Here is a 45621-nt window from a genome sequence, read left to right on the forward strand (position 1 = left end):
CCTTCCCCGCGCAATGGTTTTAAGGCTTATACGTGATCTCCCCGGGGAGCGGCCTTTCTTGCCCCCGTTGTCGGCGTAATTGCTTCCGCCAACGTAGCGCCAGGGTCGCGGCGCCAGGACCACACGACTTCGCCGTCCGCCGCCGACGTTTCGCCTGGTGCACAAGTCACCTGACGCCAGCCGCGGCCCATCGCAACCCGCACCACGCTTCGTGACGATCGCGAAACGTCCCTCACGGTGGCACGGGCTGGACGGGAAACTAATTCCGATTTACACAATTGTCAAGCGTCATTTCCGAAAATCATTCGTGGCCGCGACGCTTCGGAAAAAGCGGAGCAGGATCAGAGATTTGACTGCCTCTCAATTGCCGGCCTGCAACGACATGCGGATGTCGGTGCTGGCGAACGTGCCGCGATCCAGCGTGATGACGGCGAGATCGACGACGTTCAGCGATTTCGGCCGCTCGTAGACGTACTTGATGTGCCAGGCCGAGCTGAAGTCGGGCGTGACGATGAAGTCGCGCGATTGCAGCGCCCGCGTCAGCACCTTGACGGCGTCGCGGTTGGTCAGCGGCGAGAGCAGAAGGGCGTCGATCAGCGCGGCCAGCGTCGTGCCGTTCGTCAGCATGGCGCGCGCGGTGTCGTCGCCATGGACATGCCTCAAGGCGCGGACGATCGCCGCGACGGTGTGCGGGTCGCGCATGGGTGGCCTCGACCGATCGGCAACAAGCCGAACGTCCCGTCCGGCGCTTCAGCCGTTTGCGGGATATACAAAACCTGTCGGGCGATTGCGTCGGAGCTGCGGCAGCGGCGGCGGGCCGCTTGCTGTCCACAGGCCTTTTTCAGCCGCGCCACGCCGCCGGGCCGAGGGTGGCGCTTGGTCGCGGCGCGGCCGGCCGCGTGCCGCCTTCCTCCCGCCCAGGCCGTCGTATATGAGTGGTTTGCCACCGGAACGTGCCGATGATTCCGAGCAGCGAGCCGGCGCGGAGGGTGGTCCCGTTCAGCACCAAAGGGCATGGCATGGCAAATCGGTCTATGACGGCGCGAACCACGGTGGCGATGCGACGCCGGCGGCCTGCCGCCCTTGCCATGCTCGCGGCAATAGCCGCCCTGACGGCGGTGAGCGCCGGCGCCGCGCCGAAACAGGGCCGTCCCGCCGCGCCCACCGAGGCGACGGCGCCGCGCGAGACGGGCGAGCCGATCATGGCGATCGTGTCGATCAAGACCCAGCAGGTCACGCTCTACGACGCCGAGGGCTGGATCCTGCGCGCGCCGGTGTCGACCGGCACCACGGGGCGCGAGACGCCCGCCGGCGTCTTCGCCGTCGTCGAGAAGAACCGGGAGCATCGCTCCAACATGTATGACGACGCCTCGATGCCGCACATGCAGCGCATCACGTGGAACGGCATCGCGCTGCATGGCGGGCCGCTGCCCGGCTACGCCGCCTCGCACGGCTGCGTGCGCATGCCGTTCGGCTTTGCCGAGAAGTTGTTCGACAAGACGCGGATCGGGATGCGCGTGATCATCTCGCCGCTCGACGCCGGCCCGGTCGAGATTTCTCACCCGGCGCTGCTCGTGCCGAACGCGGAAGCCCTCGCGGCGGCGCCCGGGCGTGCCGAGACGGCGACGCGCGAGGCTGCGGAGGCCGCCAGGGCGGCCGACGAGGCGAAGAAAGGCGCGCCGGCGGCGCTACGCGAGGCCGTAGCGCTCGCAGCGTCGCTGCGCAAGCTGGAAGGGCTCAAGACCCGCGCCGAGGCCGAGCTCGCGTTCGCCGACAAGGCACTCGCCGCCGCCAGGACGGACGAGGCAAGGACGAAGGCCGAGGAATTGAAGCAGAAGGCCGCGGCCAAGGCTGCGGAAGCGGCGACGCAGCTGGAGGCCGCCAGGACCGAGGCGAACTCGAAGCCCGACGCCGCCGCGATCAAGGCCGCCACCAAGGCGGCCGAGGCCAAGAAGCTTGCCGCCGCCAAGGCCGCAACGGAGGCGAAGCTCGCGCTCGAGCCGGTCTCGATCTACGTCAGCCGCGCGACGCAAAAACTGTACGTCCGGCGCAACACGCACAAGCCGGCGCCGGACGGCGGCGGCGAGGTGTTCGACACGACCATCGAGGTTCCCGTCAGGATCCGCGATGCCGGCCGGCCGATCGGCACCCATGTGTTCACGGCGATGGCGAAGAGCGACGCCGGCCTGCGCTGGAGCGCGGTCACGGTCGACAATGCCGACGACGCCAGGAACGCGCTCGACCGCATCGCCCTCCCGCAGGAGGTGCTCGATCGCGTCGCGCCGACCGCGTTGCCGCGATCCTCGATCGTCATCTCCGACGAGCCGCTCAGCAAGGAGACCAACTACCGCACCGAGTTCGTCGCCGTGCTGAACAACCAGCCGCAGGGCGGCTTCATCACGCGCCCGCGCTCGGTCGACGTCTACGCCGAAGACCCGGGCTGGGGCGACGGCAATTTCTTCTTCTTCGGCAACCCCAACGTATACTCGCAACAGGGCCAACCGCCGCGGCGCAACGGCCAGTACTATCAGCAGCCGCAACCGGGCTATCAGCCGCGACCGCGCTGGTCGTGGTGAGGCGTCAGGCTTTCGGGATGCCTGGCACCCCTCCCGCGGAGTGCTGAGGCGCCGCGTCGGCGGGTCACAAACCGGGCTGGGTTGCGTGCTGCCGTTGGGCACCGAAGAACGTATTTCATCCCTGATTTGGAACCCAACGACTTGTCATCGGCTTTGCCCTGGGTGAGAGACGAGCCCCCGGTCGAGGTCAAGCCATGGCGGAGAAGAGCGGGCGCACCATTGTCGTGTTCGGTGGCACCGGCTTCCTCGGTCGTCGCGTTGCCAGGCATCTCCACAATTGCGGGTTTTCCGTCCGTGTTGCGTCCAGGCACCCAAGCCGGGGGCGCGGGCTGTTCGGCGACGACGCACCGCAAATTCGATCGGTTGCAGCAAACATCCACGACGATCGATCCGTCGCAAATGCCATCGCCGGCGCTTTCGGCGTCGTGAATGCAGTAAGCCTCTATGTGGAGAAGGGCCAGGAAACGTTTCATTCCGTCCATGTCGAGGCGGCGCAGCGACTGGCGGATGAAGCACGGCGAGCCGGCGTGGCGCGGTTCGCTCACGTTTCCGGAATCGGCTCCGACGCTGCCTCACGCTCTCTCTACATTCGCAAACGCGGCGAAGGCGAAGGGGCGGTCCGATCCGCTTTTGCCGATGTCTCGCTCATCCGCCCGGCCGTGATGTTCGGGCCCGATGACGCATTTCTTACCACCATCCTCGGGCTTCTCGGCCGGCTTCCGATCTATCCATTGTTCGGTCGCGGGCGTACGAGGCTGCAACCGGCCTACGTCGAGGATGTCGCGGACGCAATCGCTGGAGTGATGCACCAGACACATATGCAGTCGGTCACCTTGGAGTGTGCCGGCCCTCGCGTTTACACCTATGAGGAATTGATCAGGACCGTTGCTCGCGCAGCCAACATCCAGCGTGTCTTGATTCCCGTGCCGTTCGCCGCCTGGCATGCGGCGGCCTGGCTCGCGGAATTTCTGCCAAGCCCACCCGTCACGCGCAATCAAGTGGAGCTCATGCAGCTCGACAACGTCGCATCGCCGGGAATGCCGGGGTTTGCAGACTTGGGAATTTCACCGCATTCGGTCGAAGGGATATTGCGGAAGATCTTGTCGGGCCATTGAGGGCCGGGAGTAGACCCCGCGTGAACAAGACCGCGACGGGAACGGAGCGTCTCGACCAAAGCGCGGATTTTCGCGCGAATGAACTTGCAGCGGCATCTCGTCTTGGAATTGCCCGGAGGAGGCCATCATCATCGCCGAGGGTTAGCTCGGCCCGATCCATCATTCGCCAAGCGCGCATGCGCATGCCAAAAGTGATGGTCGGGGCGCCCGATCCAGCCTTGTCCTTTGCGGGGAACGCAGGCAGAACCTTTCTCGAGCAAACCCATCCGGAGCTTGAGAACCGTGGCTGAACACCGGCCTGCCGCCTCGATCGAGGCCGTGGAAAGCGGCCTTGCCGCGCAGGGCTATATCGCGAGCCGGCAGATCGCGACCGCGGTCTACCTGGCGCAGCAGATCGAAAAGCCGATCCTGGTCGAGGGTCCGGCGGGCGTCGGCAAGACCGAGCTGGCGAAAGCGATCGCGCATTGGCGCGGCCAGAAGCTGATCCGCCTGCAGTGCTACGAGGGCCTCGACGAGGCCAAGGCGCTGTACGAGTGGAAATACGCCAAGCAGCTGCTCTACACCCAGATCCTGAAGGACAAGCTCGGCGAGGTGCTGGGCGGCGCCGAGACGCTGCGTGCCGCGCTCGCACAGTTGCACGATTTCGGCGACGTGTTCTTCTCCAAGGAATTCGTCGAGCCGCGGCCGCTCTTGCAGGCGCTGGAGCAGCCGGCGGGCTGCGTGCTCTTGATCGACGAGATCGACAAGTCGGACGCCGAATTCGAATCGCTGCTGCTCGAAATCCTCAGCGACTTCCAGGTCACCATTCCCGAGCTCGGCACGGTGTCGGCGGTGGCGCCGCCCACCGTGATCCTCACCTCCAACAGCGAGCGCGACCTCGGCGACGCGCTGAAGCGGCGCTGCCTGCACCTGCATATCGGCTTCCCCGAGCAGCGGCTGGAGGAGCGCATCGTCGAGAGCCGGGTGCCCGGCATCTCGCAGACGCTGCGCCGGCAGATGGTCGCCTTCATCCACGAAATCCGCACGCTGGACCTGAAGAAGCTGCCGTCGGTCAGCGAGACCATCGACTGGGCGCGCGTGCTGGTGCTGCTGCAGGCCGCCGAGCTCGACCACGGCATCGTCAAGGACACGCTGAACGTGCTCTTGAAATACGAGACCGACATCGAGGCGGCGCTGCCGCAGGTCTCGACCTTCGTGGCGAAAGCGGCGCGGCAGAACGTATTCGGCTGACGGCAATGCGAGAGAACCTGCATCGCTTCTTTCGGGCGGCGCGGGGAGCCGGGGTCCGGGTCTCGCCCGCCGAAAGCATCGATGCGATGCGCGCGGTCGCCAAGGTCGGCTTCGACGACCGGCAGATTTTGCGCGACACCTTTCTGGTGACGCTGGCCAAAACGCAAGAGGAGAAGCGCGCACTCGGCGATTGCTTCGACCTGTTCTTCAGCCAGCCGGAGCCGCCGCCGTCCGCGCCGGGCAACGACAATGCGAACGAGAGTGGCGAGGCCGGCGAAGGCGGCCAACCCAACGGAGGCGGTGGCGAAACGGCTGATGGCGCGGATGCGTCCGGCCAGCAGCAGGCATCGCCGGCGACAGGCGGCCAGCCCGGTGAAGGTCTCGGCCCCCTTGCCCAGATGCTGCTTCGGCAGGACCGCAACGAGATCCAGGCGGCGATCGCCAGTGCGGCGAGCGCAGCATCCCTGCCAGACATCCGCTACTTCACCCAGCGCGGCATCTTCTCCGGTCGCATCCTCGAGCAGATGGGCATCGCTCGGCTGCGCGACGATCTGGACAACCTCACTGCGACCAACCCGTCGCAGGCCGAGCGACTGCGGGCGGCGACCGAGGCCTTGCGCGACGCCGTGCGCGAAACGGTGGCGCAGGCCTTGATGCTCTATGGCCGCGAGGAAGCGGAGAATTTGCGCAACGAGATTCTGCGCAATGCGCCGCTGTCGCGGATCGAGCCGCGCCAGGTCGACGAGATGCGCTCGCTGATCCGCAAGATCGCGCGCCGCCTGCGCGAGCGCTACTCAACGCCGCGCAAGCGGCAGCGCCGCGGCCATCTCGACGTGCGCCGCACGCTGCGCCGCAACGCCGCCTGGGGCAGCATTCCCTTCCTCACGGCGTGGAAGCGCAAGCATCGCGACCGCCCGAAGATCGTGGCGCTGTGCGACGTCTCCGGCTCGGTGGCCCGGGTGTCGGATTTCTTCCTGCTCTTGATCCACAGCCTGCACGAGGTGGTGGACGACGTGCGCTCATTCGCCTTCTCCGGCCATCTCATCGAGGTCAGCGACATCCTGGACAAGAAATCGCCGGAAGCGGCGATGGCCGAGATCATGTCGAAAGTCGGCTTCGGCTCCTCCGACTACGGCTCTTCGCTCGCCGATTTCGAGGACGAATGGATGAACGCGATCACGCCGCAGACCACGGTAATCGTGCTGGGCGACGCCCGCAGCAACAACCTCGACCCGCGCGCCGACATCCTGCGCCGCATCGCCGAGCGCTCCAAGCGCGTGGTGTGGCTGAACCCGGAAGGCCGTATGGCCTGGGGCTTCGGCGATTCCGAGATGCCGCGCTACGCCACCTTCTGCAGCGTGGTGCGCCAGTGCGCCACCGCAAAGCAGCTGGAACGCGCGGTGTCCGACATCGTGGCGACGTATCAGTAGAGCGCGGTTCGAAGCGTCCAGGCCCTTTGCGATCAGCGCGGCACCGCGCTACAATCTGTCGTTGATCTCGGTCATGGTGTAGGAACACCGTGTTGAAACCCGTCAGTCGTTAAAAGCAAATTTCTTTAGGGGCAATGCAATGAATACGATTTCGCGAGCAGTCGTCACGCTTTTTTCCCTGCTATGGGCACTATGCGGTACGGAAGCAGCTTTTGCCCAGGTCCGAGCCCAGTTCGCTGTTGACGTGCTCGCGACCTGCCAGAGGCCGGCGGTCAAGGATGTCCCTATCCATGTCGAAGGCACTGGGATTCTCAAGACCGACGGATCGGCGCGGGTAGACGTGGACGGCGGCGTCCTCGGCAGAGAGCAATATGCGACCAAGCTCGGCAAATCCTCTGCCGCAACGGGCGGATATGCATCGCTGCGCGTCACCAGCCGGAGCAGCCTGCGGGCGACGCGCGATTACCCCAATCACCAGATGATCATAGACATGCACGTAACCGGAAAGGAATGCGTGATAACGGTGCGCAACGTCCTGAAGCCCGGCAAGCGGGAATACGCCTTTGTCAGCGCCGGCGTCACCGCTTATTGCGAGAAACCGCGGATCGTGCGCACCGCGTGCCAGGCCTTCTGACCGCGGCGCGACGGCTCAGCTCGCAAAAGCGTTCCCGGCGCTGACCGAGCAGGACGCGCCGGACGTCTGTACGGGCCCGGTTTGCGTGTAGGTCTTGCCGTCCAGTCCCTTGTAGACGATCGGCTTGCCGCGTTCGGCGCCCATGATCACCTGGGCCGTGCAGCTCGAACCCGAGGGATCGAAATTGATGGTCAGCTGGCTCGCACCGCTCGGCATGGGCATGACGCCCACCATGCTGTTGCCGGAGAAACGCATGCTGGTTTCTCCCGGCGCTCTCTCGGTCGTTTTCTGCATCTTGCCTACCCGGCGATCGATCCTGGCGAACACGCGGCCCTGGCTGGAGATGTAGAACGTCCGCGTGATGGCGCGCGGGTTGGCCTGGGTCGATCCGTCCGAGCCCCGCGCGGGGATCGTAACCGTGAGCGAAACCGTGACCGACTTGTTGAGCAGCTGTTGCGGAGCCGCATGCGCCGCCCCGCCAACGACCGCGCCGGCCGCCGCCATCGCCGCCAGCCGGCGGATTTTCTTGCCTGCCATCCTAGTCCTCCCTCGCCTTACCGGCTAACCTGCCGCTCTAGATTTTCCTCGGAAACGATATTTGCGAGCGCATCATGAACCGGTCCGCAACACGCTTTGCCCAACACGCCATCCTGCTCTCGCTGTTCGGATCGGCGACGGCGCTGTCCGTTGCCGGCCCCGCACATGCCGATCCCGCTTGTCTCTATCAAAGCAGGTCCTACAGCGAGGGCGCCTTCATCTGCGTGCAGAGATCGCTGATGCAGGCCTGCACCTCTGACGGAGCCCGGTTGGTCTGGCGCATCGTTGCCGACAGGGACATCGCCGACCGCTGCGTGACACCGCTTCCCTCGGTCCGACAACGAATGGTCCACCGTACCCGGATAGCCCGCCAAGTGGCAGCCCCCATGCAACAGAATTCAGCCAAATGCTTTGTCTTCAACGGCAAGCGCTATTGCGAGTGAGCGACGGCCGGCGGCCGCAAAAACGCGATGAGATTGAGATGAATCGTCATCGCGCTTTGTTTGAGCATGATCTTTTCGGAAAACCGCTTCACACTTTTCCGGATCATGCTCTCTATTCGCAATAGGTCCTTCCGTTGAACGTGAAACACTTTCCGCCGCGCGGCGCGGCGGGTGCGGCACGCGCCGGCGCCTCGCGCGTCACCGTCTTCGGCTTCGGTGCCGGCTCGGGCCGCTTCTCGCAGGCGCCGCTGGAATTGAGGAAGAAGCCTGCGCCGCAACTGGTCTGGACGCAGCGGTCGCCGTCGGCCTTCTGGCCCTTCGGGCAGACCAGCGGGCAGACCCGGTCCGCCTTGCCGCGGACGCCGTCCAGCGCATCGAGGCTGGCGAGCTTGATGTCGAACTTGGTCTGGGCGTTCTTGTTGAACAGCTCGAGCGCCTTCTTCGAGGCATCGTCCCACTGGCCGTCGGAATTGCCGGGATCGCAGCCGACGCGCTTGAGGTGGGCCTGCAACAGGCGCGCAATATCGGCGGGGTCCATGGCGGGCGCCGACGCGGCCGGCGCGGCGGGTGCCACCGGCTGGTTCGGCGTCAGCGCGGCGAGTTTCGCGGGCTGCTCCTTGCCTTCGCGCTTGGCCTGCTCGACCTGGGCCTGCGCTTCGGCCATCGCCTGCTTTCTTGCGTCCTCGACCTGCTGTCGCGCGGCGTCGGCCTGCTTCTGCGCCTTGTCGAGCTCGCGGCGGGCGTCGTCGAGCTGCTTCTTGGCCTGCTCGGCGATCTGCTGGCGAGCTTCCTCGAGGTCCCGCTTGGCCTGCTCGGAAAGCTTCTGTTTCGCTTCGGCGGTCTGACGCGCGGCCTGCTCTTCCAGCTGCTTGCGAAAATCAACGGCCTTCTGCGCCGCCTGCTCCTCGGCCTGACGCTTTGCATCGTCGGCCTTGGCGCGGCCCTGCTCCGCCGACGCCAGCTTCGCCTTCTGCCCGCGGGCGAGATCGGCAAAGAAGCCGCTCTGATGCTTGGCCAGGAAGGAATCCCACGCCTCCCTTGTGCCGACCTGCGCGGCGAGTTCATAGAGAATGCGCGCCTCGGCATCGGGATCGACGGGCTTGGCTACTTGCGGCACCAGCGACATGGTGTTGCCACCGAGGGACCCATACACGAACGGCTCCTGGCGGTTGCCGGTCGCCTTGAGCACGTCGTCGCGCACGCGGCCGAAGGCGATACGCAGGTCGAGGCCGGGCTCGGTGATGTGCTTGAGCAGCGCGATCGCGAACGGTGAGTTCTGGCCGTCGCCGTCGGCCGCCACCGCGCCGGCCTTGGCGGCATAGGCGACCAGCGTGTCCGACATGGTGGGCTCGATCTTGGCAAGCCCGCGTCCGATCGCGCGGCTTGCGACCGTGCGCTTCATGGTCCTGGTGAAGGGATTGTCGCGGCAGGCGTCGAGGATCACGAGCCGCAGCCGCTTCGCCGGATCGAGCGCCTTCAGCACGCGCTCGAGCGAAATGGTCTCGTCCTCGACATCGAAGTCGCTGGCCAGCTTCGCGTCGGCGGGCACCAGATAGTTGACGCCGTCGACCTCGATGCCGTGGCCGGCATAGTAAACCACCGCGATGTCGGCATCGCGCGAGGTCTCGGAGAATTCGCGGATGGCGCGGCGAAGATCGACGATGCCGAGATCGCGCCTGCTTTGCACGACGTCGAAGCCGGATTTCTTGAACAGCGCCGTCATCGCCTCGGCGTCGCGCGCCGGATTGAACAGCCGCGGCGCCTGTTGATAGTCGGCGATGCCGATGATCAGGGCGACGCGCTTTTCCGCCCGCGCCGGATCGGCGAACAGACAAAGCAACAAGCCCAAAACGATCAAATATGCGGATCGCATGGCAAAGCCCCGGAAATCGAATGGCCCAATCATATCAATGCAGGGAATTGCAGACAACGCATCCGCAAGACCCCTTGAACTAGTCCCTTTTGACACATCGACAAGCAGCGGGATGCCATCGCGGCAACCTTTGCTAGCCGGCGAACGGATTGCCGCTCTGGATTGAGCAGCTCACCGAAGAGGTGGTACCGCCCGTGACCTCGTACATGGCGCCGTCCGGGCCCTTGCGGCGGATTACCCCGCCGGAATGCCCCTCGATCACGCTCGCAGTGCAGCTCGAATAGCTCGGATCGAAGGTGATCGTGACCTGTTGCGCACCGACCTCGAACGGCACGACGCCGATCAGGCGGTTGCCCTGGAAGCTCACGCGACCCTTGGTCTCGCTCGGGCCGACATCGCTGCCGCGACTGCCACCGCGATTGGAAATCCGGGTGCGCAGGAAGACGCGGCCGGCGCTGCTGACATAGACGATGCCGGACACCTGGGTACTGAAGCCCCTCTGCACGCCCTCCGGCGATTTGGCGATTCCGGATGCGGTGAAGGAAATGGTGATCGTCTTGTTGAACAATTGCGGCGGCGCAGCATGAGCGGACGTCGCAAGCAAGGCAACTGAAACAGCGGTCGTCAAGCCAAGCAATTTCATGGCATACCCCCTCAGCAACGCCTTCAATCCTAGCGACGGACTTTCGCGGTTCCAAGACCGGACGCAGGCCCCTTCCGAATCCAGAACCCGCCTGCCATAAGCGTTAACCTGCCATCCCCCGGTTTCCATGTCCGCCGCCCCGTCAGCCCTCTCCCTGCTCAATTCCGTATTTGGCCTGACAGCCTACCGGGGCGCGCAGGAAGAGATCGTGCGCCACGTCACAGAGGGCGGCAATTGCCTGGTGCTGATGCCGACCGGCGGCGGCAAATCGCTGTGCTACCAGCTGCCTTCGCTGCTGCGCCAGGGCTGCGGCATCGTGGTCTCGCCGCTGATCGCGCTGATGCGCGACCAGGTCGCGGGGCTGAGCGAGGCCGGGGTCAATGCCGCCGTGCTGAACTCGACGCTGTCGCCACAGGAGGCGAACGAGGTCGAGCGGCGGCTGGTCGCGGGCGATCTCGATTTGCTCTATGTCGCCCCGGAACGGCTGTTGATGCCGCGTTGTCTTTCCCTGCTGGAGCAGGCCGGCATCGCGCTGTTCGCCATCGACGAAGCGCATTGCGTCTCGCAATGGGGGCATGATTTCCGCCCCGAATATATCGGCCTCTCCGTGCTCGCCGAGCGCTTTCCCGACGTGCCGCGGATCGCGCTGACGGCGACCGCGGACGGACTGACCCGCAAGGAGATCGCCGAGCGGCTATCGCTCACCGAGGCGCCGTGTTTCGTCGCGAGCTTCGACCGGCCGAACATCCGCTACGAGATCGTCGACAAGCAGAACGCGCTGAACCAGCTCAAGGCGTTGATCGCCGAGCGGCATGCGGGCGAGGCCGGCATCGTCTACTGTCTGTCCCGCGCCAAGGTCGAGGACGTCGCCGCCTCCTTGCGCGAGGCCGGCATCGCCGCGCTGCCCTATCATGCCGGGCTCGACGGGCAGACGCGCGCCCGCCACCAGGACCGCTTCATCAACGAGGACGGCATCGTCATCGTCGCCACCATCGCCTTCGGCATGGGCATCGACAAGCCGGACGTGCGCTTCGTCGCCCATCTCGACCTGCCCAAGAGCATCGAGGCCTACTACCAGGAGACCGGCCGCGCCGGCCGCGACGGCAAGCCCTCCAGCGCCTGGATGGCCTACGGCCTGTCCGACATCGTGCAGCAGCGCCGCATGATCGACGAGTCGACCGGCTCCGACGCCTTCAAGCGGGTTTCAATCGGCAAACTGGATGCGCTGGTCGGGCTCGCCGAGACCGCGCATTGCCGCCGGCAGCGCCTGCTCGCCTATTTCGGCGAGGAGCTGCACGAAAACGGTTGCGGCAATTGCGACAACTGCCTCAATCCGCCGAAGGTGCTGGACGGCAAGGTGATTGCGCAGAAAATGCTGTCCTGCGTCTATCGCACCGGGCAGCGGTTTGGCGCCATGCATCTGATCGACGTGCTGGTCGGCCGCCTGACCGAGAAGGTGACGCAGTTCGGGCACGACAAGCTCTCGGTGTTCGGCGTCGGCCGCGAGCTCAACGAGAAGCAATGGCGCGCCGCGCTGCGCCAGCTGGTGGCGATGGGCCATCTGCGCGCCGACGGCGAGGCGTTCGGCGCGCTGAAGCTGACGGAAACCTCGCGCGGCGTGCTGCGCGGCGAGACCGAGGTGTGGCTGCGCGAGCAGGCGGCGACGACGCGCAGCCGCGCGATCCGCAGCAATTCACGGCGTGGCCAGCTCGCGATCCAGCCAAACGGCGGCGGCACGAGCGATCCGGCGTTGCATGCGGCGCTGAAGGCGTGGCGCTCGGAGATCGCCCGCCAGCGCGGCGTTCCGGCCTATGTGGTGCTGCACGATTCCACCATCGACGGCATCGCCTCGACGAAGCCGGCGAGCTTGTCGGCGCTGCGCGGCATCGCCGGGATCGGCGACAAGAAGCTGGAGCATTACGGCGAGGAGTTGATCGCGCTGGTGCGGGCGAACACGTAGGCTTCGCCCGATCTTCGCTCCCTAATGCCCTGCGCTCTTCAACACCTCGTCCACGGCCGCACCCAGCCGGTCGACGATCATGTCGACGTCGCCTTCGCCGACGATGAAGGGCGGCGCCAGCACGATATGGTCGCCGATGCGGCCGTCCACCGTGCCGCCCATCGGATAGCAGGCAAGCCCGCGCGCGAAGGCGGCCGCCTTGATCTTCGCATTGAGCTTGAGCGCGGGATCGAACGGCGTGCGGCTCGCACGGTCGGCGACCAGCTCGACCGCCCAGAACAGGCCGCGGCCCCTGACGTCGCCGACATGGCGGTGATTGCCGAAGCGCTCGACCAGCCGGCGCTCGAGAAAGGCGCCGCGCTGCTTCACACGATCGAGCAGGTTTTCCTCGGCCACGACCTTCTGCACCTCCAGCGCGGCGGCGCAGGCCATGGGGTGACCGAGATAGGTGTGGCCGTGCTGGAACGCGCCGGAGCCGTCGCGGATCGTATCGACGATGCGCGCATTCGCCAGCATCGCACCGATCGGCTGGTAGCCGCCGCCGAGGCCCTTGGCGATGGCCTGGATGTCCGGCGAGACGCCTTCCTGCTCCCAGGCGTGCAGGGTGCCGGTGCGGCCCATGCCGCACATCACCTCGTCGAAAATAAGCAGCGCGCCATGGCGGTTGCAGATCTCCCGCACGGCGCGGAAATAGCCCTCCGGCGCGGTCACGCAGCCGGCGGTGGCGCCGACCACCGGCTCGGCGATGAAGGCGGCGACCTTGTCGGGACCGAGGCGCTGGAATTCGGCTTCGAGCTCTGCGGCCAGCCGCGCCGTGAAATCGGTCTCGGACTCATCGTCCCGCTTCTCATGATATGCGAAGGCCGGCGTGACATGGCTGAACGCGCCGGACAGCAACGGCGCATAGGGCTCGCGGCGCCAGGCATTGCCGCCCGCCGACAGCGCCCCCAACGTGTTGCCGTGGTAGCTCTGGCGGCGCGCGATGAAATGCGCCCGTTGCGGCTGCCCGCACTCGATGAAATATTGCCGCGCGATCTTGATCGAGGCCTCCATCGCCTCCGATCCGCCGCTGACATAGTAGACGTAAGCAAGCCCGCCGGGCTCGTCGCCGACCAGCCGCTCCGCCAGCTCTTCGGCTGGGGCTGAGGTGAAGAACCCGGTATGGGCATAGGCAAGCTTGTCGGCCTGCCGCTTCATCGCCGCGATCACGCGCGGATGCTGATGCCCGAGGCAGGAGACCGCGGCGCCGCTGGACGCATCCAGCACGCGGTGGCCGCTGTCCGTCACCAGCCACACGCCCTCGCCGCTCGCCGCCGTCGGCGGCATTGCGCGGAAATTGCGGTGCATGACGCGGGTGGTGGGGGTGCTCATTGGCGGTCAACCCTTCTCGTTTGCTGTCGGAACGAACCGGCAGGATAGCAACAAAGCGCGTAAATTTGCACGCAATCGGCTAAGCCCGGTTTTACGGGTCCTGCCGCATCCTGCCGGATCGAACGCTTCCACTGGGAAGCGGCTTAAGATGAGCGATCGCCATGGGCATGGTAGACCCGAAAGTCAGGATGCAGCGCGAGCCGCGGCGGCAGCTGCGCAACCGCGTCACCTGGATCACCTTCGGCGAGGGCGACGCCAAGCGCGAATGCACCGTGCTCGACGTCTCGCCGGGCGGCGCCAAGATCGTCACCGACGTCGCCATCGACGTACGCGACCGCTTCGGGCTGACCCTGATGCCGGAACACCCCGGCCGCTACGAATGCGAAGTGGTCTGGCGCCGCGGCAAGACCTATGGCGTGAAGTTCGTGCAGTAGACTTGCGGACGCTCACCTCTCCCCGCTCTCTTGCGGGGAGAGGTCGACGCCGAAGCCAACGGGTCGGCGCGAGGCGCCGCCCGATGATAAACTCAGCGAAGGCGGCGGGTGAGGGGCGAGGCGAGACGTCCGTTGCACGGCTGCACTCACCGAATCCTCTCTTCTGGAATGAGGCCGGAAGGACCGTCGCCGCGGAGATGCCGTGCCCGGCCCCTCACCCGGATCGTATCTGCGATGCGATCCGGCCTCTCCCCGCGAAAGGGCGGGGAGAGGTGAGCCGACGCCACCGTCGCAGCGAGTGTCGCCGCCTTACATGCTCCGCGCCGACTGATCGACCCGGGTCGTCACCGGCACCGCTTCCAGCGCAGCGCGAATATCGCGCGCCGACTTCAGCGCGCGGCGAATGAACGGATCCTCGGAGTCGCGGTTGAGCGTCAGCAGCTTGCTGCAATTCTGGCAATTGACCTGAAAGCCGTCGCGCACACGCGATGCGCGCTCGCGGAACATCCTGGTGCAGCCCGGGCACCTGATTCTCACCTTGTCGTCGATCATCGCATCGGCCCCGTTTTCGAGTGCCGTTACGATGGCCGCACGCCGATTGCAGAAGCGCTAAACCGGCGCCCTGCATTTGAGCGAAGCAAATCGCTTCAATTTGACTTCAGCTTCACATAACGGCCCGGCGCGGGCTCGATGACGCGATAGGCCGCGCTGCCCGGCTCGGCAGGCGCTGCGACCGTGCCGGTGGAATGGTGCTTCAGCCAGGCGTCCCAATCGCCCCACCAGCTGCCCGGATGTTCCTCCGCCTTGTCGAGCCAGGCCTCGGCATCGCCGCTGACGTCATCGTTGAGCCAGTGGCTGCGCCGGTTCCTGGCCGGCGGATTGATCACGCCGGCCACATGGCCGCTCGCCGCCAGCACGAAGCGCGGCTCCTTGCCGATGATGTTCTTTGAGAGATAGGCGCTCTTCCAGGGCACGATGTGATCTTCGCGCGAGGCGAGCAGATAGACCGGAACTTTCACCTGCGACAGGTCGATATCCTCGCCACATTGCGTGGTCTTGCCGGGCTCCTTGATCTTGTTCTCCAGATAGGTGTTGCGGGTGTACCAGCAGTACATCGGACCCGGCAGGCTGACGCTGTCGGAATCCCAATACAGCAGGTCGAACGCGTCGGGCGTCGCGCCCTTCAGGTAGCTGTCGACCACGTAGCGCCAGATCAGATCGTTGGCGCGCAGCGTGCCGAAGGTGAAGGCAAGCTCCTTGCCGGGCAAAATGCCGCCATTGCCGATGGTCGCCTCGCGCAGCACGACATGGCCGGCATCGATCAAAAGCCCGATATCGCCGGTATCGGCGAAATCGATCATGGTGGTGAGCAGCGTGAGGGTCGAAAGCTTGTCCTCGCCGCGCGCGGCCAGCACGCCGGCCGCGCAGCTCAGGATCGTCCCGCCGACACAGAAGCCGAGCGCATGCACCTTGTCGACGCCGGCGATCTCGCGCACCACGTCGATCGCCTTCAGAGGACCGAGCGTGAGATAATCGTTCCACGTCAGATGCCCGGTCTCCGGTACCGCGCTGCGCCAGGAAACCAGGAATACGTGGTGGCCTTGCGCCACCGCGTATTCGACGAAGGAGTTGCCCTTGCCGAGATCGAGCAGGTAATACTTGTTGATGCAGGGCGGCACGATCAGAAGCGGCGTTTTCTCGACTTCCGCCGTGACGGGCGTGTACTGGATCAGCTGAATCAGCTCGTTCTCGTAGATCACCGAGCCCGGCGTGTTGGCGAGATTGCCGCCGACCTCGAACCTGGATTCGTCGACGCGGGTGATGCGGCCCTTCTGGACATCCTCGATCAGGTTTTGCATGCCGGCGGCAAGGCTCGCCGAGCGGGTCTGGATCGCGGTGCGGATCACTTCCGGATTGGTGACGGGGAAGTTCGACGGACTCATCGCGTCGATGAACTGCCGCGCGTAGAACTTCAGCTGCAGCCTTGTCCTTTCGTCGACCTGGGCCTGCTCGACGAATTCGGTCAATTGCTTCGAGCCGAGCAGATAGGACTGCTTGAGCAGGTCGTAATAGGGCGTCGTCACCCAGGCATTGTCCAGGAAGCGGCGGTCGCCCTTGCCGGGCTGGACGTTGGATTCGACGCCGAGCGCCTTGACCAGCGTCGCATTCCAGAACTTCCAGAACTGCAGGACGGCGTCGCGCTGCAGATTGGCGGCGGCGACGAACGGCGATGTCTGCCCCTCCGCCGGCTTGTCGGCAAGGCCCATCGCCGCCGCCATGGCGTCGTCGAACTGCTTGAAGGATTGCTGGCCGGCCTGCATCAGGCTCTCGAGATAGGCAGACGGATCGTTCGGCGACCGTGTGCTGGCCATGTCAATCTCCGGCGGCAATCCATTCAACTACCATGTCAGTGTCGCAAGCCGGGCCGGAGATTCAAGAGGCGAGTGCATTGGAAAATGACGCAGCTTTCGCGATGCAGCAAGGAACGATTCACAAGCAGTCGTCTCGAGCTTCCGGCTGCCAGTCATGATGTTGGGCAGAGCCCGCGCCTACGGCTTGTCGCTGCTTGTTCGCGCATTACGCGGTTGAGGTGACCCGCGCCGATGGATGATCGTCCAGATCCCGGCGGCAGCGGCGAGTGCCGGTGCGGCAAAGACAGCCCACGCTTGCAACTCTCCCATCGTCCGTAAGGTTATTCCGCTCAGGAGGCACCAGAGAACCGGGATCGGCAGGAGCAATGGCCAAAGCCTGCCGCGAGCGAGAAGCAGTAGGCCGAGCGTTGCGATCGCGGTCGGATCCGGCGCGATGCCGAACACCTCGGACGTAGCCCAGCCACGTCCCTGCAGCGGCGCAAGCAAGGGCTGCCCGGCGAGTGCGAAGGCAAGGATGAGATATCCCGTCCAACGCGCAAACCCCCGCCGGTCGAAGGCGAGGCCGCCGGGCACGTGCCCGGCCATCAAGAGCAGCACGCCTTCAACGGCGAAGGCCGGCGCGACATAGACGGCAGCCCAGTTGATGGCCGCATAGCGGTTCCACAGGAAGGACCACCCAACGAACATCCATGGAATTGCGAGCAGCAGAGCGAGCCATCGTGAACTCCTTCTCGGCCGCCACACGACGAGCAGGATGATGATGAGGCCGGCGGCGAACGCGAGCATGTGCAGAGGCCAGAGGGCCGCATTGTGCAATTCGAACATGCGCCAGTAGACGCGCGGCGAAAACAGCAGGAAATCCTCTGCCCGGTAGGTCCACCACTCCGACATCAAAGACCCTTCACGAGGGCCGAGATGCGCTGGCGCATGGCGGAATCCGGCATGGGGCCGGCGGCAGCCAGGAGGTTTTCCCGCACGTGGTCGACGCGGGTGGTCGCCGGAATTGCGACGGTGACGGCCGGGTGAGCGAGGATGAACTTCAGCAGCAGCTGCGCCCAGCTCGACACGCCGAGTTCCGCCGCCCATTCGGGCAGCGGCTCATCCTTGAGCCGGTGGGTGAGCGCGCCCTGCCGGAATGGCCGGTTAACGATCACGGCAATGCCGCGTTCCGACGCCAGCGGCAGCAGCCGCTGCTCCGCCTCGCGATCGACGGCGTTGTAGGAGAACTGCACGAAATCAATGGGCTCGTTCCGCATGATCTGTTCGAAAAGATCATGGCGGCGCCCGTCAGACGTCGTGATTCCGACATAGCGTAGCGCGCCGGCCGCCTTCATCTCGAACAGCGTCCGAAGATGCGCCTTCCAGGCGAGCAGATTGTGAACCTGGACGAGGTCGAACTTCGGCACGCCCCAGAAGCGACGCGATTGCTCGATCTGAGCAGGCCCTGCCGTTGTCGAGGACGTCCAGACCTTTTCGGCCGAGAATAGCATGGCGGGTCGCCCGAGCTTCTGAAGACCGTAGCCGATCACCGGCTGCGACGAGCCATACATGGGCGAGGAATCGATCATGCGACCGCCCGCCTCGAAGAAGGCGGCCATGACGCTCGCGCACTCGTCCCTGAGGACCGGATCGCCGCCGACGTTGAAGGTGATCCATGTCCCCAGCCCTACCATCGGCACGGCCTCCCCGGTCGAGGGTATGGCACGGCGGGCGGGTGGTCCCTGGGCATGCACAGAAGCTGGCAAGAGCGCCACAGCGGCCGCCGCCAAGGAAGCGTGCACGAACGTTCGGCGTGTCGTCCGCATCCGATGCTCCATCATCGTGGCGGAAAAAACCTGCAAAATGCACGCAAGTGAGAGGGAACAGCTCTGCCGGCTTTCGCAGTACAGCCGGCAGAAGTGTAACACCTTCCGGAGTGCACCAGAACAAGACCCAAACCGGAACTCTTGATCCAGGCGAACCTTCGAGAGCGACGATGCCTTGGACGATGCCTTGGACGATGCCTTGGGAGGCATCGCGCTTCATCTCGTTGGCTGGAGCGCTCGATCACGCCACGGTTGAAAGCTCACATCTAGTTGCGCAGGCCGAAGAATGGAAGGAACGACGGCGTCTGGGCATTCTGCGCGGAAGCGTCCTGCGCTCGGGCATCCTGTACGGGCGGACGTTCGGCGCGTGCACTTGGCGCCCGCTGCACTTGCTTTCGAAGGCTCTGCGTGCGCATCTCCGCGCGCGCGTTGCTGACGGCCCGGACTTGCCGACGCTTTTGCACGAGCCGCTGCGGTGCGCGAACGTTCTCCGCAACCGGTGCTGGAACATTCGTCGCTGCCGGTACTGGTTGCACGATCTTCTCCGGGACAGCTTGATCGGGCTGTGCAGGCCCGCCCTGCGCCTGCGCGTCTTGCTCGGCCGCCCAGACCTGGAATTGCCTGAACAGGGATTCGGATGATGACTCGCTCTTTTCCGCCTGATCCTTACCGGCTGGCTCTGTTACGGCAATTTCGGCGCGGGCCGGCGCGTCGTTGGTGTTCGGCGGCACCGCCTGAGCATCGGCGGTAGACGCAACCGGCGGATCAGCGGCGGATTGAGTTGTTGGCGCCGACGGAGGCGACGAATCGCCGACCAGCGAAGCCGACTCGTCTGCAAAGATAGAAGCCGGGTTTCCCATTGCCAGAACCGCCAGGCCGGTCGCCGTGACGGCTGCAATCAAGATACCCGCCTTGAAGACACGCGACGTGGTCACAGTTCCGTCGAAATCATTCTCACTGCCCTGCATGCCCTGCTCGGCTCGAGCAGCGAGAAACTGAGGCAAAGGTTCGGCCGGATCAAATCCATCTTTGGTCGGCATTGGGTGATGCTCCTCAATAGCGTTGTCGACCGGTACCCTGCTATCGAGGTCCAAAGGCGGAGGAATCTTGATCACACTTGGGCTCGGGAACCGCGCGAATGTCAGGAACCGAGCATTTCCCGGAAATTGGCCGGCGCCTCGCAAGGGCCCCTATTGATCGCCCGACACCGGCGAAACGCCGCCCTGCTCCAGGCAGTTGATGATGTAGGCGGCGGCGTCCCGCGGCAGGATTTGCGCCTCGGCGGCCTTGACCCGGCACGTCTTCAGCGCGCGCAGCCTTGCGCGGCGGCGTACCGACTCCAGCGGCTCGCGCGTGATCTTCTGCACCGTGGCGGGCTCGCCGTCGGCCTCGAATTGCAGCTCGTAAGCCCGGCCTGCTCTGTCGGTCGCGGTGCAGGAAACAGACTTGATCTGCTTGCTGTCGATGTCGCCGATTTGCTTGCACGACCCGCTCGCCGGCTCGACCCGCGGCACGCGCACGCCGCCGGCCAGCGGCCGCTCCTTCGAATTGAGCAGCACCTGGTCGACCGTCAGCTCGTAGAAATCGTTGCGCTCGCGGCGCGCCTTGTCGCCGGAGAACGAGACAATGCGGCCCTTGTCGGCGGGGTCGTCGACGGCGACGGTGAAATAGGCGCGGCCGCTCTCGCCGTGAAAATACTTGACGGCGCGGCACGGCAGGTTCTGGCCGGCGACGCGAAACACCGTGCACCTGCCGGACAGCGCAACGATCAGATCGATGTCGTAATCGTCATCGCCCCTGGCGATCGGCACGACCGGCCTTGCCAGCGCCGGCAGGCCGGCATTTGGCGACATCGACGGGCCGGCAAGGACAGCGTCGGGCGGCGCCGCCGCAAGGCAGGCAAACGCGGCGATGAAAGCAGACCAGCGAAGGCGCATCCGGTATCCGTAAGGTGCCGCGTGACCGCTGTCCAGCGCGCGCCAAGGGCGGCGGAATCGCGCGAGATCACCGCTTTCCTTCGATGGCAATCTCCACCAGATATGGCCGATTTGCGGCAACGGCCTTTGCCAGCGCCGGCGCGATGCCGTCCGCTTGCTCGATCCTGACGGCTTCAACGCCCATGCCGGCAGCCAGATGCACGAAATCGAGCGGCGGGCCGGCCAGGTCCATCTGCTGATAGGGATGCTGGGTGCCGGGCTGGAAATTCTGCCGCCAGACGTCGACATTATGCTTGAGGATGCGGTACTCGCGGTTCGCCAGCACGACGAACACGATCGCGAGGCTGTGGTGCGCCGCGGTCCACAGCGCCTGAATGCTGTACATCGCCGAGCCGTCGCCGGAGACCGCGACCACGGGCCTGTCGGGCATCGCGACCTTGACCCCGAGCGCGCCGGAAAATCCCTGGCCGATGCCGCCGCCGCGGCCGCCGAAATAGTCGCCGAAGCCGCGGTACTCGAAGGCGCGCGCGAGGTCGAGGCTCGCGGTGATGCTCTCGTCGACGATAACGACATCGTCGGGCAGGCCGCGACGCAGTTCCGCGGTGACGCGCGGCATCGAGATGGGCTCGCGATTCCAGGCCTTTTCCAGCCTTGCCCGGTAGTCCTCGTTTTCCTGCGCGCGCGTTGCCGCAAGCATGGCGTTGCGCCGTTGCGCGGCGGCGTTGAACTCCGCCGATGCGCCGGCGCGCACCGCCTCCGACAGTGCGGCAAGGGCGCCAGCGAGATCGCCGACCAGCCCCGCATCGAGCCGGTGATTGATGGCGAGCCGGTCTGGCGATTGCTCGATCTGGAGCACCGTCGCGCCATTCGGAAAGGGCGAGCCTTCGGCGTACCAGATGTCCTCGAAGAACGGACCGCCCAGCAGCAGCACGAGGTCCGCGTCCCCAAGGACTTTACGGATCTGCGCCGCATCGCCCGGCAACGACGTGCGATAGTTCGGATGGCCGGTCGGGAACGAAGCGTGATGGCGCAGGCTTTCGAACCAGACGGCGGCGCCGACCTGCTCGACCAGCGCCACCAGCGCATCGGTGGCGCCGCTACGCGCCAAATCATCGCCGGCGACGATCGCCGGGCTTTGCGATCTGAGGAGAACGGCGGCGAGCTCCGCCACGCCATTCGGATCGGGAGCCGCCGCGCGCCACAGCCGGTCCGGAGCGCCGGCCTCCACCGAAGTCTCCTGCTCCATCACGTCGATCGGAAGCGACACGAACACCGGGCCTTGCGGCGCATCGGTCGCGACCTTGAAGGCACGGCGCAGGATGGGTGCGATCTCGTCGGCGCGCTCGATCTGCACGCTCCATTTGGTGACGGGCGCGGCCATGGCGACGAGATCGTGGCCGAGCACGGGATTGCGCAGCCGCATCCGCGTATCCTGCTGGCCGGCGGTCACGACGAGAGGCGAATTCGCCTTGAGCGCGCCGTAGAGCGCGCCGATGCCGTTGCCGAGCCCGGGCGCGACGTGAAGATTGGCGACCGTGACGCGACCGCTGGCCTGCGCGTAGAAACTCGCCGCGCCGACCGCGACGCCCTCATGCAGGGCCATCACATAGCCGATCTCCGGATAGGCCGGCAGGCTGTCGAGCAGCGGCGTCTCGGTGGTTCCGGGATTGCCGAAGATATGGCGCACGCCCTGCGCCACGAAGGACTCCATCAGCACCCGGCGACCGCGCATTGCGTTTCCTTCCCATTCAGGCTCGATCTTCCCGGGGACGATAGCACGGGGAAGTCATCGGTGCCCCAGGCGCGCGCCGCGGCGCGCCCTGCCGGGATTGCATCTGGACATCGACGGCGAGTTGCGCCTCGCCGCTCGCCAAGGCGCAGGATTGTTGTGTACGATCATCGCGAATGAATCGACGCCGGGACTCGCCATCATGAACGTGCGGCAGACGATCGCAGCGCTGATAGCCGGATTTATCCTCGCCGTGTTAGGCGGGTTGGTCTCGCCTGCATCGGCGCAGGGCGATGCGCTCGCCGCCTACGACGGCGCGCTCAGCCAGTTCAAGGCGGTGCTGGCCGAGCGGCGGCGCCAGATCGACGCGAAGCAGAAGCTGCCGAACCTGCCGGGACAGGCGCTCTATCTGGCGCGAAACCTCGTGATGAGCACCTACAAGGATCTCACCGACGCGCAGCCGTCGCGGATCGGGCGGCCCAACAAATACGGCATTCCGCCGCAATATTTCGACGCAGACAACGAGCCGCTGCTCGACGAATATCGCAAGCTGTTCGATGTCATGCAGGCCGCGCCGGCCAATGCGCAGAATTCGGCGGCGCCGTTCAAGGACGTTGCCGATCTCGGCAGGGCCGTTGCGCGCGCCAGGGGCCTCGATGCGGCGAACGCGGAAACAGCAGGCCGCATCAGCCTCGCGCTGTTCTTTGCCGAGACCAACGGCAACCAGAACATCGGCAATGCGCGCTCCAACAAGTACAAGGGCAGCTTCCAGACCGGGGTGTCGGAGGATGCGAACGGCCGGCGAAAGTGGGCCGCCATCAAGCCAAGGATTGCCGCCTTCGACCCTGAAATGATCGCGCGCGACGACAAGGAGGAGGCGCGGCTCGGCAACCTGGATTCGCGCTACAACCACTGGCTCAATGTACGCAACGGCCTGATGAACGCCCACGCCGAGCTGTTCACGCAGATACCCGCGATCGCGAAGACGCTGCCTGACCCGATCGATCAGATGAAATTCTTCGAGCTGATCCAGATCGTGCCGAGTCCGACCAAGGCCGCGCTCAGGTCGGGCAACCTGCTCGGCTATCGCGTTTCCGACCCGAGGATCATGGGCTATCTGCGCAACAACAGCATGTTCGCCTACGGTGCGGCCGACCGCGCGCGGACATCCGCGACCTATCGCGAGATCATGGATGCGATGTGGCTGTTCAACGAGAAGTTCGAGCGGGCACTGGCCGAATACGAGAAGGTCAAGCCGGCGCGCTGAAGTGCGATGCGAGCGGGATCAATCGTCATCGCGCTTCAGGATGTCGCTTGAGCATGAAAGCCGCATCAACTTTCGCCCGGCCGCAGGCGGCGCATCTCGTGGCTGGGCTTGATGTCCTCCGACCGGCCGTACATTGCAATCGCGACGAGGAGGATGACGGTGAGGAAGCCGAACAGCGAGCGATAGGCGATTTCCGTGCGGGCGCCGCTCGCCAGCGGCTCGAAGGCGCCGAGGATCATGCCCGACAGCGTCTGCATGACGGCGACGCCGAGCATCACCGAGGTATTCATGGTCGCAATGCCGCGTCCGATCAGTCGGTCCGGAAAGATGCCGCGCCCATGCGTCATCACCATGGTGGAGGAGGCGCTGAAAAATCCCATCGCGACGATGGCGCCGATCGACAGCCAGGTCGGCGGTGCGGAGGGAATCGCCAGCGCCGCCAGCAGGCCGACGATGACGAGCGTGCCGGAGATCGCGATCCATTTGCGGGTATCGAAGATGCGGTCGAGCGGGCCGAAGGAAAGCATTCCGAGCTGGTAGGCGACGACGGCGGCGAGCAGCACGTTGCCGGCCGCGATGGGCGAAAGGCCATGCACCTCGCGCAAGTAGGCGCCGCCCCACAGGCCCTGCACCGTGAAGGTGCAGGCATAGTTGAAGAAGTTGAGCGCCAGGATCGGCTTCAGGCGCGGGTTGCGCAGCACCTCCATCAGGCCGCGCAGCATTTCGGAGGCCGGCTCCGGCTTGCGCTCCAGGAAGGGATGTCCGTCCGGCGCGTCGCGCACCACGATCCAGACCGCGACGGCCGCGATCGCGGTGAAGAGAACGGCGGCGCCGAACACCGTGCGCCAGCCGGATATCTCCGACGCCCACGCCAGCGGCGTGGTGGCGATGAGATTGCCGAGCAGGCCGACCGACAGGACGATGGCGGTCAGCGTGGAGAAGCGGTCCGGCGGGAACCAGCGGGTGATCACCACCATGCTGCCGATCAGCATCACGCCGAAGCCGGCCCCGAGCAGCACGCGCCCGCTGAGCAGCACCGGCCAGTTCGGCGCGGCCGTGAAGATGACGCCGCCGGCGGTGGCCAGCAAGAGCATGCCGGTCACCGTGCGCCGCGGCCCGAAGCGGTCGAAGAAGAAGCCGCAGGGAATCTGCATGGCGGCGAAGCCGAAGAAGAAGGCGCCGGTCAGCGCGCCCAGCGCTTCCGGCCCGATCGACAGATCGCGCATCAGATCGATCCCGATCGTGACATTGGAGGCGCGGAAGAAATGGCTGGCCATATACGCGGTGGCCAGTGTCGCGACGATGACAAGGCCCCGGCGGTAGACGGATCGGCGCCGCTCTGCGGGCTGCATTGGAGGGGTTTCGTCCCGTGAACTCGTTGTTGGTCGTTATTGTCGGTGAGCCTAGGCGGACCGGCCATGCAGTTCAAGGCGGGGAGCGGATGGCAGGGCTGCGCGAACTGACACAACTGCCGGGATGAACTATATTCGACGGCGATTTTCTCCTCCGTTCGGCCGCCGATTCCCGTTGAGAAGACTGCTGATCATCTTGCTGTTGCTGGTTCTCGTGCCGATCGGCTGGTCGGCCGCCCGCTATTTTCTGGTCGATGCCGACCGGGGCAACTGGCAGACCGCCGATCGAACCAGTGCCGGCCTGCTGCCGCCGGCATCGGGAAACCAGGAAGCACTCATCCGGGTCTATGCCGCCCGCACCCTACGCTGGCGCGGCATTTTCGCCGTGCATAGCTGGATCGTCGTCAAGGAACGCGGCGCGCAAACCTACAGCCGCTACGATTACACGGCGTGGGGCGAACCGATCCGCAGCAACGGATTCGTCGCCGACGGGCGCTGGTTCGGAGCGGTCCCCGAAACGATCGTCGCCGTCGACGGCGAGGACGCCGCGCGTCTCATCCCGAAAATCCGCCATGTCGTCGAGAACTACAAATTCCGCACCCACGGCGACTACAGCGCTTGGCCGGGCCCCAACTCGAACACGTTCGTGCGCGCCGCGCTCGACGCGGTGCCGGAGCTGAAGGCGGTGCTGCCGCCGACCGCGATCGGCAAGGACTATCCCTACGACGGATGGTTCGGCGCGACGGCTTCGCGCACCGGACTGTTCGTTTCCCTCGCCGGCTATCTGGGCCTCACCATCGGCTGGGTCGAAGGCTTCGAGCTCAATCTGCTCGGCGCCGTCATCGGTTTCGATATCCGTCGTCCGGCCATCAAGCTGCCGGGGATCGGACGGCTCGGCCGAATCGCGGGACCCTAGCCCCCGATTTCTTCGGGCCGGCGCCCTCCGCGTAAAGAATTCGTTTAGCTCTGGGTTCGATCATGATCGACCGACGAAGGTCATGCTCATGCAGATCCAGCCGCCGAACGTTCCGCGCGAGATTGAGCCGGCTCCCAGGGCGCCGCCTGTCAGCGTTGATGCCGCCGATCATTTCGAACCGATCCGGGAAGAAGCCCTGCTGCTGCTGCGGCCGCACCGCGAGCGGGCCAGGACCGCCGGCATGGTTGCGGGCGCCCTGCTGGCCGGCGTCGCGCTCGGTTGGGCCGGCTGCCTCGGCTGGAACAGTTCCGCCGTCGTTGCGGTCGCTCCAAGTGATGCGCCGGTCCGGCACGCCGAAGCACGACCGGCCGGCAAGAGCGAGAGCATTCGCAAGCAAGCTCCCTTGGTCACCGCCAGCATCAACGCGTCCAAACCGATCGGCAGTGCGATGCGAGCCGAGCCGGACGGCTCGAAATTGGCAGCAGCCATTCTCGGCCTGCCCGCTGCGCCCGCAGAACCTCGCCCGCAACTGATGCCGGCACCGGAAACCCGGCCGACCACGATCGAGGGCTGGACCGTGCTCGATGTCCGGGGCCAGACGGCCGTGCTGCAAGGACCCGACGGCGTGCGCACGGTCACGCTGGGCGAGACGCTGCCCGGAATCGGCCGCATCGATTCGATCGTCCGCTGGGGCAACCGCTGGATCGTCGCCACGGCCAACGGACTGATCGCCACGCCCTGAGTTCACACAGGACGTGGCGAACAATTCGGCTCGCAGGGTCAGTCCAGCTTCACGTTCGCCTCGTTCACGACCTTGCGCCAGCGTTCGACTTCCGAGGACACCAGCTTGGCAAACTCTGGCCCGGTCACATCGGGGACATCAGAGCCGTTGCGCTCCCAGGCTTCCTTGATCGACGCGGTCTGCATGGCCGTGCGCACTTCCTTGATCATCCGCGCGACGATCTCCGGCGGCGTGCCCTTCGGAGCGAACAGGCCGTACCAGGTCGACACTTCATAGCCCGGAAGGCCGGCTTCCGCGGCAGTGGGAACGTCCGGCAGCGCGGTCACCCGCTTCGGCGCCGCAACGGCGAGGGCGCGCAGCTGTCCTGCCCTCGCGGGTCCTGCCGAAGTGCCGAGGCCGTCGAACATGACAGGCACATGGCCGGCGATGAGGTCCTGCAACGCAGGCCCGGCGCCGCGATAGGGCACGTGCTGGAGATCGGTTTTGGTGACGATCTTGAACAGCTCGCCGGCGAGATGATGCGTGGTGCCCGCACCGGCGGAAGCGTAGTTCACCTTGCCGGGATTGGCGCGCAAATAGTCGATGAAATCCTTGAGCGTCCTTACCGCGACCTTGTCGGGATTGACCACCACCACCTGCGGCGGCCGTGCGATCATCGCCACCGCGACGAAATCCTTCTCGATGTCGTAATCGAGCCTGGGATAGATCGACGGCGCAATGGCGTGGTGCGCCGCTCCGACGAAGAAGGTGTAGCCGTCCGGCGCGGCCTTTGCCGCTGCGGAGGCGCCCACCGTGCCGCCGGCGCCGGCGCGGTTTTCGATCAGCACGCGCTTGCCGAGCTGGGTGTCGAGCTGAGCGGCAAGCGGCCGGGCAAACGCATCGGTGCCGCCGCCGGCCGCGAACGGCACGACGAAGGTGATCTGCTTCTCGGGCCATGATTGGGCTTGCGCCGGGCTCCAGGCAAGACCGGCCAGAAGCGCAAACGCGGCGTATCGGACAAACTTCGAATTCATACCGTCCCTCTGAACTCTCGGGCGCGCGCCAGGGCGCGACGCCATTGAACACGGCGCTCTAATGCAGGAAGCGACATGATCCGGCAAACGATTTAATCCGCGCGCTTCGCAACTATGCGCAGCATTTGCCACAACGGCGACGCAATTTGCGCCATGCGGCACCCGGTCCGGCCTGCGAAATTGCTAGGGCCCGTCGCCCGCCTTCAGCGCGGCGACGGCCGCAAAGCCGTACGACGCCGCTTCCGGCGCCGCATCGATGTCGGCGGGACCATGCGCGGCCGACAGGAACATGTTGTGCTGGGGATGAAAGAACGCGCCGTGGCGCAGCGCCGCCGAGCAGAACGCCCGGCCCTTGCGGAATTCCGGATCGGCGTCGAACAGGATGAGAGGCATTTGCGGCGGGCCGCTCTGCCGGATCGCGATGCCATGCTGCCGGGCCAGCGTCGCCACCCCCTCCCGCAATCTCAGGCCCATCGTGTGGAGCTTGGTGGGCACGGCGGTCTCGCGCGCGATCCGGAGCGTCGCGCGCGCGGCTGCCATCGCAACCGCGCCGCACCAGAACGAACCCGTGACGAAGACTTTGGTGGCCGCCTCGCGGAAGCGGTCGTTGCCCGTGACGGCGGCGAGCGCATGGCCGTTGGCGATGGCCTTGCTCCAGGCGCACAGATCGGGACGCACACCCAGCGCCTCCCAGCTTCCGGCGATATCGAGACGCAAGCCTGCGCGCACCTCATCGATAATGAGCGCGGCGCCGGCATCATCGCATGCCTGCCGCGCGGCCGCGGCGAATTCTTTCGTCGGCAGTTCGAGATCGCGGCCCATGTCGTGGCGGAACGCGGTGACGAGGGTCGCGGCGAGATCGCTTCCCGCCTCCGCGGCGGCGGCGCGCAGGATCGCCACGTCGTTGTATTCGAAATGCAGGAGATGGGCGCGGTCCTCGGCGGTGATGCCGGCAACGCTCGGCGAGCACCAGGGCAGCGCGCCGTGATAGCTGCCGCGCGCCACCAGCACCTTGCGTCTTCCCGTGCCGGCGCGCGCGACGGTCACGCAGCTCGTGGTCGCGTCCGCGCCGTTCTTCTGGAACATCGCCCAATCGGCATGCGGCAGCATCGCGACGAAATCCTCGGCCAGCTCCACCATGACCTCGCCGGGCCCGTTCATGCAGTCGCCGCGATCGGCCTGCGCCCGTGCCGCCGCCTCGACCTCGGCATGGCGATGGCCGAGCAGCACCGGCCCCCAGCTGCACATGAAATCGATGTATTCGCGCCCATCGACGTCGCGCACACGGCACCCATCCGCGGATGCGAAGAACTGCGGATAGCCTTCGGGCAGCCGCGCTGCATTGAGATGACCCCACATCCCGCCGGGCACGACCCGGCGCGCCCGTGCGCGGAGCATGGCGTCGGCGGTCTGGGATTCGCTGAGCACGGAGGCTTGGTTGGCCATGGCGTCCTTCTTGTCGTCTTGCGAATGCGGGCGATGGCCGTCGAAGGCAGAGACTGACGTTACTCCGCATTGCAGGCTTGTTGAAGGTTGCGGACCACGCCGGATGAGCACTGCGGCGGGGTGTCGATGAACTATCACAGCCTGTCGACCTTCCGGATCGCGCATATGGCAGTTCTGGAGCGGCTTCTGGCGCAGGGCGTCGCATCGATGGTGGAAGCTGGCTTGGTGTCGCTCGACACGTTGGCGCAGGATGGCTTGCGGGTGCGCGCAGGTGCCGGGGCGAGTTCCTTCCGCATTGAAAGATCACGAATTTTCGACCTCCCAGACCAAAACCCACGATTTGAGCAACAGCCTGAAAAGGCCTGTGCGCCTTCAGGAGGGCGCCGTCGCGCCGGGTCGCCGCGGCTCCCACCAAAAATATCGAAAACAACCCCATGCAAAGTAGCCGGCGGCCGCCGCAACCGACGGTTTGGACCGAAAACTTGACACGTCGGGCAAATCAGCGGCACAATTTCATCATCCCGAAATTCGCTAGACGACGGCGTGCGCCCGCGTGGCTGGACCGTTGAGGACACACCGCCGTCGCTTGCGCGAGGGTGCAGAAACCGCGAAAATCCAAGCTTGTTCAGAAGTTATCAGTGGAATCCCACACAGATGCAGTTTGATGACGTTGTCCTCGGTCGCCGGAGTATCCGCGGTTACAAACCCGATCCGGTACCCAAGGCGCTGATTGCGGAAATCATTGGTTTGGCGATGCGCGCTCCGTCGTCGATGAACACCCAGCCCTGGAATTTCTACGTCATCACCGGCGAACCGCTGGATCGGATCCGCGCCGGCAACACCGAACGGATGGTGGCAGGCATACCGCAGTCGCGCGAGTTCCGCACGGGTCAGCCGTTTGCAGGCAAGCACCGCGACAGGCAGGTCGGTGTCGCCAAGCAACTATTCTCCGCGATGGGGATCGAGCGCGACAACAAGGACAAGCGTCAGGACTGGGTCCTGCGCGGCTTCCGTCAATTCGACGCGCCTGTCTGCGTGATCATTACCTATGACCGCGTACTGGACGGCAGCGACGATACGCCCTTCGACTGCGGCGCCGTGGCGACCGCCCTGGTCAATGCCGCCTGGTCTCGCGGGCTGGGCGCCGTGATCAACAGCCAGGGGATCATGCAATCCCCCGTGGTGCGCGAGCACGCCGGAATAGCCGACGATCAGGTCATCATGAAAAGTATCGCGCTGGGCTGGCCGGATGAAACTTTTCCGGCGAATGCGGTGGTGTCGGAGCGGAAGTCTGTTGAGGAGGCTACGGTGTTTGTCGGGTTCGAAAATTAGGCGCGCGCAGGCGCGACGGGTGCTATCCGGTATAACTCAGGTGAAATTTCTTCACCTATGATCGGACGCTGCATCGTGACAGCTTCGCACCGTAACCCGAAGTTGTGCTCCCGGTAAAGCGACCTTCGACCGTCGGTCGAGCGCATCGGCGAGCGCGGAGTTGTCCTCCGCTGTTAACCGGCGTGCGGTCCCGACGCCGATCGGGGCGCTAAGTCTTCGATTCAAATGACAGCGAAGGGGGCATGGTTCGGCGCCGGTTTGCATCCGCTCAATCGCCCAGGTCACAACGCACGCCGCTGAGGCTCACTTGCAGGCCAGCCGCGTCGCGCTTCATCTGCTGGATCGAGGCACCGGTCATGTGAGCATCGAATGCTTCGCTCGATGCGTATACTTCATACAACATGACGGTGTCGGCTTCCGCTTGCGGCAGGAGTATCTCAAAAACCAGAGTGCCAGACTCAGTCGCCCTGCAACGCTGGGCGTGAGCGTTCAGGTGCTTTAGATATTCGGCCCGCTTGCCGGCGGCGGTCTTGATCGTTGCGACGATTGCTAGTTTGGCCACGTGCTCATCTCCCGGTTTGGTTCAAGTCTGTGATTTCGATGCCGCCATGCGGCGAGCTGCTTCCTCGCCCAGCTTTGTCACCACGCTGGCCGAGCGCAACATGACGACGAGATCGGTCATCTTGCCGGCCTCGCTGAACCGGACCAGGTCCACGCCGAACAATCGATCCTCACCAACGCGGGCGCTGAATTCGAGGGCGTAGCCGTCTTCGCGACCAAACGGCAGTCAAAATCTGCGAAAATGCACTCTTCCATTCCAGCTTGCGCTGCCGGATGCGGCGCGCTTGTGCGAAGATTTGAGTTCTCGTGACCCATATCAGTCTCCGTCAGTTGAAGGGTTTTGCAGGATGAGCGGGCAAATCAGCGGGCGGCGACGACCAACTTCGCCGTCAGGCCCCATAACGCGCGGCGGGCTTGGAGTTGCTGAAGCCTGCCGCCAAAACGCCGCGCGCCTTCTCAAAGGCGTCCCACGCCGCCACATCGGGCACCGGCGGAATTGTCACCAGTTCCTTGCGATCGAAGCCGACCAGGGCGGCATCCACGAGATCCTCAACCTCCATGACATTGGGCACCTTGCTGACATCGCCACCAGCCCGTTCGTAAATTTCGGTGCGCGTGGCCGCAGGCAGCACGGCCTGCACATACACGCCCTTCGACGCGACCTCGGCAGCAAGGCCTTGCGACAACGTCATCAGGTAGGACTTGGTGGCGGAGTAGATGCCCCGGGAATATTCGGGGAGCAGAGCCAGCACCGACGCGATGTTGATGATCGCGCCGTTGCCGCGTTCAACCATGCGGCCAACGACGGCGGACGCGAGCAACGTCGGCGCGACCACGTTCAGCCGTAGCAGCTCGTCCATCTTGACTGGATCGGCGGTCGCGAAATCGCCGATCAGCGCCGCGCCTGCATTGTTGACGAGGATGTCGATGGGCGGATCGGAGCGGAGGCGCCGGAGAACCGGTTCGAGTTGGGAGCCGTCGACCAGGTCCGCGGTGATGACTTCGACCGCAATGCCATGCGCATTGCGCAGTTCGGTGGCGAGGGTATTGAGCCGGTCGGTCGCGCGAGCGACGAGCACGAGGTCGTGGCCGCGTGCGGCCAGGCGGCGTGCGTAGACTGCGCCGATGCCGCTTGAGGCACCGGTGATGAGTGCGATCGTCATGGATGTTGTCCTGATTGAGTTTCGGGCATCGGGCTGCTCTGCCGGGGATCGGTGGTGACAAATCGTCGGAGCGGCACGGTTAGCCGCGGGCCTTCAGATGCAGCATCGGATGATGCTCATAGTGACCGGCGCCGTTCTTCACGATGGGGTCTTCCGAGGTGATCGCCTTGATGTCTTGATCATCGGCGATCTGATAGAGCGACACGCCATAGCCGCCATTCGGGTCCATGACAGGGCCGTGCGCGACGACCCGCCCCTTTTCGAGCAGGTCATCCAGGAACGCGCCGTGCTGCTTCATCCATGCTTTCTCATCGGCGGTCATGGTCGCGAGAAAATCGGCGCGCGGCGGGATGTACTTGCACAAATAGTACTTCATGGGTCGCTCCTCGGTGAAAGAGGCATTTCAGCTTGGTTGGCGATCTCTCGATTTGAGAGGTCAATCGGCCACGCCCATCTGCTTGCGAAAGCTCTTCTCGAAGGTCTTTTCAGGGATGAAGCGCCGCATCAGCCGGAGACGGCCCGCCATTTTTCCGGGCGTGTACCGAATGCTCGGCTGTTTTTCGGTGGCAGCCTGCACCACCTTGTCCGCCACGGCTTCCACGGGATCGCCGGCAGCGATGCCGTTGCGCCAGGTCGCGTTCATGGCCGCGCGTCCCTTGTCGTAGACGCTCAGGATCCGATCGGGCTTGTCGCCATTCTCTTCCAGCGCGGTGCGGGTGAAGACTGGCTCGACCAGTGAGACACGAATGCCGAATGTTCGCAGTTCGTGATCGAGCGATTCGGAATAGCCTTCGACGGCGTGCTTGGTGGCGTTGTAGAGCGCTGTATAGGGTCCGGGCAGGAAGCCGGCCACCGAACTGATGTTGATGATCCGGCCCTGGCCCTGCTTGCGCATGATGGGCAGCACTTCAGTGGTGGTGCGAAGGATGCCGAAGACGTTGATGTCGAACAGGCTCTGGGCTTGATCGAGCGATGATTCCTCGGCGGCGCCGATCAGGCTGCGGCCGGCATTGTTCACGAGCACGTCGATCCGGCCTGCAAGCCCGACGACGTCCTTGATCAGTTGTTTGACGGACTCATTGTCGGTGACGTCGCAGCGGAGCATATGAATGCCCTGTCGCACCTCGTCGGGCGCGGCCTGACGGCTGGTGCCGAACACCCGATATCCCGCGCGGATCAGGGCAACTCCGGCCGCAAGCCCGATGCCCCCGGAAGCGCCCGTGATCAGGGCGACCTTGTCGCGCGCTGCGCGCGATTGTGCCTGTGCCATCTCGATTCCTCCGTGGTTGGCGGCTTAATGATTATGTTCGTAATCATACCTATTTATGATTATGTATGTAATCATTGTCAAGGGGCTTTTTGGACGACGGTTCGGGCCCCGATGAAAGAGGTCACGCCGGCTCTATGAGTCGGCTGTCGCCATCGGAAGGAATGGGCTCGTGAAGGTCAGCAAGGAAACGGTCGAGCAGAACCGCGAGCGGGTGATCGCAACCGCCGCAAGGCTGTTCCGGGAACGTGGGATCGACGGTATCGGGCTTGTCGACTTGATGAGGGCTGCCGGGCTCACCCCCGGAGGCTTCTACCGGCAGTTCAAGTCAAAGGACGACCTCATCGTTCAGGCGGTCAAGCGGGCCTACAAGGATATGAGCGAAGATATCGCGGGCCGTATTGCAGCGAGCGATGATCCGCTGGAGACCCTCGTGCGTCATTACGTGTCGGACTACCACCGCGATGATCCGGGGCAGGGGTGCGGCCTTGCAGCAATGGCTGCCGACGCGGCACGTCACGACGATCCGGCGCTGCGGGAGTGCTTCGGCAGCATCGTCAGCAACTATATCGGGCTTCTCACCAAGCTCGTGCCAGGAGGTAGTGCAAAAGCGAAGCGGAGCGCGGCGATAGCGGCGCTCGCCGAGATGATCGGATCGGTTGTCCTCTCCCGCGTGGTGCCAGATCCCGTACTATCCGGTGAGATCATCGACACTGTCTCGAATGATCTGGTGAAACGCCATGCGAAATCATCTCGAACTGCTTGATGAACCTCTCGCACTTTGGCGGGGAATTCTGTTGTTGCCTTGGCCATTGTCGTGCATCCGGCACAACTAACGAAATCGTAGCTTCGCGTACAAAATCGTGTAAATGGCGGAGAGAGTGTCAGTCAACCCCCATTGATGTGTAAGCTGTTTTTCATGACAAGGGATGGGAACCTACGGTCCCAGCAACAGGGTTGTCGCCTTCGGCGTCCTCGCCCTTCGCCAGCGGTCACGGACCCGCCAGACCTATCGAAGCTTGCGGCATTGCTACGCTCCTAGCCGCGACCTGCACTGTCGCGCAGGGGTCCGCGGGGGCTCCCGGCAAGCCGCAAGGAAGCCTGTGTATTCCTCAGAGCGCCGCCAAGTTGAGGCGAAGGCGGCGAGCCGTTTCGCGTACCGGTGTGCGCCGACAATCCGCTAGCATCCGTGACCAGACCGGCGCGATAGCCGCACCACCCAGGACAGAAAAGCAACCATCCCTCAGGTCTTGGCGTCCTCCCCTACGTGACGAGGCGCCTTCATCCTCTCCCTGAGACGCTGGAAGATCACGTAGAGTACCGGAATCAGAAAGATTCCCAGAAGCGAAGCGGCGATCATGCCGCCGAACACGGCGGTTCCGACGCCGCGTCGGCTCAGCGCCCCGGCGCCGCTGGCGATCACGAGCGGAATGAGGCCCGCGATGAAGGCGAAGCTCGTCATCATGACGGCGCGGAAGCGTTCGTGGGCTCCGTCGATAGCCGCTTCCTCGATCGACAGCCCCTGCTCGCGGCGCTCCTTGGCGAATTCGATGATCAGGATGCCGTTCTTGGCGGCGAGCGCGATCAGTACGACGAGCCCGATCTGAGCATAGATGTTGTTGTCGAGGCCGGCGATCAGCAGGGCGAGCAACGCCCCGACCACCGCCACTGACACCGACAGCAGCACCGGGATCGGGATGATCCAGCTTTCATAGAGACCGACCAGGAAGAGATAGGCAAACAGTACGGCGAGCGCGAGCACGACCGTGGTCTGGCCGGCCGCCTGCTTCTCCTGCAGCGCCGTTCCCGTCCATTCGAAGCCGTAGCCGGCCGGCAAGGTCACCTTCGACACCTGCTCCATGGCAGCGATGGCGTCGCCCGACGACAACCCCGGCGCTGGTCCACCGTTGATGGTGACGCTCGGACTGTTGTTGTAGCGCACGATCGACTGCGGCCCGAGCACGAGGCGCGCCTCGGCGAAGGCCCTGATCGGCACCATCTCTCCGTCCTTGTTGCGGACATTGATACGGTAGATATCGTCGACTTTGGCCCGCTCGGACGCCTCGCCCTGGATGTTGACCTGCCAGATGCGACCGAAGAGGTTGAAGTCGTTGACGTAGTAGCCGCCGAGCACCGACTGCAGCGCGTTGAAGACCTCCGACAGATCGATGCCGAGCGTCTGGACCTTCTCGCGGTCGAGATCGAGGTGGAGCTGCGGCGTGCTGGCGCTGTAAGTCGTGAAGACCTGGTCGAGTGCCCGGTTCTGGTTGGCCGCAAAGGCAAGGCCTCGCGCCACCGCGGCTGCCTCCGCGGCGCCGGTCCCGCCTTTGGCGAGCAGTTGATATTCAAAGCCGGAGCCGGTCCCAAGTCCAATGATCGGCGGGAGGTTGTAAGCGATCACCTCCGCGTCGGGAATGGCCGCGAACTGTGCCGTCAAGCGCTCGACGATGCCATTGGCGGACAGCCCGGCGCCCTTGCGCTCGTCGAACGGCTTGAGTGTGAGGATGAGGAACGAGCTGTTGGATTTGACCAGCCCGTCGAGCATGCTGTAGCCGACCACCGAGGTGACGTCGGCGACGCCGGGGGTAGCGCGCACGATCTCCTCGACGCGCTTCGTCACCGCGTCGGTCCGGTTGATCGAGGCCCCCTCCGGAAGCTGGATCTCGCCAAACAGAGCGCCCTGGTCCTCGGTCGGCAGGAATCCACCCGGCGTCACTTTGAATAGCCAGCCGCTGCCAATGATCATGCCGACGAGCACGACGAGGCCGAACGCCGTCATCCGCACGGTCTTGCCGACGAGAACGCCGTAGCCTTCGCGTGCCTTCTCGACGCCGCGCAACCACGCCCCGATCAGCCCGCGCTTGGGCCCTTGATGCGCCTTCAGGAATACCGCGCAGAGCGCCGGCGACAAGGTCAGGGCGTTGACGGCGGAGATTACCATCGAGACCGTCACCGCCACAGCGAATTGCCGGAACAGCTCGCCGGAAATGCCCGGAATGAAGGCCACCGGCACGAAGACCGACATCAAGACCAGCGTGATCGCGATGATCGGTGCGGTGATCTGGCCCATGGCGTGATGCGCGGCCTGGGCCGGCGTCAGGCTGTGGTCCTTTTCGAGCTGCGCCTCGACAGCTTCGACAACGACGATCGCGTCGTCGACCACGATGCCGATGGCAAGAACAAGGGCGAGCAGCGATACGGTGTTGACCGAATAGCCCAGCGCCAGCATTGCCGCAAAGGTGCCGACCAGTGATACCGGGACCGCCAGCAAGGGGATCAGCGTCGCCCGAAGGCTGCCGAGGAACAGGAACACCACCAGCACCACGAGAACGAAGGCCTCAAGCAGCGTGGTGACGACTTCCTTCATGCTCTGCTTGACGAAGGAGGTGGTGTCGTAGGTCACCCTATAGTCCACGCCCTCCGGAAATGATCTTTTCAACTCCTGCATGACCTCGCGCACTCGCGCAGCGCTGTCGATCGCGTTGCCGCCCGGAGACTGATAAATGCCGAACACAGCCGCCGGCTGCCCATCGAGGCGACCGAAGGAATCGGACTGCCGCGCAGCGAGTTCGACGCGTGCGACGTCCCGCACGCGCACGAACGATCCGTCGGGATTGGCGCGCAGGACGATCGCACCGAATTCCTCGGATGTCGTCAGGCGGCCCTTGGTCTGGATGTTGAGCTGGAATTGCTGGTCCGGCAGCGCCGGCTGCGCGCCAACCCGGCCTACCGCCGCCTGGACATTCTGGCGCTTGACGGCTGCCGCAACGTCGTTGGGGGTGAGGCCGAAGGAGGTCATCCGGCCGGTATCGAGCCAGACCTTCATGCTGTAGTCGGCGGCCGTCAGCGGCGACACTTCGCCGATGCCGGAAATGCGCTTCAACGCATCGACGACATTGATGGTGCCGTAATTGCTGAGGAACAACTGGTCGTAGCGTCCGTCCGCCGAGATCAAGGTGACGATCTGCAGCAGCGCCGACGATCGCTTGGTGACGCTGACGCCCTGCGCGCGAACTTCCTGCGGCAGCTGCGCATCGGCGAGGCCAACGCGATTCTGCACCTTGACCGAATTGAGGTCGGGGTCGGTGCCGACAGCGAAGGTGATGTTGAGGGTGTAGCTGCCGTCGCTGCCCGCGGTCGACTTCATGTAGAGCATGTTGTCGACGCCGACGACGCGCGATTCGATTGGCTCGGCCACCGTCGCCGCGACGACTTCGGCGCCCGCGCCCGGATAGTTCGCGGTCACCGCAATCTGCGGCGGCACGATGTCGGGAAACTGGGCGACCGGCAGGCGGGACAGCCCTACCAGACCAGCAACCGTGATGACGATAGAGATGACGACGGCAAGCCGCGGCCGCTCGATGAAGATGCGCGAGAGCATGGCTCAGGCTCCTGGCTGCGTTTCGCTGACCTGCACCGCCTCACCAGGGCGCAGCTGCTGGACGCGCTCGACGATCACCCGCTCGCCGGCGGACAGGCCCTTACGAACCGTGAGATCCGCCCCGCTGACGGGGCCGCTCTCGATCCGCCTGATCTGAACCCTGTCGTCCTTGTCGACGACGAGCAGGAAGGGGCCGCCCTGGTCGACTTGCAGTGCCTTTTGCGGCACCAGCACGGCACTCTCGCCCGCCTCCGCCTCGGCAATCACGGATACGAGCTGGCCATCGACAAGAAATCGATCCGGATTGGGAAATACCGCGCGCGCCAAGACGGTATCAGTGCCACGATTGACAGTCACATCGAGGAAATCGAGCTCTCCGCTCTTCGCATAGCGGCTGCCGTCGGCGAGCTGCAGATAGACGGTGTATTCTGGATCCGGCTTGCCCGCCGTTTCCTTACGTATTGCGAGGATCTCGCGTTGGGTCACCGGGAAATTCACATAGACCGGATCCTGGCTGACGATGGTCGCGAGCGTGCCAGTGCCGGGACCGACGAGACCGCCGACCGAGACGGAAGCTCGACCAATCCGCCCCGCCATCGGCGCGGCGATCTTGGCGTAACCGAGATCGAGCTGCGCCCTCTCCAGCTCGGCCTTGCGTACCTCCACCTCGCCGCGCGCCTGGCCGTGCTTGGCGGTTGCTTCGTCGAGGCGCGCCTGCGTGCCGCTGTTGCGACTTACCAGCTCCTTTTGCCGGTCGAACTCGATGCTGGCGAGCTCAAGCGCGGCTTGCGCCTTCGCCAGCTCGGCCTGGGCGCGATTCGCCGCCGCCTGGTAGGGCGCACTCTCGATAGTGAACAGCAAATCGCCCGGCTTGACGTCGGCCCCCTCCACGAACAGGCGCTTCTCGAGAAAACCATCGATACGCGCCCGCAATTCGACCTTGTCACGCGCCTCGATGCGGCCGGTAAACACTGTCGATGGCTTGATCTGGGCGGACCTGGCTCTCACGATCGTGACCGCCGGCACCGTGGCGGCCCCGGGGCGGGCCGTGTCTCCCTCGCCGCAACCGGACAATGACAGTGCGGCGACAACGATGATAGCCTTGATGAAGCTCGGTATCAGGCGCATAGTTCAGTTCCCCCGAGAATTCATGACGAATCGCAACTCTCAAATCGCACAACGGCGCGACGGAGTTATTCGATCGCTGGACCCGCCCCATGTACGTCGCAAACCATCTAGCGCACGCCCTCTTAAGACCCAATTAAGATTCACGCGTGCCGCTATGCCGGCTGCCGAGTGCAGCTCACGCATGATGTTAGTCGACCACACCGGTGCGATCTTCCTGCTCAACGAGAAGCGGCTCTCCGCCTTGGAAGAGCGCAGCAATGATCTGGCTTTGCGGTTTTCGGATACATCACCCGCAAGCCTCTTCACCGAATCGTAGGGGTTGCGGATTTATCAAGTTACCGGACTTGCATGCGTTGTGAGGAGGGGCAGGTGTCCTGGATTTACTTGGTCTCTGCCGGCTTGCTGGAGATCGGCTGGCCGGTCGGTTTGAAGATGGCCCAGACGGAAGGACAACGCCTGACAGGGGTCTTGCTCGCCGTTGGTTTTATGCTGCTGAGTGGATTCCTGCTTTGGCTCGCCCAGAAGGAAATTCCGATGGGCACTTCCTACGCCATATGGACCGGCATCGGCGCCGCCGGCACCTTCCTGTTCGGAATCATGTTCTATGGCGACGCTGGCGGCCTCGGCCGAATTCTCGGTGTCAGTCTGATCGTGATGGGCGTGGTGACCTTGAAGGTGGCTCATTGAGCAAGCCCACGGGCGCGCGATGACTAGTCCAGGGTAGGAACCGCCAGCAACGCAGCGGGGCCGTGGAAACGAGAGCTGGCGACGGATCGTCCATCCTGCTTGTCGGCCGAGCCACATCGGGTGCGATGCACTCGCCAATCGATCAACGCTTGGCCCAGCGCTTGAGGTATGTCCGAGCGTCTCCACCGACCTTTGGATCGTGCGGATTCAGAAACAGGAGTGGGGCGCCCTTGCCGAAATTGACCTTCTTCAGGTCGATCCAGAGCAGGCTCGGCACCGCTGCACCGTTGACGTAGTAGATGCGATTGGTGAGGTCGGCCGCACTGACCCAATTGGTCTGGACGGCTCCCCAGAATCCCGCGTTGCCGCCTGCGACGCGGGTGGGATCGCGGAACGCCACCTGCGCTGTCCGCAACAGCGAGAATGCTCCGGCGACGGCTTGCACATAGGTCTTCGGCTCCGGAAGATAGCGGGAGTATTCGGCGAGGCGGACGAACCGATCGACGGCGCCGACATCGCCCGGCAACGGCTTGGTGCCGCCGAACGGGGCATACTCCTTCGCCAGCGCCATCATCTCGTCATAGGGAGGATCGTTGGTCATGATGCGGTATTCGGGCCCATGATGGATCACGAGCTTGCCCTTGACGAATTCGAGGACCGCCGAATCCCCCGATGCGTCCTGGACGGCGAGGTGCACACCGAGATGCTTCGCAAGACCAAGATCGGACGACCATGCCGCAGCGATGCGGAATTTGGCGGCCTGATGGGCATCGACGACTTCCTTCACCGTCGCGAAATTATCGAGGACATATTGCCCCCAGTGGGTATCGGGCAGGATCGGCCGGTCATCAGCCGCTTCGAGCGCGCTCTGGTCCAGCACGAGCATATGAGCCGCCAGTCCCTTCTCGTTGAGACCGTCGGTTGCGGTGCCTTCGAACGACACCATCGCGGCACAGCCGAACTTCGACGTCCAGCGCATCGTGTTCGGCGGGACACCTTCGATTCTGGCGTGGATGCCCGGCAGTACGCTTCCCTGGGAATCGCGGGCCATTCCGCGCGGGAAGACGACAAAGGTCGGGCGCTCCGGCAGGGCGACCGGCAGGTCCATCGACCGGACGACGATCTTGGCGGCGCGCCGGTTGTTGACGAATGCGAGGGAGCAGGCCGAAGCGGTACTGACCTTTGCCATGAGCGCGGCGGGCGTGGCGAGCATTCCTGCGAGCACCGTTCGTCGTGATGCGTGGAGTTTGTCCGTCATGTGATCATTTTTCCTTTGTGCATTTGCCGAGGATGTTGCCGTTTCGGTGACGTTGCCCAAGGTCTAGCCTGGCCGGACTGAAGCGGCGCGCCTTACGAGGCGCGACGTGCGCTCCACAGCCACAGCGCCGCGAGCACGACCAGCGATCCGACTAACGCCGCCACGACGTCGCGCAGCGAAATGATGATGGTCTCGAGGCCTGGAAAGAGCCCGAGCATCGCGAACAAGGCACCGCCAATGACAGCGCCGGCGCAGCCCAGCCCGACATTGGCGAGAAGTCCAAATCCCGCTTTCCGGCCTTTCACCAGCATACCGGCAAGGCTGCCGCCGATGAGGCCGACCACAAGCCAGGTCGCTGCGTGGGCAAGGGTAAACATGGTTGATCCCCGTAGTGTGCGGTTGGCGCCATGCAGGCAGAGATCAACCGCGAACTGAATCTGTTGCTAAAAGCGACGAATTAGACCCCGCTGCGATGCGTGATCCGGCCGTTCATCATTGTGAATTGCACGCGCACCTTGCCGATGTCGTGGGGAGCAACGTCAAACAGGTTCTTCTCCAGCACGACCAGATCGGCCAGCTTGCCAACCTGAATCGAACCGATTTCCTTCTCCTTGCGAAGCTGGTAAGCGCCGTTGATCGTGTAACCACGGATCAATTCCGCAACGGAGAGGCGTTCGTTCGCGGGCGCCAGCACCGGGCCCTCGGGCTTGCCGGGCTCCTGCCGCGTGTGGCCCGCCTGGATGGCCTCGAGCGGCTTGTAGACGACCTTGTACCCGGTGGCGAGCGCATCAGTGCCGAACGAGACGGTCACGCCCTGGTCGATGAACGATTTGAACGTCCACAGCCGCTTCCCTCGCTCATCGCCAAGAACCGTTTGAGTTCGCAACACATAGGGGTCAGGCACCCCCCACTGGATTTGCGTGTTCGCCACGACGCCTAATTGGCGAAAACGGAGGATGTCCGAAGGGGCGGTCAGGAAGGCGTGGCAAATCGTGTGCCGTCGGCTGCGGGGACCGTTCGTCTTGGCGGCGGCCTCGAACGCATCGAGGGTCATCCGAACGGCAGCATCGCCGGCTGCGTGAACATGCATGTCGATGCCCTCGGCATCCGCCGCGCGCACGACCCGGTTCAGCACCTCGGCGGGGAGAAGCGGCTCGCCATGCCAATTCGGCCGGTCGGCGTAAGGCTCGAGGTAGTAGCTTGTGTGAGCCAGCTCGGTGCCGTCCACGACCAGCTTCAGCACATTGGCCTCAACGAGCCCGCTCCGATATTTCTTCTTGTAGCCCCGGATGATGGGAAGGGGGTCGATCTTCGGATCGTTGTAATAGTAGGAGCCGACGACGCGCTGCAGCAACTTACCGCGCCGTTCGAGACCCGTGAGGATATCGAAGCCGTTGTGCTGCTGATCCGGCCAAATGACGAAGCCCGCATCGAAAACAGTGGTGATTCCGGCTCCTGCCAGCTTGTGTTGCCATTCCTCCATTGCCGCAATGGCCAGGTTGAGCCCGTATGGCTGAATCCCGCGCTTTTCCAGCGCCTCCAACGCAACAAACAGCGCGGGCGGCTCACAGAGGAACCCCGTCGGCTCGCCGGTCTTCGGGTCCTTCTCGAACCACGAGGAGTCAGGCACGACGTCGCGCGGCGTGTCTTGGGTGATCCCCGCCATTTCGAGGAATTTGGAGTTAACCCAGTAATTGTGGAAGTCATTTGAGATAAGCAGCACCGGGCGATCGGGAACGATCGCGTCCAATGGCTCCTTTCGCGGTCCGGTGTCGGGGAAATTGGTCACCATCCAGCCGAAGCCCTGGATGATCTTCTCCTTGGGATGCGAGGCGGCATATTGGCGCAATGCATCAAATACATCGTCGAGCCGTTCATAATTCACCCATGCGCCACGGGCGAAGGTACTGGTGGAAAGGTGCCAATGGGCCTCGACAAAGCCCGGAATCAACATGCGGCCATCGAGGTCGACGACCTCGGCACCCCGGTGCATGAATTTGGCGGCGCCGGCATTATCGCCGACATAGACGATCCGACTGCCCTTGGTCACGACCGCTTCCGCCCAGGGCTGCGCGTCATCCACAGTGTAGATGCGCCCGCCGCGGAAGACGGTCGTATGGTTCGGAGCGGCCCATGCCGAACTAGTCGGCATGCCGATGACCGAAGCAGCCGCTGCGGTCGCGATCATCTGACGGCGCGTAAGGCCGATTGCACCATCCGCAGCAGACGCCAAATCCGATCCTGAATACCGCAGTCCAAACCCCCGGCCACAAACGAAGCACATTTCCCGATCCCCTCATTGAGCGATCGAGGCGTGCTCGACCAGCCAAATTATCCCCCGTGCGCGAAACGGCGCCGCCGACTTAGCAACATTCGAGGCCGGTATTCCGAAACCAGACTGCGGAGCTTGCCGCTACCGGCTTGTGCGAATCACATGCAAGCCATCTGATGCAGCATAAAATTGATTCTGATTACGGCAAGGTGGACGTTGATTGTCTCGGCATCGGCTGTCCGAAGTCATTTGCCTAGCGCGCTCGCGTTCGCAAATTATATTTCCGGCCCGAACTCAATTGCGGTTTGAGTTGACGCGATTCTTCCAAGTGATTTGGCGCGAAGGCTTCGGCCCTGTTAGAGTTCAGGTGCTGTGGGCGTGTATTCGTCGACATTGCGCGGTGGTGCTGTGCTTGCGTCGGCTGCACCACCAGATGACTGCCCACGGCTCACAAGTCCGTTTGGTGCTGTACAAGGGCGCCGATCATTCTGGAGTGGTGATGCCGGCGCTCCCGACCATGCGCATGTTTTGGCGCCGGTTGTTCGGGCTTGAGTCGAAAGCGGCGTGACGCCAACCGTCGGAACGAATTGGGCTCGCGCGGGCTCACGGTTCGACCTGATATCTGTTGAGAGCTGAAGGCCTGGACGAAAAGGTCGGCGGCCTGCACCGGACGCTCACACTGGGGGTGTCCTGCCAGCCAGTGCCGCTTCCGATATTTCGCGATGAAACCGAGCTTTACGTCACTCCCTTGGCGAAGCGGGCCGCGGCCGGCTATATCGAAAGCGTCCAATGCCTGCGATCTGCATTCTACGCAGCAGCTGAAGGCTTCGTCGTTTGTGCCGTTGGCGGCGGTCGCTTGATCAGCTTGTCCACCTTCTTCGACCACTCGCCGTAGTAAGCAAAGCCGCAGAGAATTGCTATGCCGACGACACTGATCGTGAGCTGAGCAAGGAACGTTCCGGAGCCGGCCGCCAGCAGGAAATAGCCCACGAACGACAGGAGCACGCCGACACAGAACACGCGCAGCGATTCCTGGCCGCATTTGATGACGGGGGCCAGGATCGGCGACTCCAGGCCCTTCCAATCTTGAGGAAGGAATCGCGCGACGAGCAAGGCGATCACGCCGAAATGCAGGGCCCGATAGGGCGCCAGGTTGGTCTTGTCGTTGGGAAAGAAGGCGCCATACAGCCATTCCGGAACGAACTCGCGGAGACCTTCGAAGCGACCCGCCAGCGTCATGATCAATGCGAACGCCAGGTAACCGAATCCGAAATAGACGAATGGTCGCGACGCAATTAGAGGCCACAACTTCCAGCCGCCGCCCAGGGCGAACCAGGCTCCCGAGCAGAACAGGAATTGCCAGCAGAAGGGATTGAAGAACCAGGTCCCCTCAGGATATGCAGGCAGATTCCAGCCGAATTGGCGAGCCGCGACATAGAGCAGGAGCGAGCCGAGAACCGTGAGGTTCGGACGCCGCAGCATGATCCACAGCACGAAAGGAAACAGTGCCATCAGGACGATGTAGAGCGGCAACACGTCCAGATTGACCGGCTTAAAACCCAGCAGCAGGGCATAGATCAACGTCACGAAGGGATGCTCGACCAGCCACGCAACATTGAATTCGTGAATGATGTTGTCCAATTGAAAACGCAGAGCAACGTACCCGACCGCAGCAACATAAACGACAAACAACATGACATGCGCTAGGTAGAGCTGCCAGACGCGTTTCCAGATCCGCGTTGCCCCGATGACGAATCCGTGGTCCCGCATCATCTGCCCGAAAACGAACGCTGCGGTGTATCCTGAAATGAAAACGAAAAGGTCGGCGCCGTCACTGAACCCGTAATTCCGCGTGGTGATCCAGTTGACCACGTTGTTCGGCATGTGATTGAGGAAGATTGCCCAGTTCGCGATGCCGCGCAGCAGATCGAGACGCAGGTCTCGCGACTTGGGCGGAAAGATTACGCTGATTTCCATTATTCGTTCGCCAAGCTATTACGTTGCGAAACCAGAAAGGCAGACAATGCGCATTTCCGATCACACAACACCCGTCCCCTCCAAGCCGGTCGCGGCCTTGCCGAGATGCGGAATTTTCCCGATCCGTGACTGAAAGAGCGTAGGCCGATGGTCTTAACTCTTAGTTTCTATCGCCAAGGTTGAGAGGCGGAGGTCGATCACTTCCTATTCGGTTGGCCAACTGCACGGGTACGAATGTCAAGCCATTCGACCGCAGCTTGATCTTCTCGCCAGCGCGGCCATAATTCGACTTCTTGACCTCGAGGTCTCGCAGGTCCGGATCACTTTTGTCGGCATCCGAGAGGTGTAGCATGGCGCGGACGGAGTTGCGCCAGTCGGCTGAATTTGCAGTTCCGGAACCGTCAGCCATGCCGCGCACCGAGGGGTGATCGAGCAGCACGATCGCTGTCTCATTTTCGCGGGCGATCTTCCGCAACATTGCAAGAAAGCTGAGGACCTGCCGACGCGCGATAGCTTCGCCGTCGAACACCGCAGCTATCGAATCGATATCGCCAATCCGCTTCTCGGTGCTATTACCCGGCCAAGCAACGGTTAGGAAGCGTCGAGCCTTCCATTGAAGCTTCCACGCGCGCTGCCTTTCGACAAAGCAACTGTCGGAGGTCCTGGACGGCTATCGGCCGGCTGAAGAGATAGCCCTGCATTTCGTTACAACCCGATGCCTTGGCGATTTCTCGCTGCTGCTCCGTTTCGATGCCTTCCGCTGTCGTGGT

At 64.3% G+C, this 45621-nt stretch carries 43 protein-coding genes and 1 pseudogene; 16 read left to right on the plus strand and 28 right to left on the minus strand.

All coding sequences use genetic code 11. From position 1 onward, the window contains the following. Positions 1-360: 360 nt before the first annotated feature. A complete protein-coding gene (locus ACT4OC_RS05525; protein WP_444837965.1) occupies positions 361-702 on the minus strand; it encodes a hypothetical protein in 342 nt (113 codons plus the stop codon). A 317-nt stretch (positions 703-1019) separates the two neighbouring features. Between ACT4OC_RS05525 and ACT4OC_RS05530 the strand changes: the two genes are divergently transcribed. The 5 genes from ACT4OC_RS05530 (at position 1020) to ACT4OC_RS05550 (ending at position 6985) form a co-directional block, all read left to right on the plus strand. After that, the gene (locus tag ACT4OC_RS05530; protein ID WP_444837966.1) at positions 1020-2576 is read left to right on the plus strand and encodes a L,D-transpeptidase; all 1557 of its coding nucleotides are present in this window, start codon (positions 1020-1022) and stop codon (positions 2574-2576) included. Between the two features lie 194 nt (positions 2577-2770). Beyond that, on the plus strand, positions 2771-3691 hold the full coding sequence (locus ACT4OC_RS05535; protein WP_444837967.1) for a complex I NDUFA9 subunit family protein: 921 nt from the start codon (positions 2771-2773) through the stop codon (positions 3689-3691). Positions 3692-3973: 282 nt separating this feature from the next. Then, positions 3974-4921: an AAA family ATPase gene (locus ACT4OC_RS05540; RefSeq protein WP_444837968.1), complete on the plus strand. Its 948-nt coding sequence runs from the start codon at positions 3974-3976 to the stop codon at positions 4919-4921. Between the two features lie 5 nt (positions 4922-4926). Continuing rightward, entirely contained in the window at positions 4927-6351 is a 1425-nt protein-coding gene (locus ACT4OC_RS05545; RefSeq protein WP_444837969.1) for a vWA domain-containing protein, read from the plus strand. Positions 6352-6490: 139 nt separating this feature from the next. After that, entirely contained in the window at positions 6491-6985 is a 495-nt protein-coding gene (locus ACT4OC_RS05550; RefSeq protein WP_444837970.1) for a hypothetical protein, read from the plus strand. A gap of 15 nt (positions 6986-7000) precedes the next feature. Here ACT4OC_RS05550 and ACT4OC_RS05555 read toward each other — a convergent pair whose 3' ends face one another. After that, positions 7001-7522: a hypothetical protein gene (locus tag ACT4OC_RS05555; RefSeq protein ID WP_444837971.1), complete on the minus strand. Its 522-nt coding sequence runs from the start codon at positions 7520-7522 to the stop codon at positions 7001-7003. A gap of 74 nt (positions 7523-7596) precedes the next feature. On the opposite strand from ACT4OC_RS05555, the gene ACT4OC_RS05560 reads away from it, so the two are divergent. Then, on the plus strand, positions 7597-7965 hold the full coding sequence (locus ACT4OC_RS05560; RefSeq protein WP_444837972.1) for a DUF1496 domain-containing protein: 369 nt from the start codon (positions 7597-7599) through the stop codon (positions 7963-7965). A 112-nt stretch (positions 7966-8077) separates the two neighbouring features. Here the strand turns inward: ACT4OC_RS05560 and ACT4OC_RS05565 are convergent, their stop codons facing one another. After that, entirely contained in the window at positions 8078-9838 is a 1761-nt protein-coding gene (locus ACT4OC_RS05565; RefSeq protein ID WP_444837973.1) for a caspase family protein, read from the minus strand. Between the two features lie 133 nt (positions 9839-9971). Then, positions 9972-10481, minus strand: a complete 510-nt coding sequence (locus tag ACT4OC_RS05570; RefSeq protein WP_444837974.1) for a hypothetical protein — start codon at positions 10479-10481, stop codon at positions 9972-9974. Positions 10482-10608: 127 nt separating this feature from the next. Here ACT4OC_RS05570 and recQ point away from each other — a divergent pair, with 127 nt between their 5' ends. After that, positions 10609-12441, plus strand: a complete 1833-nt coding sequence (recQ, locus tag ACT4OC_RS05575; protein WP_444837975.1) for a DNA helicase RecQ — start codon at positions 10609-10611, stop codon at positions 12439-12441. Positions 12442-12462: 21 nt separating this feature from the next. Here recQ and ACT4OC_RS05580 read toward each other — a convergent pair whose 3' ends face one another. Further along, positions 12463-13812, minus strand: a complete 1350-nt coding sequence (locus ACT4OC_RS05580) for an aspartate aminotransferase family protein (protein ID WP_444837976.1) — start codon at positions 13810-13812, stop codon at positions 12463-12465. Positions 13813-13973: 161 nt separating this feature from the next. Between ACT4OC_RS05580 and ACT4OC_RS05585 the strand changes: the two genes are divergently transcribed. Continuing rightward, complete coding sequence (locus tag ACT4OC_RS05585) at positions 13974-14246, plus strand: PilZ domain-containing protein (protein ID WP_444837977.1); 273 nt, start codon at positions 13974-13976, stop codon at positions 14244-14246. 309 nt (positions 14247-14555) lie between these two features. Here the strand turns inward: ACT4OC_RS05585 and ACT4OC_RS05590 are convergent, their stop codons facing one another. The 7 genes from ACT4OC_RS05590 to ACT4OC_RS05620 all read right to left on the minus strand — a co-directional run bounded on the left by ACT4OC_RS05590 (position 14556) and on the right by ACT4OC_RS05620 (position 22092). Next, a complete protein-coding gene (locus ACT4OC_RS05590) occupies positions 14556-14798 on the minus strand; it encodes a hypothetical protein (protein ID WP_444837978.1) in 243 nt (80 codons plus the stop codon). Positions 14799-14893: 95 nt separating this feature from the next. Then, positions 14894-16618 (minus strand): PHA/PHB synthase family protein, encoded by a 1725-nt coding sequence (locus ACT4OC_RS05595; protein ID WP_444837979.1) that lies wholly within the window; start codon positions 16616-16618, stop codon positions 14894-14896. A 177-nt stretch (positions 16619-16795) separates the two neighbouring features. After that, positions 16796-17509 carry a DUF6064 family protein gene (locus tag ACT4OC_RS05600; RefSeq protein WP_444838005.1) on the minus strand — a complete coding sequence of 238 codons (714 nt, stop codon included), beginning with the start codon at positions 17507-17509 and terminating at the stop codon, positions 16796-16798. Next, the gene (locus ACT4OC_RS05605) at positions 17509-18423 is read right to left on the minus strand and encodes an aldo/keto reductase (RefSeq protein WP_444838006.1); all 915 of its coding nucleotides are present in this window, start codon (positions 18421-18423) and stop codon (positions 17509-17511) included. Before ACT4OC_RS05605 ends, ACT4OC_RS05600 begins: the two co-directional genes overlap by 1 nt. 266 nt (positions 18424-18689) lie before the next feature. Further along, on the minus strand, positions 18690-19538 hold the full coding sequence (locus ACT4OC_RS05610) for a hypothetical protein (protein ID WP_444837980.1): 849 nt from the start codon (positions 19536-19538) through the stop codon (positions 18690-18692). Between the two features lie 75 nt (positions 19539-19613). Continuing rightward, positions 19614-20360, minus strand: a complete 747-nt coding sequence (locus ACT4OC_RS05615) for a hypothetical protein (RefSeq protein WP_444837981.1) — start codon at positions 20358-20360, stop codon at positions 19614-19616. Positions 20361-20427: 67 nt separating this feature from the next. Further along, on the minus strand, positions 20428-22092 hold the full coding sequence (locus ACT4OC_RS05620) for a thiamine pyrophosphate-binding protein (protein ID WP_444837982.1): 1665 nt from the start codon (positions 22090-22092) through the stop codon (positions 20428-20430). A 199-nt stretch (positions 22093-22291) separates the two neighbouring features. Between ACT4OC_RS05620 and ACT4OC_RS05625 the strand changes: the two genes are divergently transcribed. Continuing rightward, complete coding sequence (locus tag ACT4OC_RS05625; protein ID WP_444837983.1) at positions 22292-23356, plus strand: hypothetical protein; 1065 nt, start codon at positions 22292-22294, stop codon at positions 23354-23356. 65 nt (positions 23357-23421) lie between these two features. Here ACT4OC_RS05625 and ACT4OC_RS05630 read toward each other — a convergent pair whose 3' ends face one another. Then, positions 23422-24708, minus strand: coding sequence for an MFS transporter (locus ACT4OC_RS05630; protein ID WP_444837984.1), 1287 nt, complete (start codon positions 24706-24708; stop codon positions 23422-23424). A 187-nt stretch (positions 24709-24895) separates the two neighbouring features. On the opposite strand from ACT4OC_RS05630, the gene ACT4OC_RS05635 reads away from it, so the two are divergent. Beyond that, a complete protein-coding gene (locus ACT4OC_RS05635) occupies positions 24896-25624 on the plus strand; it encodes a DUF3750 domain-containing protein (protein WP_444838007.1) in 729 nt (242 codons plus the stop codon). 82 nt (positions 25625-25706) lie between these two features. Further along, on the plus strand, positions 25707-26366 hold the full coding sequence (locus ACT4OC_RS05640) for a hypothetical protein (RefSeq protein ID WP_444837985.1): 660 nt from the start codon (positions 25707-25709) through the stop codon (positions 26364-26366). A 38-nt stretch (positions 26367-26404) separates the two neighbouring features. Here ACT4OC_RS05640 and ACT4OC_RS05645 read toward each other — a convergent pair whose 3' ends face one another. Together ACT4OC_RS05645 and ACT4OC_RS05650 are read right to left on the minus strand one after the other, a co-directional pair. After that, the gene (locus ACT4OC_RS05645; protein ID WP_444837986.1) at positions 26405-27379 is read right to left on the minus strand and encodes a Bug family tripartite tricarboxylate transporter substrate binding protein; all 975 of its coding nucleotides are present in this window, start codon (positions 27377-27379) and stop codon (positions 26405-26407) included. A 183-nt stretch (positions 27380-27562) separates the two neighbouring features. Next, positions 27563-28825: an aminotransferase class III-fold pyridoxal phosphate-dependent enzyme gene (locus ACT4OC_RS05650; RefSeq protein ID WP_444837987.1), complete on the minus strand. Its 1263-nt coding sequence runs from the start codon at positions 28823-28825 to the stop codon at positions 27563-27565. A gap of 111 nt (positions 28826-28936) precedes the next feature. On the opposite strand from ACT4OC_RS05650, the pseudogene ACT4OC_RS05655 reads away from it, so the two are divergent. Beyond that, a pseudogene (locus ACT4OC_RS05655) lies at positions 28937-29129 on the plus strand (IS5/IS1182 family transposase); the annotation flags it as partial. A gap of 350 nt (positions 29130-29479) precedes the next feature. Continuing rightward, on the plus strand, positions 29480-30157 hold the full coding sequence (locus tag ACT4OC_RS05660; RefSeq protein WP_444837988.1) for a nitroreductase: 678 nt from the start codon (positions 29480-29482) through the stop codon (positions 30155-30157). A gap of 268 nt (positions 30158-30425) precedes the next feature. Here ACT4OC_RS05660 and ACT4OC_RS05665 read toward each other — a convergent pair whose 3' ends face one another. The 5 genes from ACT4OC_RS05665 to ACT4OC_RS05685 form a co-directional block, all read right to left on the minus strand. Continuing rightward, positions 30426-30719 (minus strand): putative quinol monooxygenase, encoded by a 294-nt coding sequence (locus ACT4OC_RS05665; RefSeq protein WP_444837989.1) that lies wholly within the window; start codon positions 30717-30719, stop codon positions 30426-30428. Positions 30720-30740: 21 nt separating this feature from the next. After that, complete coding sequence (locus tag ACT4OC_RS05670) at positions 30741-30881, minus strand: hypothetical protein (RefSeq protein ID WP_444837990.1); 141 nt, start codon at positions 30879-30881, stop codon at positions 30741-30743. 226 nt (positions 30882-31107) lie between these two features. Further along, on the minus strand, positions 31108-31881 hold the full coding sequence (locus tag ACT4OC_RS05675) for an SDR family NAD(P)-dependent oxidoreductase (RefSeq protein WP_444837991.1): 774 nt from the start codon (positions 31879-31881) through the stop codon (positions 31108-31110). A gap of 79 nt (positions 31882-31960) precedes the next feature. Next, positions 31961-32257: a YciI family protein gene (locus ACT4OC_RS05680; protein ID WP_444837992.1), complete on the minus strand. Its 297-nt coding sequence runs from the start codon at positions 32255-32257 to the stop codon at positions 31961-31963. A 60-nt stretch (positions 32258-32317) separates the two neighbouring features. Further along, positions 32318-33151 carry an oxidoreductase gene (locus ACT4OC_RS05685; RefSeq protein ID WP_444837993.1) on the minus strand — a complete coding sequence of 278 codons (834 nt, stop codon included), beginning with the start codon at positions 33149-33151 and terminating at the stop codon, positions 32318-32320. Between the two features lie 169 nt (positions 33152-33320). Between ACT4OC_RS05685 and ACT4OC_RS05690 the strand changes: the two genes are divergently transcribed. Beyond that, the gene (locus ACT4OC_RS05690; RefSeq protein ID WP_444837994.1) at positions 33321-33914 is read left to right on the plus strand and encodes a TetR/AcrR family transcriptional regulator; all 594 of its coding nucleotides are present in this window, start codon (positions 33321-33323) and stop codon (positions 33912-33914) included. A gap of 477 nt (positions 33915-34391) precedes the next feature. On the opposite strand, the gene ACT4OC_RS05695 is transcribed toward ACT4OC_RS05690, so the two are convergent. Both ACT4OC_RS05695 and ACT4OC_RS05700 read right to left on the minus strand, forming a co-directional pair. Continuing rightward, positions 34392-37529, minus strand: a complete 3138-nt coding sequence (locus tag ACT4OC_RS05695; RefSeq protein ID WP_444837995.1) for an efflux RND transporter permease subunit — start codon at positions 37527-37529, stop codon at positions 34392-34394. A gap of 3 nt (positions 37530-37532) precedes the next feature. Continuing rightward, complete coding sequence (locus ACT4OC_RS05700) at positions 37533-38657, minus strand: efflux RND transporter periplasmic adaptor subunit (RefSeq protein ID WP_444837996.1); 1125 nt, start codon at positions 38655-38657, stop codon at positions 37533-37535. 181 nt (positions 38658-38838) lie between these two features. On the opposite strand from ACT4OC_RS05700, the gene ACT4OC_RS05705 reads away from it, so the two are divergent. Next, the gene (locus ACT4OC_RS05705; RefSeq protein ID WP_444837997.1) at positions 38839-38973 is read left to right on the plus strand and encodes a hypothetical protein; all 135 of its coding nucleotides are present in this window, start codon (positions 38839-38841) and stop codon (positions 38971-38973) included. A 53-nt stretch (positions 38974-39026) separates the two neighbouring features. After that, complete coding sequence (locus ACT4OC_RS05710) at positions 39027-39344, plus strand: DMT family transporter (RefSeq protein ID WP_444837998.1); 318 nt, start codon at positions 39027-39029, stop codon at positions 39342-39344. A 142-nt stretch (positions 39345-39486) separates the two neighbouring features. On the opposite strand, the gene ACT4OC_RS05715 is transcribed toward ACT4OC_RS05710, so the two are convergent. From ACT4OC_RS05715 to ACT4OC_RS05740, 6 genes are all read right to left on the minus strand, one after another. Then, on the minus strand, positions 39487-40602 hold the full coding sequence (locus ACT4OC_RS05715; RefSeq protein WP_444837999.1) for a linear amide C-N hydrolase: 1116 nt from the start codon (positions 40600-40602) through the stop codon (positions 39487-39489). A gap of 92 nt (positions 40603-40694) precedes the next feature. Continuing rightward, positions 40695-40979, minus strand: coding sequence for a GlsB/YeaQ/YmgE family stress response membrane protein (locus ACT4OC_RS05720; RefSeq protein WP_444838000.1), 285 nt, complete (start codon positions 40977-40979; stop codon positions 40695-40697). A gap of 80 nt (positions 40980-41059) precedes the next feature. Then, positions 41060-42790 carry an amidohydrolase gene (locus ACT4OC_RS05725; protein ID WP_444838001.1) on the minus strand — a complete coding sequence of 577 codons (1731 nt, stop codon included), beginning with the start codon at positions 42788-42790 and terminating at the stop codon, positions 41060-41062. An 891-nt stretch (positions 42791-43681) separates the two neighbouring features. Next, on the minus strand, positions 43682-44851 hold the full coding sequence (locus ACT4OC_RS05730; RefSeq protein ID WP_444838002.1) for an OpgC domain-containing protein: 1170 nt from the start codon (positions 44849-44851) through the stop codon (positions 43682-43684). A 160-nt stretch (positions 44852-45011) separates the two neighbouring features. Continuing rightward, complete coding sequence (locus tag ACT4OC_RS05735; RefSeq protein ID WP_444838003.1) at positions 45012-45380, minus strand: hypothetical protein; 369 nt, start codon at positions 45378-45380, stop codon at positions 45012-45014. Positions 45381-45423: 43 nt separating this feature from the next. Next, positions 45424-45621: EAL domain-containing protein (locus ACT4OC_RS05740; RefSeq protein ID WP_444838004.1), on the minus strand; the 198-nt coding region annotated here is incomplete at its 5' end.

It is taken from the genome of Bradyrhizobium sp. (assembly GCF_052389815.1).
Taxonomy (GTDB): Bacteria; Pseudomonadota; Alphaproteobacteria; order Rhizobiales; family Xanthobacteraceae; genus Bradyrhizobium.

What these genes read in the sequence shown, in the direction of transcription:
- ACT4OC_RS05570 (WP_444837974.1), bottom strand. Translation starts at nt 10,481, where the DNA reads ATGAAATTGCTTGGCTTGACGACCGCTGTTTCAGTTGCCTTGCTTGCG.
- ACT4OC_RS05600 (WP_444838005.1), bottom strand. Translation starts at nt 17,509, where the DNA reads ATGTCGGAGTGGTGGACCTACCGGGCAGAGGATTTCCTGCTGTTTTCG.
- ACT4OC_RS05680 (WP_444837992.1), bottom strand. Translation starts at nt 32,257, where the DNA reads ATGAAGTACTATTTGTGCAAGTACATCCCGCCGCGCGCCGATTTTCTC.
- ACT4OC_RS05630 (WP_444837984.1), bottom strand. Translation starts at nt 24,708, where the DNA reads ATGCAGCCCGCAGAGCGGCGCCGATCCGTCTACCGCCGGGGCCTTGTC.
- ACT4OC_RS05585 (WP_444837977.1), top strand. Translation starts at nt 13,974, where the DNA reads ATGGGCATGGTAGACCCGAAAGTCAGGATGCAGCGCGAGCCGCGGCGG.
- ACT4OC_RS05625 (WP_444837983.1), top strand. Translation starts at nt 22,292, where the DNA reads ATGAACGTGCGGCAGACGATCGCAGCGCTGATAGCCGGATTTATCCTC.
- ACT4OC_RS05730 (WP_444838002.1), bottom strand. Translation starts at nt 44,851, where the DNA reads ATGGAAATCAGCGTAATCTTTCCGCCCAAGTCGCGAGACCTGCGTCTC.
- ACT4OC_RS05715 (WP_444837999.1), bottom strand. Translation starts at nt 40,602, where the DNA reads ATGACGGACAAACTCCACGCATCACGACGAACGGTGCTCGCAGGAATG.
- ACT4OC_RS05550 (WP_444837970.1), top strand. Translation starts at nt 6,491, where the DNA reads ATGAATACGATTTCGCGAGCAGTCGTCACGCTTTTTTCCCTGCTATGG.
- ACT4OC_RS05615 (WP_444837981.1), bottom strand. Translation starts at nt 20,360, where the DNA reads ATGCGCCTTCGCTGGTCTGCTTTCATCGCCGCGTTTGCCTGCCTTGCG.
- ACT4OC_RS05530 (WP_444837966.1), top strand. Translation starts at nt 1,020, where the DNA reads ATGGCAAATCGGTCTATGACGGCGCGAACCACGGTGGCGATGCGACGC.
- ACT4OC_RS05595 (WP_444837979.1), bottom strand. Translation starts at nt 16,618, where the DNA reads ATGGCCAGCACACGGTCGCCGAACGATCCGTCTGCCTATCTCGAGAGC.
- ACT4OC_RS05645 (WP_444837986.1), bottom strand. Translation starts at nt 27,379, where the DNA reads ATGAATTCGAAGTTTGTCCGATACGCCGCGTTTGCGCTTCTGGCCGGT.
- recQ (WP_444837975.1), top strand. Translation starts at nt 10,609, where the DNA reads ATGTCCGCCGCCCCGTCAGCCCTCTCCCTGCTCAATTCCGTATTTGGC.
- ACT4OC_RS05695 (WP_444837995.1), bottom strand. Translation starts at nt 37,529, where the DNA reads ATGCTCTCGCGCATCTTCATCGAGCGGCCGCGGCTTGCCGTCGTCATC.
- ACT4OC_RS05560 (WP_444837972.1), top strand. Translation starts at nt 7,597, where the DNA reads ATGAACCGGTCCGCAACACGCTTTGCCCAACACGCCATCCTGCTCTCG.
- ACT4OC_RS05535 (WP_444837967.1), top strand. Translation starts at nt 2,771, where the DNA reads ATGGCGGAGAAGAGCGGGCGCACCATTGTCGTGTTCGGTGGCACCGGC.
- ACT4OC_RS05725 (WP_444838001.1), bottom strand. Translation starts at nt 42,790, where the DNA reads ATGATCGCGACCGCAGCGGCTGCTTCGGTCATCGGCATGCCGACTAGT.
- ACT4OC_RS05720 (WP_444838000.1), bottom strand. Translation starts at nt 40,979, where the DNA reads ATGTTTACCCTTGCCCACGCAGCGACCTGGCTTGTGGTCGGCCTCATC.
- ACT4OC_RS05650 (WP_444837987.1), bottom strand. Translation starts at nt 28,825, where the DNA reads ATGGCCAACCAAGCCTCCGTGCTCAGCGAATCCCAGACCGCCGACGCC.
- ACT4OC_RS05700 (WP_444837996.1), bottom strand. Translation starts at nt 38,657, where the DNA reads ATGCGCCTGATACCGAGCTTCATCAAGGCTATCATCGTTGTCGCCGCA.
- ACT4OC_RS05685 (WP_444837993.1), bottom strand. Translation starts at nt 33,151, where the DNA reads ATGGCACAGGCACAATCGCGCGCAGCGCGCGACAAGGTCGCCCTGATC.
- ACT4OC_RS05620 (WP_444837982.1), bottom strand. Translation starts at nt 22,092, where the DNA reads ATGCGCGGTCGCCGGGTGCTGATGGAGTCCTTCGTGGCGCAGGGCGTG.
- ACT4OC_RS05605 (WP_444838006.1), bottom strand. Translation starts at nt 18,423, where the DNA reads ATGCGGACGACACGCCGAACGTTCGTGCACGCTTCCTTGGCGGCGGCC.
- ACT4OC_RS05590 (WP_444837978.1), bottom strand. Translation starts at nt 14,798, where the DNA reads ATGATCGACGACAAGGTGAGAATCAGGTGCCCGGGCTGCACCAGGATG.
- ACT4OC_RS05640 (WP_444837985.1), top strand. Translation starts at nt 25,707, where the DNA reads ATGCTCATGCAGATCCAGCCGCCGAACGTTCCGCGCGAGATTGAGCCG.
- ACT4OC_RS05545 (WP_444837969.1), top strand. Translation starts at nt 4,927, where the DNA reads ATGCGAGAGAACCTGCATCGCTTCTTTCGGGCGGCGCGGGGAGCCGGG.
- ACT4OC_RS05565 (WP_444837973.1), bottom strand. Translation starts at nt 9,838, where the DNA reads ATGCGATCCGCATATTTGATCGTTTTGGGCTTGTTGCTTTGTCTGTTC.
- ACT4OC_RS05705 (WP_444837997.1), top strand. Translation starts at nt 38,839, where the DNA reads ATGATGTTAGTCGACCACACCGGTGCGATCTTCCTGCTCAACGAGAAG.
- ACT4OC_RS05660 (WP_444837988.1), top strand. Translation starts at nt 29,480, where the DNA reads ATGCAGTTTGATGACGTTGTCCTCGGTCGCCGGAGTATCCGCGGTTAC.
- ACT4OC_RS05525 (WP_444837965.1), bottom strand. Translation starts at nt 702, where the DNA reads ATGCGCGACCCGCACACCGTCGCGGCGATCGTCCGCGCCTTGAGGCAT.
- ACT4OC_RS05555 (WP_444837971.1), bottom strand. Translation starts at nt 7,522, where the DNA reads ATGGCAGGCAAGAAAATCCGCCGGCTGGCGGCGATGGCGGCGGCCGGC.
- ACT4OC_RS05580 (WP_444837976.1), bottom strand. Translation starts at nt 13,812, where the DNA reads ATGAGCACCCCCACCACCCGCGTCATGCACCGCAATTTCCGCGCAATG.
- ACT4OC_RS05675 (WP_444837991.1), bottom strand. Translation starts at nt 31,881, where the DNA reads ATGACGATCGCACTCATCACCGGTGCCTCAAGCGGCATCGGCGCAGTC.